Here is a 54448-nt window from a genome sequence, read left to right on the forward strand (position 1 = left end):
CCCCTCGATTACGACACACTGAAAAAAGCTGATGCGATGGTAGGATCCGGTGGAATAGTCGTGATTACAAAGAAAACGTGTATGGTAGAGGTTGCAAGGTTCTTCCTCGATTTCACCAAGAGGGAATCCTGTGGAAAGTGCGTGCCGTGCAGGGAAGGAACCATGCAGGCGTACAACATATTGGAGAAGTTCACCCACGGAAAAGCCACATACGAGGATCTCAAAACTCTCGAACACCTTTCAAAAACAATAAAGACCGCTTCTCTCTGTGGACTCGGAAAGACCGCTCCCAACCCCATTCTCAGTACACTGAAGCTCTTCAGAGAGGAGTACATTGCACACATCGAAGGAGAATGTCCAAGCGGAATGTGCACGGCGTTCAAGAAATACGTCATCAATCCAGATATCTGTAAAGGTTGTGGACTCTGTGCCAGATCCTGTCCACAGAACGCCATAACCGGAGAAAGAGGAAAACCGTACACGATAGATCAGGAAAAGTGTGTAAAGTGCGGTCTCTGTGCGAGTAAATGTCCGTTCAAAGCCATAGAGCTTGTCTGAGGAGGGAAGAAAAATGAAAATTTACGTTGATGGAAGAGAAGTTATCATAAATGACAACGAGCGTAACCTCCTTGAAGCGCTGAAGAACGTGGGGATAGAGATTCCGAATCTGTGTTATCTTTCGGAGGCTTCTATATATGGAGCCTGTAGAATGTGTCTTGTGGAGATCAACGGTCAGATCACCACTTCCTGTACCCTGAAACCGTACGAAGGTATGAAGGTAAAAACGAACACCCCCGAAATATACGAAATGAGAAGAAACATCCTCGAACTCATCCTCGCAACTCACAACAGGGACTGCACCACCTGCGATAGAAACGGAAGCTGTAAACTTCAGAAGTACGCTGAAGACTTCGGCATAAGAAAGATCAGATTCGAGGCTCTCAAGAAAGAACACGTCAGGGACGAATCCGCTCCGGTAGTGAGAGATACATCCAAGTGTATTCTCTGCGGTGACTGTGTTCGCGTGTGTGAAGAAATTCAGGGAGTCGGTGTTATCGAGTTCGCAAAGCGCGGTTTTGAAAGCGTTGTGACAACCGCTTTTGATACTCCCCTCATAGAGACGGAGTGTGTGCTCTGCGGACAGTGTGTAGCCTACTGTCCAACGGGAGCTCTGAGCATCAGAAACGACATAGACAAGTTGATCGAAGCTCTCGAAAGCGATAAGATCGTGATAGGAATGATCGCACCTGCGGTGAGGGCTGCGATTCAGGAAGAGTTTGGAATAGACGAAGACGTCGCAATGGCGGAAAAACTCGTCTCTTTCCTGAAAACGATAGGCTTCGATAAAGTCTTCGATGTGTCGTTCGGAGCAGACCTTGTCGCCTACGAAGAAGCCCACGAGTTCTATGAAAGACTCAAAAAAGGAGAAAGACTTCCACAGTTCACCTCATGCTGTCCCGCATGGGTGAAGCACGCTGAGCACACCTATCCTCAGTACCTTCAGAATCTCTCGAGCGTGAAATCACCTCAACAGGCACTCGGTACGGTGATAAAGAAGATCTACGCAAGAAAACTCGGTGTTCCCGAAGAAAAGATCTTCCTCGTTTCGTTCATGCCGTGTACCGCTAAAAAGTTCGAAGCAGAAAGAGAAGAACACGAAGGAATCGTTGACATTGTCCTCACAACAAGGGAACTCGCTCAACTCATCAAGATGAGCAGAATAGACATAAACAGAGTAGAACCCCAGCCGTTCGACAGACCTTACGGAGTGTCTTCGCAGGCGGGTCTCGGTTTTGGAAAAGCCGGTGGGGTCTTCTCCTGTGTTCTTTCTGTGTTGAACGAGGAAATCGGCATAGAAAAAGTCGATGTAAAATCTCCGGAAGATGGCATCAGGGTAGCGGAAGTTACACTCAAAGATGGTACGTCTTTCAAAGGAGCTGTCATATACGGTCTTGGTAAGGTGAAGAAGTTCCTCGAAGAAAGAAAAGACGTGGAGATTATCGAAGTAATGGCCTGTAACTACGGATGTGTGGGTGGGGGAGGACAGCCTTACCCGAACGATTCCAGAATCAGAGAACACAGGGCAAAAGTGCTAAGAGACACCATGGGAATAAAATCTCTCCTCACACCCGTGGAAAACCTCTTTCTCATGAAACTCTACGAGGAAGATCTGAAAGACGAACACACAAGACACGAAATTCTCCACACCACCTACCGACCGAGGAGAAGATACCCGGAAAAAGATGTGGAAATACTGCCCGTTCCAAACGGCGAAAAGAGAACGGTGAAAGTCTGTCTTGGAACCTCCTGTTACACGAAAGGGTCTTACGAGATATTGAAAAAGCTTGTCGACTACGTCAAAGAGAACGATATGGAAGGAAAGATAGAAGTGCTGGGAACGTTCTGCGTGGAAAACTGCGGTGCTTCTCCAAACGTGATCGTGGATGATAAAATCATAGGTGGTGCCACTTTTGAGAAGGTGCTGGAGGAGCTTTCGAAAAATGGCTGAAATGATACACCTTCCAAGATCTACCTTTGAAAGGTTGAAGATGTACCGAAAAGTTCTGGAAGCGACAAAAAAACCTTACATCTCCTCCGACGAAATCGCAAGATTTCTCGAAATAAACCCGGATCTTGTGAGAAAAGACTTTTCCTATCTTAACTGTCAGGGAAAGCCCAGGGTCGGCTACGATGTGGAAGAACTCAGAAAAGAACTCGACGATCTCTTCGGAGTGAACAACACCACTAACATGATCATTGTCGGAGCGAATGACCTCGCGAGGGCTTTGTTGAGCTTGGACTTTTCGAAAGCCGGTGTGAAAGTCGTAGCCGTGTTCGATACAGAGAGGGAAAACGTGGGAAAGTTCATAGGAGAATTCGCTGTCAGAGAACTGGACGTTCTGGAAAGAGTCATCAGAAGGTTCGATGCGGAGATAGCCGCACTGTGCGTTTCAAAAGACAGAGCGCAGGCTACAGCCGAATTTCTCATCGAAAAAGGAATAAAAGCCGTATGGAACTTCACGGGAGTTCATCTCGACCTTCCAGAAGGTGTCATAGTCGTGGAAGAGGATCTCACTCAGTCTCTTCTCACAATAAAACATCTTCTGAAGAAATGAAAAACGTCTTGAAAAGAAAAAAAGGGGCGTTCAGCCCCTTTTTTCATTATGGTATAATTCCAGTGCTAAGTTAATCTTCAAAAACATTTCAGCAGGGAGGTTTCAGACATGAGAAGTATCGCCTCTAAAGTTCTGGTAATCGGCGTGGTGGTTGTCCTGGCGTTTTTCGTGACACAGTACGTTCTTCTGAACACAACCGTTTTCAACTCGATCATGGAAAGGAAAAAAGAAGAAGCAAAACACCTGGTTGAATCCGTGTACGGTATTCTGGAGAGAGCCTACGAAATGGAGCAAAAAGGAGAGCTCACAAGAGAACAGGCACAGGAACTGGCAAAATCACTGATAGGAAAGATCCGGTACGACGACAACAACTACTTCTGGATCAACGACACCCATCCCAGAATGGTGTTTCATCCCATCAAACCAGAAATGAACGGTCAGGATCTGAGCAACTACAAGGACCCGAACGGTGTGTACCTGTTCAATGAAATGGTGAAAGTAGCGAAAGAAAAAGGAGAAGGGTTCGTCTCTTATTCTTGGCCCAAAGCAGGAAGCGACAAACCAGAACCCAAGATTTCTTATGTGAAACTCTTCGAGCCCTGGGGATGGATCGTCGGAACTGGAATATACGTGGACGATGTGAAAGTAACGGTCGGAAATCTCATCTTTAGAAATGTTCTGACAGTTTCGGTAATAGGAATCGCAGTGATAATAATGATCTTCTTCTATGGAAGAGTGCTTTCGAGAAAGACGAAAGCCGTTTTGTCTGCCCTCGAGAAGATATCGAGTGGAGATCTGTCTGTCTCCGTTGATATAAAATCGAAGGACGAGTTCGGTCTCATAGCGCAGAAATTGAACGAAACCGTTGGAAATCTCAGAAAGATGGTTCAGGAGATCGATAAATCCCAGGACGAGGTGGAAAGAGTTTCTGAGGAGCTATTCGCCCTCTCCCAACAGCTTCGCAGTGCCCTTGAAGAGATAGCGAGAGCTTCTGACACGATCAGCAAAGAGGTTCAGAACGCTTCCGCGTCCATAGAGGAAGTCACATCAGGTTCTGAAGAAGTTTCCGCCAACTCTCAGAACATTTCCAAACTCATTCAAGAAATCTCGGAAAACGCAGACAACATAGCAGATTTCGCGAGGAACGGTCAGAGGGTCCTCGAAGAGGCGGTCAAAAAGGTGGAAGATGTCTCAGAGAATTCCAGAGAAACGGCCGATGTCGTTTCGAATGTGACGGAGAGCGCAAGAAACATCGAGGAGATTGTAAGAACCATCCAGAGTATCGCAGAGCAGACGAACCTCCTCGCACTGAACGCGGCTATAGAGGCAGCAAGAGCAGGAGAAGCGGGAAGAGGCTTTGCGGTGGTTGCCGATGAGATCAGAAAACTCGCTGAAGAGAGTCAGAAAGCCACAGAAGAGATCAGCCAGATACTCGAAAACATCAGAGAAGGTGTTGAAAGAACGAACGAAATGTCGAAGAAAAATGTGGAGATCACGAAAGATGCCAGAAGACTGGTCGAAGAATCCTACGAAAGCTTCAACCAGATCGTGACCAGAATAGAAGACCTCGCCGCGAGAATCGAAGGAATCGCTGCAAGCGCACAAGAACTCAGCGCAGCCTCCGAAGAGATGAGCAGTGCGCTCGATGCGGTTGCCAAGACAACCACAACGGTCGCAGACGAAGTGGAAGAAGTGTCCGAAAACATAACAGAACAGGAGAAAGCAGCAAAGAGAATAGCAGACATCGGAACAGAACTGAAGAAACTCTCCGATGAATTGAAAGAAGACGTGGAAAGATTTAAAATTTAACAGAAAATAACAACTTCCACATAAGATGAAACTGCATTGTGATTTTTGTAACTATATTGACATAAAACAAAAGGTTTGTTATAATTCACATCGAGGCATAACAAAAAAGTAAATAATTGGGGTTTAGAGAAAAAGAGACCCCCCAGTGTGTATCCGTTTATGGATACTGCTGGGGGGTTAAATATTTACATACAAGGAGGATTGGGAAAATGTCCGTGTACCTGGCCGAATTTCTTGGTACAATGCTTCTCATTATCCTAGGAGACGGTGTGGTAGCAAACGTAGTATTAAAGAAATCAAAGGGACACAACTCTGGCTGGATTGTGATTACTACGGGTTGGGGTCTAGCTGTTGCTATGTCGGTTTACCTAGTTGGAAGAATCAGCGGTGCTCACATCAACCCTGCTGTAACTATCGGATTGGCGTTCATTGGTCAATTCCCATGGTCAAAAGTTCCTGGTTATATCTTCTCGCAAATTCTTGGTGCTTTCGTTGGTGCAATATTAGTATACCTCACCTATCTCCCTCACTGGAAAGAAACAGATGATCCTGATGCAAAATTAGCCGTTTTCTGTACAGGACCTGCTGTCAGAAAATATGGAGCAAACCTTTTAACAGAAATTATTGGAACAATGGTGCTACTCATGGGTGTTCTCGGAATCGGAGCCAACAAACTTGCAGACGGTTTGAATCCACTGTTAGTTGGTTTCCTCGTGTGGAGTATTGGACTTTCACTAGGTGGTCCAACAGGTTATGCAATAAATCCTGCCAGAGACTTCGGACCACGTTTGGCACACGCTATCCTTCCTATCCCTGGAAAAAGAGACTCGGATTGGAGTTATTCGTGGGTCCCAATAATAGGTCCCATAATTGGAGGCATTCTTGGTGCCAGCCTTTATAACTGGTTATTCTGATGCTAATCTTATCGCAAAAGGAGGGGTCTTCATGAAATATGTTCTCTCTCTCGATCAAGGTACAACAAGCTCCAGAGCGATCGTTTTCGATGAAAAAGGAAACGTGGTATCGAAAGTCAACAAAGAATTCAGACAGATCTATCCAAGACCGGGGTGGGTAGAACACGATCCCGTGGAGATTTGGGAATCACAGATCGAAGTGGCAAAGAAAGCTATCGAAGAAGCAGGGATAAAACCAGAAGACATCGCCGCAATAGGTATCACAAACCAGAGGGAAACAACCATCGTCTGGGACAAAAACACCGGAAAACCAGTTTACAACGCCATAGTCTGGCAGTGTAGAAGAACCGCTCCCATCTGTGATGAGCTGAAGGAAAAAGGATACTCAGAGTTCATTCGAGAAAGAACTGGTCTTGTCATCGATGCGTACTTTTCTGGAACAAAGATCAAGTGGATTCTCGACAACGTCGAGGGAGTGAGAGAAAAGGCAGAGAAAGGAGAAGTTCTCTTTGGAACAGTTGACACCTGGCTCATATGGAATCTCACAGGTGGAAGGGTTCACGTCACGGACTATTCGAACGCTTCCAGAACGATGATCTTCAATATCCACAAACTCGATTGGGACGATGAAATCCTGGAACTTCTAAACATACCGAGGGCAATGCTTCCACAGGTGATGCCGTCGAGTCACGTGTACGGTTACACAGCAAAGGATATCTTCGGAGTGGAAATACCTATAGCTGGAGACGCAGGGGATCAACAGGCGGCACTGTTTGGGCAAGCCTGCTTCCAGCCAGGCATGTTGAAAAACACTTACGGAACAGGATGTTTCCTCCTCATGAACACCGGAGAAAAAGCCTTTGAATCGAAATCCGGTCTTCTCACAACCATCGCGTGGGGAATAAACGGGAAGGTTTACTATGCCCTCGAAGGCAGCATATTCATCACTGGCGCCGCTGTGCAATGGCTAAGGGACGGTCTGAAGATCATCTCAAACGCCGCAGAAACCGAAGAACTCGCTACAAAAGTGCCGGACAACGGAGGAGTGTTCTTCGTTCCCGCCTTCGTCGGACTCGGTGCTCCCTACTGGGACATGTACGCTCGAGGTTTGATCATAGGCATAACCAGAGGTACCACCAGAGAGCATATAGTGAGGGCCGTTCTTGAGTCGATCGCCTACCAGACAAGAGACGTGGTAGAGGTCATGGAAAAAGACAGCGATATAAAGGTGGAAACCCTCCGGGTCGATGGTGGAGCCGTTGTGAACAACTTCCTGATGCAGTTTCAGGCTGACATACTCGGGGTTCCTGTGGAGCGCCCCGTTGTAAACGAAACGACGGCACTTGGAGCTGCTTACCTTGCAGGGCTCGCAGTTGGGTACTGGAAAGATCAGGAAGAGATAGCTTCTCTCTGGCAACTCGACAGAAGATTTGAACCTTCTATGAATTCCGAAGAAAGAGAGAGGCTGTATTCAAAATGAAAAGAGGCAGTGTCGAGATCCCTCGGATGGGAAAAACGATGAACTTGTATCCTGTAATTCCAGCTGTCAGGGCAGAAAAGGATATTGAAGAAGCCTTAGAATCACCTTCTGAAGTGATATTTTTGTTAACAGGAACTGTGATGAACATCGAAGAAATAGTCTACAAACTCAAGAACGGAAAAAAAGAAGTTTTCGTTCACGTGGATCTTGTAAAGGGGCTTTCATTAGACAGGTGTTCACTTGAATTTTTAAGAGAAATTGTAGGTGTTGACGGTATAATTTCTACACACATTCATCTTTTGAAAATAGCCAGAAAACTGGGTATGAGAATTATTCAAAGAGTATTCTTGGTAGATTCCGGTGCTTTAGAAAGTGGATTGGCTCAGGCAGAAGACTTAGAGCCAGATTTTCTAGAAATTCTTCCCGGTATAGTTCCAGAGTTCATCAAGGAGATAACGAAACGGTATTCTGGAGACATAATAGCGGGAGGATTGATAAGGAAAAAAGAGCAGGTTTTTGCTGCTTTAGAAGCAGGAGCAAAAGCAATATCAACGAGTTGCAAAGATCTATGGAAGATAATATAATTCTTGAAGGAGAGAGAAAAGAGAGAGCCATATCCCACAAGAGTGGGGTATGGCTCTTTTTGTTTAAGGAGGTGCAAACGATGAAGGCTGTCGTCATAGGTGGCGGAGTGTTTGGTTCTCTGATAGCGCGAGAGTTAACTAAGTACGACCTAGAAGTGACCCTCATAGAGAAAAATCTGGACGTGGGCTGGGGTGTGACAAAGGCGAATTCCGCTGTCGTTCACGCTGGTTACGACGATCCACCTGAAAGCGTTCGTGCACAGTTTTGCGCGTCAGGCAATGCAATGTACGAAGATCTCTCGAAAGAGCTGGATTTTGATTTCAAAAGAATTGGATCTTTCGTAGTGGCGTTCAACGATGAGGAATTGAAAGAACTCGAACGTCTCCTAAAACAAGGCGAAGAAAACGGTGTCCCAGGTTTGACCATCCTGGAAAGAGACGAAGTTCTTTCCATGGAGCCGAATCTGAACCCAGAGGTCAAATATGCCCTCTACGCTCCCACTGCTGGCATCACAGAACCATGGATGGTTGCCATAGCAGCCGTGGAAAACGCCGTCCAGAACGGATTGAAACTCGTTCTTGGAGAAAGCGTCGTTGGCTTTGAGAAAGTCAACGGTCGAGTGAGGAAAGTTCACACCAGCAGAGGTGAATACGAAGCGGATATCGTGATAAACTGCGCTGGGCTCCACGCAGACGAGATAGCAAAGTTGGCCGGTGCAGAGTACGTTCCCCTGCATCCGAGAAAAGGCGAATACATTCTCCTTGATAAGAAACTTCAGGGTCTGGTCAAAAGGGTCATATTCCCCACACCCACTAAGATCTCGAAAGGGATACTCGTTCTTCCCACAGTCGATGGTGGAATCCTTCTGGGACCAACTGCCGAAGACCTTCCCGAAGAGATGAAAGACAGACCCATAACCACCAGAGAAGGTCTCGAAAAAGTTCGAGAATTCACAAGAAGGCTTGTACCTTCCCTCGATTTCTCCCTCGTGGTGAAAACCTTCTCAGGGCTGAGACCGGAAAGTCCACAAAAAGACTTCTTCATAAAAGTGAGCGAGACGGTGAAGAACTTCGTGAACGTTATGGCAACAAGATCTCCTGGTCTCACAGCAGCGCCGGCGGTGGCAAAGTACGTTGTTGAAGAGTTGATCCAGGAAAAAATGAGAATTCCTCTTGAGAAGAAAAAAGACTTCAAACCGGAAAGAAAGAGAATCGTTCACTATTCGGAACTTCCACTCGAAGAGTGGAGAAGGGAAATAGAAAGAGATCCACGTGCGGGAAGACTCGTTTGCTTCTGCAACGAAGTGACAGAGAAAGAAATAGTAGAAGCTATCAGAAGAGGAGCAAGGACACTCAACGGTGTGAAGTTCAGAACAAGAGCGATGTTCGGGAGATGCCAGGGGGGCTTCTGCATGGCTCGAATTCTCAAGATTCTGGAGAGAGAACTCGGTGTGGATATGTCGGAAATAAAGATGAAATCGGAGAACAGCTGGGTTGTGAACGGGAAGGTGAGAGAATGAGGGTCGACGTGATGGTGATAGGAGCCGGAGCTGCCGGAATGGCGGCGGCGTTGAAAGCAAAAGAAGAAGGGGCGGAAGTTCTTCTCGTCGAGAGAGACGAAAGAACCGGAGGAATATTGAACCAGTGTATACACAACGGTTTTGGTCTTCACTATTTCAGGCAGGAACTCACCGGACCGGAGTACGCTGAAAGATTCCAGGAAAAGATGGAAAAGATGGGAATAAGAGCGCTGACGAATGCTTATGTGAAACGTGTTGAGGACAGAAGGGTGATCCTCGTCACCGAACAAGGCATAGAGGAAGTAGAAGTGGGAGCGCTCGTCTACGCGACAGGTGCCAGGGAAAGACCTTTTGGTAGTCTCATGATCCCAGGAGACAGGCCCTCCGGTATCTTCACAGCCGGTGTTGCCCAGAGACTCATCAACATAGAAAACAGGCTCCCCGGAAAACGTGCTCTCATACTGGGCTCCGGAGATATAGGTCTCATCATGGCAAGAAGGCTCACCCTCGAGGGAATGGAAGTCGTCGGTGTTGTGGAGCGTCTACCGTACGCGGGAGGCCTCCTCAGGAACGTGATACAGTGTCTTGAGGACTACAACATACCTTTGTACCTCTCCAGCACAGTCGTTGAGGTGAGAGGAAGAGAAAGATTGGAAGAAGTCGTGGTCGCAAAAGTGGATGAACAGTTCAGACCCATTCCGAGAACGGAGAGGGTGTTCAAAGTGGACACGCTGGTTTTGTCCGTTGGACTCATTCCTCAGGTGGAATTGATAGAAAACCTGGTGGTGAAAAATCCGACCTCCAGAGGTGTGGGAGTTTCAAATATAGGCCAGACCTCCAGAGACTGGATCTTTTCCGCTGGAAACTGCACAGTGATCTTCGATCTGGTGGATTACGTGAGCTACGAGGGTGAGACGGCGGGACGGTACGCCGCAAAGTTCGTGAAAGGCGAGATCCCGCGAGAAAAGATTCCCGTGAGACCCGGAAAAAACGTGATGGTGGTTCATCCGATCTGGTACACCCCTGCAGAACCTCTCACTCTCTACCTGAGAGTGAAGAAACCCATGGAGAAAGGAAGACTCGTAGTTGGAAGGTTCGCAAGGGAATTCGAAGATCTCGTGCCGAGTGAGATGCTGAGGGTGAAAATTTCCGACAGGGATCTCGAAGGACTCGATGAAATCGTGGTGTCCGTCGAGGAGGTGAATTGAAATGTTCAAAAATGTCGTTTGCGTTCAGTGCCCGATCGGGTGTAAAATTAAGGTGGAGCTAACTGAAGACGGCCACATAAAATCCATAACAGGAAACAGGTGCCCACGAGGTGTTGAATACGCAAAGGATGAGATAAAAGATCCAAAAAGAGTCGTTCCAACGAGCATCAGAGTATTGAACGGAGAGCTTCCACTCGCATCCGTCAAGACAGACAAACCGATTCCGAAGAGATTCATACCGGAACTCATGAAGATAGTTAGAGAAATCAAAGTGGAAGCCCCCGTGAAGGCCGGTGATGTTGTTCTAAGAGATCTCTTTGGAACAGGAGCGAATCTTGTTGTAACAAGAACGGTGAGGAGGTTAGAAAATGGATCCAAAGAAATTCAAAAAGATAGCACTGGTTGGAGCGACGGTTAATCCAAGAAAGTACGGAAACGTGATACTTAAAGATCTGGTTTCCAAGGGATTCGAGGTTTTACCGGTGAATCCCAAGTACGACGAGATAGAAGGTTTCAGGGTTTACAAAAGCGTGGAGGAACTTCCTGAAAACATCGATGTGATAGTCTTCGTTGTACCACCTGAAGTCGCACTTGAAGAAACAAAGAAGGCGTACGACGCGGGTTTCAGAAGATTCTGGTATCAACCGGGAGCGTTCTCAGAAGAGATCAAAAGATTCCTCGATTCTTTGAAAGACGTGGAATATTCCGCTGAAAAGTGTATCATGGTAGAAACTTCATCTTCCAGAGGATTCTTGAACTTGTAGAGATCGCTGAAACGTGTTTGAGGATTTCGCGAGCTTCTTCCTCTGTTTCAACGAGCCCGGCGGCGATCACTGTCCTGCCGGGTATTTTTCTGGCCACTTTCGGAGCCACCGCACCTGGAAGGACTTCCACCACATCTACCCCGAGCGTTTCTATCTGTTCGATACCTCTTTCGACCGCTTTCGAGTCGAGAGCAAAGAATCTGAGGACAGCGGGAATTCCGTTCTTCTTTGCAACGACGTAATTTTTTGGCTTTATCGTGATGATACCATCGGCACCGGCCTTTTTCACAAAAAGAATCGCTTCTTCTCCCTCTCCTAGTCCGTTCACAAAATCCATATCAACAAAAACGGTTTTTCCCCTGTCTTTGAGAATCTTCAGATGAAACTTCAGATTCAAAATGTCGCTCTTCAAAAGGAAGACCACATCGGGTTCTATTTCTCCTATGGAATCCATATCCCACAGCGCAGCTATTATCCCCTTGAACATTCGAGTGCTCTCCTCCATTTTTCATAGAGTTCCACGATCTCCTCAACGGTGAGCTGTTCCGCTCTTCTTGACAAATCTACTCCCTCGAAGATAGAAAGAAACGGTCTCAGATTATTTTTGAGCGTTTTTCTTTTTTTTGCGAATATCATCGAGACGAATTTTTTGAATTTTTCGAAATCCAAATCCACAGGTTTTCTCTTCAAATCTACAACTGTGGAATCAACCTCAGGGTTCGGTACAAAACAGGATCTTGAAACATCGAAGAGCTTTTTCACCTCGTAGAACGTCTGAACCACAACCGAAAGGTATCCGTACGTTTTCTTTCCGGGTTTCGCCAGGATCCTTTCACCAACCTCTTTCTGAATCATGACGATGGCTCTTTTGAATTTCCATTCTATGATCTTTTCCATGAGGGGACCTGTTATGTTGTAGGGGATGTTGGACACACAAATTGCGCCTTCAGGAACGTTTTTCGCTTTCAGGAAATCTTCGAATCTCAATTCCACATTGGGATACTTCGAAAGTCTTTCTTGAAGAATCGGAGCAAGACTTTCATCGATTTCGTAGGCGATGACCCTCGCACCAGTCTTAGCGAGTTCTTCCGTGAGAGTTCCAGCTCCGGCTCCTATCTCCACCACCACATCCTCTGGAGTCAGTTCAGCCGCTTTCACGATGCGCTTCGCTATTCTATCGTCTGAAAGAAAGACCTGTCCCAGGTGTTTTTTCAATCTTACACCGTACTTTTTCAGATAATCAGACGTCTTCAAATCACATCCCTCGCCATCACCCTGAAGTTTATCTCTGGAAAGATGGCATCCGTCCACTCGTAGTATCTTAGCATCTCTTCGTCTATTCTTCCAGAAACGAGTTGATCGTAGAGGTTCAGAAACCTCTTTATGTGAAGCTTCGTTCTGTTTTCCGCGTATTGAACACTCGTTCTTGTAGTCATGATGAAAGCCCAGTCGCTCGATTGTGCGAGAAATAGTTCTCTCAGCATCTGATTCAAAACCCTTTCCACGAGTGGATCGGAACTGTTGTAGTACTTTTTCGAAAGATCTATCATTCTTTCGATCATCTCGTGGAGATGCCTGTAGATCCAGTCGTTCGTTCCGTTGAGCCACGTTTCGTAGTATCCTCCGGCACCCCAGCTCGAGTCGGCGGGTGTGGCGATCTGAACCTCTTCGAGAGTGTCTATAACTTCGGATGCGGTGACGAGCTTCAGGTCTTTTGATTCATTCACCAGTTCAAAGAACCTCTTCAAGAAGAACACACCCTCGAACCACCAGTGACCGAAGAGCTCAGCGTCGAAGGGAGCAACGATGACCGGTTCGACACCCATTATATCCATCAATCTTCTTGCCTGACTTTCCTTTTTGTGAAGGAAGTCCCTCGCGTGTTCTTCCACAGCTTCCATGGCCAGATCTATGTCGTAATATTCTTTCTGCGAAGCATCCAAGCTTTTCGAAGTTATCCTGTGGTATTTTATTCCGGTGTTTATCCTGACTCCAGAAGGGTCTATGTAATCTTTTATGTACTCCATTTCTCTGTCGAAACCTATATCTCTGTAGAATTCTCTGTACCTTGGATCACCAGGATACCCAACGGCTGCACTCCAGACCTGTTCGCTCGACTCCGGATCTCGTGCGAAGGCGAAAACACCACTTGGCGTCATGATGGGTCTGTAGACACCGTATCTGGGTTGTTCATCGGCGAACCAGAAGGCATGAGAATCCACAAAGAAATACTCAACGTTGTTCTGGGCAAGGTACAGATCCAGCCCCTGATAGTATCCGCATTCCGCAAGCCAAATACCCCTTGGGTGTTACGTCATGTGCTTAGCGTAGTTCTTCACGCCAACTGTGATCTGAGCGTTCACCACCTCTGGGTACATCTGATAGAGCGGCAAAAACGCGTGTGTGGCGTTGCAGGTCACTATCTCCAGCTTTCCGGTCTCCTGGTATTTTTTGAAGCCCTCCAAGATGTTTCCATCGTAAGAGCGAAACACGTTCAGAATTTTTTCAAAATGTTCACGGTAGAATTTAGCCATCTTATGCTTCAGCGGGTGCTCCTTTTTAGTTCTCTCCACTTCCTTGTTTGCGAGTTCGATCAGTTTTTCCATGTGTCTTTCGTACTTCTCCTGAAGGTCTCTGGAGGAGAGCATCTCCATCAGCGGAGGAGTGATCGACATGGTCAACCTGAAATCTTCTATTTCATCGAACATCATTAAAAGCGGTATGTAAGTTTCTGTTATGGCCTCAAAAAGCCACCTTTCTTCCAAAAAATGATCGTATTCAGGATGGTGAACGTATGGAAGATGCGCATGCAGAAATATCAGTATTTTTCCTCTCATGAGATTACCTCCCGCTCCTGAAAATTTCCCACATTATTCCCTGGGCCATCATACCCTGTCCGGAAGGAAATCCGGGTGAGGTAACACCTCTTATTTTCTCAACAGGCTTTATTAGACTTCCCTCAGACAGTACCACTGTTCGCTTTTTGTTTTTCAAGTCGTACCATCTTTCCCTGGAAGAGGCCGAAGGAGAAGCGGCAGGGGTTCTGGTGACGTTGGACCTCAACACTGAAACGAACTTTCCCTCATCGTCAAGGTAGCCCATTTCCGAAAGATAATCTGCCCTCGGCATAGGAACGTTGAAGTAGAAGTTCCCTGCGTCGAGCGTGAGTTCATCGAGTCTGTGTTCAAACGTTCTGTGCGCGTTGGTTCCATTGAACATGATGAAAGTCACATCGTAGAGTCTGATCACTGCCTTTCCTTCTCTGGCTTTTTGTTTCATCAGCTCTCTTGTTCTTTGATCGAAGTCCCAGTAAGCGAAAACCACGTAGGGATTAACCGGCATGAGAACAAGCTTATTTTTATCGTAAGTTCTGGGAAGATTTAGATCTTTCTCTTCTCTCCTTTGAACGGTCGTCGAAACACCCGAGGAAGAATCTGTCGTTGAAAAAGCGGATTCCACATGCTCTTTGATGAGTTTTATAACTTCTTTCTTCTTCATGGCCTTTTTCACTCTCAAACCCAAGCTCTTGGCGAATTTTTTGAGCTCCTGAATACTTGGATTTGAGTCGAGCCACTTCAGTATCTCTTCTCCTCTTCATGATTTCGCCCCCCAGTTAATCTTCGTTTTAAAAAATTATAACACAGATGGATTGTGTTGTAAACATGAGATTTTCAGAGATTCAAAGAGATATTTTCGGATAATTCTCGATAATCATGTCTTATGGCTGAAAACAACCGATTACAATTATCGAATCCAGAATGAAAGAGTTTAGGGTAGAATACTATAGAGGTGGGGTTATGGAAGTTTTGAGTTTTTTGAAAGAATTGAACACAGAGGGATCCCAGGAAGTTCTGGAAAAGTTGTTAAAATTTCTCAAAGAGAACTCTGAAAAGCTTGACTCCGGGGAAGTATCGAAAGAGATAGGCATTTTCTGTGAAGAGAAACCCATGGCCGTTCTCGAAAAACTGGCTTTTTTTCTGGAAAATCATTCCCTGAAAGAACTGGAGAAATTCGAGAGAGCTGTGGAGAAATCCTTCGCTCGAACTACAGACTACGCGTCGAATTTTTTCAAAAATAAAAAAATTCTCACGCTGAGCAACAGCAAAACACTGCTGGAGGTGTTTCGTAAAGCCAGACCTCCTATGGTTTTCGTTCTCGAGTCACACCCGGGCGGAGAAGGGAAAATACTGGTAGAATCTTTGAGGAAGATACACCTTCGCGCTGAACCTGTAGAAGATCTGCTGGCCTACAGGATTCTCAGAATGGTTGACGTCTGTTTGACGGGAGCCGACTACGTGGACGAATCGGGGAATGTTTTAAACAAAGTGGGAACCACCACCCTGGCTATTCTGAGCAGAGAGTTGAGGAAACCGTTCTTCGTTGTGGCGGATCCCTTCAAATTCGGTTCGAAGAAGCTGAAAGATACAAACCTTTTTGAAGTGGTACCGTCTGAGTTGATAACGGCGATAATAACCGACCCTGAGGGAGGGACATTATGCTGAGAACACACACGTGTGGAGAGCTGAGAGCAACAGACGAGGGAAAAAAAGTGAAGCTGTGCGGATGGGTGGACAGGATCAGAGATCTCGGTGGTGTGAGATTCATCGACTTGAGAGACAGATACGGTGAGACTCAAATCGTGTGCGATGTGAACAGTGAGGCTTACAGTGTTGTAGATGAACTCACAAGAGAATCCGTCGTTCTGGTTGAGGGAACCGTGAGAAAAAGGCCAGAAGGGACGGAAAATCCGAACATCGAAACAGGAGAAATAGAAGTCGTCGCCGAAAGAATAGAGATCCTGTCTCTTGCCGATCCGCTTCCTTTTTATCCTGGAGAAACACCTAAAGAAGAAATGAGACTCAAGTACAGATACATAGATCTTCGTTCCGAGAGAATGAAGAGAAATATCATTTTGAGATACAGAATATCGAAAATCATCAGAGATTACTTTGATGAACTCGGTTTCCTTGAAATAGAAACTCCCTTTCTCACAAGAAGCACTCCGGAAGGGGCGAGGGATTTCCTCGTACCTTCGAGACTCAGACCCGGAAAGTTCTACGCGCTGCCTCAATCTCCTCAGCTCTTCAAGCAGATTCTGATGATCTCCGGCTTCGACAGATACTTCCAGATAGTCAGATGCTTCAGGGACGAAGACCTCAGAGCAGACAGGCAACCGGAGTTCACCCAGGTTGACGTGGAGATGTCCTTTGTCGATGTGGAAGATGTACTGAATGTGAGCGAAGGAATGGTTTCAAGAGTGTTCAAAGAATCTTCTGGCATCGATCTCAAGGTTCCCTTCGACAGAATTCCGTACGACGATGCGATGGAAAAGTATGGAACAGACAAGCCAGACAGAAGATACGGAATGGAACTTCGAGATTTTGGATACGCTTTTGAGACCACGGAGTTCAAGGTGATAAGGAACGTCCTCAATGAAGGAGGAAGTGTGAAGGGTTTCATCGTTCCCGGATTCGCTTCGGAGATGAGCAGAAAGAAAGGCGAAGAACTCATGGCAAGAATGAAAGAACTCGGTCTCGGCGGTCTCATCTGGTTCAAATTGGACGGTGGAATCACGTCACCACACCTGAAACACCTCGAAAAAGAATTCAGAAAGATCGCAGAAACGGAAAACATGAACGAAGGAGACGTCTGTCTCATAGCGGCCCACACTGATAGAAACCTCCTCAACGAAGCCCTTGGAACGCTGAGGCTGGAAATCGGAAAAGAGCACTTCTCACACCTTGCAAAAGGATTCGATGTACTCTGGGTAGTCGACTTTCCATACTTCGAGTGGAGCGAGGAAGAAGAAAGATTTGTGGCGCGGCACCACCCCTTCACAATGCCCGTTCTGGAAACCTTAGGTGATGATTACACAAAGGTCCGGGCGAAAGCCTACGATCTCGTCATCAACGGTTACGAAGTCGGTGGAGGAAGCATCAGGATTCACAGAAGAGATATTCAGGAGAAAATCTTTGAACTTCTTGGGTTGAGTGAAGAGGAAGCACAGAAAAAATTCGGCTTCTTCCTCGAAGCGTTCAGGTACGGCGTTCCGCCGCACGGCGGGATAGCTTTCGGACTGGATCGATTGGTGAGCATCATAGCCGGTGAGAGTTCTATAAGAGAAGTGATAGCGTTTCCAAAAACAGGAAACGGTGTGTGCCTCTTGACGGGAGCCCCCGCTGAAGTTGATGAAAGGCAACTCAGAGAACTCAGAATTAGAATAGAGGAGGGATAACATGAACAACCTCAAACTCGATATCGTTGAACAGGATGACAAAGCCATCGTGAGAGTGCAGGGGGACATAGACGCTTACAATTCTTCGGAGTTGAAGGAACAGCTTAGAAACTTCATCTCGACCACCAGCAAGAAGAAGATCGTCCTCGATCTTTCGTCTGTCTCCTACATGGACAGCGCGGGCCTTGGAACACTCGTTGTGATTTTGAAGGACGCGAAAATCAACGGAAAGGAGTTCATCCTCAGCTCACTGAAAGAAAGCATATCGAGAATACTAAAACTTACCCATCTCGATAAGATCTTCAAAATCACCGATACAGTGGAGGAGGCGTGAAATGGGGTTTCAAATAGCAATAGACGGTCCCGCAGCGTCTGGAAAGTCCACAATAGCAAAGCTTCTTGCTGAAAAACTCGGCTTCGATCATCTGAACACGGGAGCAACGTACCGTGCCGTTGCAGTTTATCTGCACGAAAAAGGGCTCAGTTCCTCTTCCGCTGAAGAAGAGATCGAAAACGTGCTGAAAGATCTGAAGATAGACTATGTGAACGGAAGAGTCTACATCAACGGAGAGGATTACACAGAAAAGATTCAAAGTCCAGAGGCGGGGGTTCTTGCCTCAAATTTTGCCAGGCTTGAAGTTGTGAGAAGGCACCTGGTCAGAATCCAGCGGGAAATATGTGACGACAAAAACATCGTGGTCGAGGGAAGGGATATAGGAACGGTTGTGCTTCCAAACGCTCACCTGAAGATATTTCTCACAGCGTCTCTGGAAGCGCGCGTAGAGAGAAAGTTGAAAGAGTACCAGAAAAGAGGTCTAAAGGTCACAAAAGAAGAAGTTGAAAGAGAACTCATCTCGAGGGATGAGCAGGATTCCAAGCGGAACGTAGCCCCATTGAAACCAGCGGAAGATGCTGTGATCATAGACACAACCAGTATGAGTGTGGAAGAAGTGCTCGACAGGATCCTAAAACTGGTCAGGGAGAGGATGAACACTTGAAAATAGTAGTGGCAAAGAATATCGGTTTTTGTTTTGGAGTGGAAAGAGCGATAAGAACCGTGGAGGAGTTACTCGATGAAGGAAAGAAAGTGGTAACAGATGGTGAGATAGTCCACAACAAACAGGTGATGGAGCAACTGACAAAGAAAGGATTGAAAGTGTCTTCGGAGATGACAGATGGAGAGGTGTTCGTTGTAAGGGCTCACGGTATCCCGAAAGATAGACTCGAAGAACTGAAAAAGATCTTTCCAGAGGTCGTCGATCTCACCTGTCCCATAGTTTCTCAACTGTTCAAAACCGCTCAAAGATATGCCAAAGAGAGGAAAGTCATCGTTTTTGGAAAAGAAGACCACCCGGAAATGGTGGCACTGAGAGGATACGCTCCTGCCATCGTCACGAAAGTTCCGTTCAAGCTCGAAGAAAAAAAGGTGGTCTTTCTCTCTCAGACCACTTCTTCGCTCGAAGAATATAAAGAGTTCGTTGCAGCGATGATCAGGATGAACGAATTCGAAGAAGCCGTTTTCCTCAACACCATATGCCCCGTAACTGTGAACCGAGAAAGGGAAGTGGAGGAGCTTTCAAAGATCTGTGATCTTTCCATAGTGGTCGGAGGAAAGCACAGTTCAAACACAGGAAAACTCTTCAGAATCGCTTCAAAACACTCAAAGACGATCTGGATAGAATCACCTGACGAATTACCAGCGGACGTAGTAAAATATGGTACGGTGTGTGTGTTCAGCGGTACTTCTACACCCAATTCTCTGATAGAAAACGTTGTCAGAAAACTGAAAGAGATGGAGGGGAAGAGAGATGGAACCATTTGAATTCAACGATGAAATCCTCAGCCAGTACGAACCTGAGGAGTTCAGAAGAGGACAGATTGTAAAAGGTGTGGTTATCGGCAAGGAAGACGATGGTGTGGTGGTGGACTTCGGGGGAAAAAGCGAGGGATTCGTACCGGAGAACGAACTGATCAAATCCTTAGATGAGTACAAAGTGGGTGAGAATCTCACCCTTCAAATACTGAATCTGAACTACGAAGAGAGATCTATTCTCTCGGAGAGGAGACCAGTTCTTCGAAAAACGCTTGAAGAGTTGAGAAAAGATTACGAAGAAAAGAAACCTGTGAAAGCCCGCATCGTTTCGCAGACGAAAGGAGGATACAACGTTTTACTGAAAGGAGTAGTCTCTGCTTTTCTTCCAGGATCACACTCCCTCCTCAGAAGGAACGATCCCATGCCTGAAAAAGAAATAGAAGTCATCATTTTGGAAATGGCTCAGACGAGACGGGGACCAAGAATCGTTGTTTCGCGAAGAGCTCTCCAGGATAAGAAGATCGAGGAGTTCTTCTCAGAGAAGAAAGTGGGAGACATCGTAGAAGGTACCGTGAAAGGGATCAGTAACGCAGGTGTCGAAGTTGAAATTTCAGAGGGAGTGAGGGGATTCATTCCCAGGAGCGAACTCAGCTACGACACCAGAATATCTCCTGAAGACATAGTGAAACCCGGCCAGAACATAACAGCGAAGATAATCGAACTGGACAAGGTGAAAAAGAATGTCATCCTGAGTTTGAAGAAACTCATGCCCGATCCGTGGGAAAAAGTGGAAGAGAAGTATCCGGTTGGAAAAGTGGTGAGTGGAGAAGTGACTTCGATTCATCCGTTCGGATTTTTTGTGAGACTGGAGCCCGGCGTGGAAGGACTTGTGCCAAGGTCTGAAGTCTTCTGGGGGAACGCAAGAAAAAGTCTTGAAGAAGTGGTGAGTGTTGGAGATCTGGTGAAGTTGAAGTTATCAATGTAGACAAAGAAAACAGAAAACTCACTTTGAGCTACAGAAAGGCAAAGGGAGATCCATGGGAAAACATCGAAGACAGGTACAATGTCAACAACGTGGTGACAGGAAAGGTGACGGGAATCATAAAACAGGGAGCTTTTGTCGAGTTAGAAGAAGGTGTTGAAGGATTCGTTCCCGTCTCTGAAATTTCATGGAAAAGAATTGATGAACCTGGAGAAATTCTAAAGATCGGCGAAAAGGTGAAAGTGAAGATCTTGAAGATAGACAAAGAGAACAGAAAGATCACTCTCAGCATAAAAAGAACACAGGAAAATCCCTGGGAACGTGCTCTCAAAGAGTTGAAACCAGATTCCATCGTGAGTGGAACCATAAAGAAGATCGTGAACTCGGGAGTGGTAGTGGAAGTCGAAGAGTACGATGTGGAGGGTTTCGTGCCGAACAACCATCTTCTCAGCGAGCCTGAAACGGGAAAAGCTTTAAACCTCGTCGTTCTTAGAATAGATCCCGACGAGGTGTTCGGTGGAAGAATGATACTGAGCGAAAAGCGGTATGAAGAAAGGAAAAACATAGAGGAGTACAAAAAAATGGTGGAGAAGGAGAGCTCTCAGAAATCCATTGGAGACCTTCTCAAAAAGAATGGAGAGTGAAATATGGCGACGGTTCTGATAGTTGGTAGACCAAACGTTGGAAAGTCTACTCTGTTCAACAAGCTGGTAAAGAAGAAAAAGGCTATTGTCGAAGACGAAGAAGGGGTCACCCGTGACCCCGTTCAAGATACTGTAGAGTGGTACGGGAAAACCTTTAAACTCGTGGACACCTGTGGAGTCTTCGACAATCCACAGGACATCATTTCCCAAAAGATGAAGGAAGTTACCCTGAACATGATCAGAGAAGCTGATCTCGTTCTGTTCGTTGTCGATGGAAAAAGAGGAATTACAAAAGAAGACGAATCGCTTGCCGATTTTCTCAGGAAATCCACCGTTGATACTATCCTTGTGGCGAACAAAGCGGAAAATCTCAGAGAGTTCGAAAGAGAAGTGAAGCCGGAGCTTTACAGTTTAGGATTTGGAGAACCAATACCCGTTTCTGCAGAGCACAACATAAATCTCGATACTCTCCTGGAGACGATCATCAAAAAGCTCGAAGAAAAAGGGCTGGATTTAGAATCAAAGCCCGAAATCACCGACGCAATAAAAGTTGCCATCGTTGGCCGACCGAACGTGGGAAAATCCACACTCTTCAACGCTATATTGAACAAAGAACGAGCTCTTGTGTCACCGATACCTGGAACAACGAGGGATCCCGTTGACGACGAAGTGTTTATAGACGGAAGAAAATACGTATTCGTTGACACGGCTGGTTTGAGGAGAAAATCCAGGGTCGAACCCAGGACTGTTGAAAAATACAGCAACTACAGGGTTGTGGACAGCATAGAAAAAGCGGACGTTGTTGTGATAGTTCTTGATGCAACTCAGGGTATCACAAGACAGGACCAGAGAATAGCCGGCCTTGTGGAAAGACGAGGGAGAGCCAGCGTCGTTGTTTTCAACAAATGGGATCTCGTTGAACACCGTGAAAAAAGGTACGACGAATTCACCAAATTATTCAGAGAGAAGCTCTATTTCATCGATTACAGTCCGCTTATCTTTACCTCCGCTGACAAAGGCTGGAACATAGACAGAGTGATAGACGCTATCAATTTAGCGTACGCTTCTTACACAACGAAAGTGCCGTCCAGTGCCATTAATTCGGCTCTTCAGAAAGTGCTCGCGTTCACGAATCTCCCTCGTGGTCTCAAGATCTTTTTCGGTCTTCAGGTGGACATAAAACCGCCTACTTTTCTCTTCTTTGTGAACAGCATAGAAAAGGTAAAAAATCCACAAAAGATTTTCCTCAGAAAACTGATCAGGGACTACGTTTTTCCGTTCGAGGGATCTCCTATATTCTTGAAGTTCAAGAGGAGCAGGTGATATCGTGGGCTGGTGGCTTTTCCCGATTCTCGGTTACTTCATAGGCTCGATTCCTTTCAGTTACTTGATCCCGAAGTGGCTGAAGGGTATTGATGTGAGAAAAGTGGGGAGTGGCAACGTTGGAGCGACGAATGCTATAAGAACCACAGGTCCTGCCGTTGGAGGGATTTGTCTTCTTCTGGATGCTTTGAAGGGATTTTTCCCTGTGTTCATTACCATTACTTTCTCAGGAGATTCGAAGATCGTATCACTCACGGCGATCGCGACTGTCCTCGGACACGATTTTCCGATTTTCATGAAGTTCAAAGGTGGAAAAGGAGTCGCTTCCACCCTTGGAATCATTTTCTGTCTTTCGTGGCCTACGGGACTAGTGTTCACACTGACCTGGCTTGTCATCGTAATGCTGACTAAATACGCTTCGCTTGGATCTCTTGTAGCTCTTTACGTTTCTGCTCTTCTGGGATATCTGCTCAAGGGCTACGATACGGGAATGCTGTTTCTCATTCTCGCGGTTCTTTCCACTCTCAGACACTCCGAAAACATCCAGCGTCTCCTGAACGGTACAGAAAGGAAGGTAAACCTCTTCAAGAGGTGAAAACGTGAAAAAAACGATATTGCTTTTGTTTCTGCTAACTTTTTCTGCTCTTTTCGCTCAAAGCGTTAGAGAGATGTTCTCAGAAGCGATCATAGACTGGGCAAAGGGAGATATATCTTCCGCACAGCAGAAGATAGAGGAGATCTTCTACAAACCCATCCCCGCTGAGAATCTCGCAGAGTTTTGGTATTTGAGAGCAAAATTGATGATAGAAACAGGAAGAGTGAGAGAGGCTTACGAGGATCTGAAAAACCTGCTTGTTATCGTACCGGATCAGCCTGAAGTGCTCTCGCTGGTTAACAATCTGGAATTCATACTGCAGGACAAAGAATCTGATTCTTTCAACATGAAAACGTTAAAAACACTCCAGGGTTTTAAAGATGGAATAGAATATTTTCTCACACCCACGGATGTGTCAATTTTTGGTGAGAGTATATACATCGTTGATCCGGTCAACAACCGTCTTATCGAAAGCGATGGTTTCAATTTCACCGTTAGAAACTTATCTTTCCAACCGGAGCAGGTGTTCACCGATAGGGACGGAAACGTCTTCTTGATCTCAAGAGACGGAAGGGTTTTCAAGAATGAAAAGGAAATAGGGAAGTTTCTCAATCCGATAGGAGCAGGTGTTTTGAATTCTGGAGAGTTTACCCTGGCAGATGTGGATAAAATCGTTTTGATCTCAGAAAACGGTTTGAAGAGAGAAATACCAATCGATGGGAAACCCCTGATCGTCGATGCGGAGGTGTACTGCAGGCAGGTTGTCGTTCTTGACACCTGGAGCAATTCTCTCATCGTGATCAACGTGGATACAGAATCACAGAAAAACATCCCTCTCCCCGTTCCAACACGTTCCTTTGAAATCTTTTACGATGGTTCTTATCTTCTCCTGGATCAGTCTGGAAATCTCTTCCATTTCGATGGAAAAAAACTTCAAACAATAGGGCAGGTTCCCCAGTACGTGAACATAGAGTACGAATATCCATACCTGTTTGGAATGAACTGGGACAAGAACTCGATTGAGATCTCCCTTCTCAAGTCCTCGGAACCTATCTTTGTTCACATCGATTCTTTTGAATTGACTGTCGACAAAATGTTCCTGTACGTGAGGGTGGAGAATGCCTTTGGACGTGATATCGATCTGGTTCAGCTCTTCTCAGATCTTTTCGAAGCGCGCGGAAGAGTACCCTTCGAAGTTTCACACGAGCTGAGAGAATACACAGTATACATAAGCGATGAGGAGTTTCTCTCTAAGAAAGTCTACCAGATAAACGATCGAAAGGGATACTGCGTTGTAGTGCCCCCGGATATTACCTTCTCAAACGAACAGCTCGCCGTTTTGAAACTCAAAAACGTCAAGCTCTACACCTCTCCTGAAGCGAGCGCAGCTCTGAAAGATTTTTGCTACAGATCGGGAGGAGGCATCGGTGAACCCCACTTCCTAAAACATAACCTCTGGGTCTTCAGCTTTTCTTATGTGAAGCCTATAACCGAAGAGATCATTCCTATTTCCGTTTCTTTCAAAACACCCGACATGAACTATTCAGACACCATATACGTCACAAAGAAGGTGATAGAACTTGGTCTCCAGTGAATTTGAAGAAGCATACCGTGAACTTGAAGAAGGAAAGCTGGAGAGTGCCTTGGAAAAATTTTTGAAAATAGCCGAAAAAGAACAATCAGTAGAAGTCTGGGTCAACATAGGGAACATCTACAGAAGAATGAACCTTCTGGCAAAGGCTATTGAGAGCTACAAAAGAGCACTGGAAATAGATCAAAAAAATCCGGTTGTTCTTTTCAATCTGGGAAGCGCATACTATCAGATGGGGAAATTTTTCGAGGCTCTGAAACTGCTGGAAAAGGCCGAGGAACAGGGATTGACAGATCCCAGAGTGAAGATAGTGAAAGCCCTGTGTAAGATAAAGCTCAACCTTCCAGACCCCATGGAAGGACTCGATGAAGACCAGAAGAGGATTGTAAAAGACCTGATGAAAAATGGTTGAGATTCTTCTGCTGCCGAACGAAAGGTTTTCGAATATAGAAGGATACATTTTCTATCCTTCGAGAGATGTTTTGCCTCTCGAAGATGTTGTTTTGTCACCCGAGATAAAAGGAAAAAGAATAGAAATCCTGTGGAGGCTTCTAAACGGGGAGAACCTCAAGATAGCCACTACCCTGAAAGCGCTCACCGAAAAGGTGTTCTCACCCGATTTTCTGAGAGAAAACTCCCTGATGATAGCACGATCCACAAAACTCACGCTGTCCCCAGAAAAACTCGTCGAAATGGGATATGAACTTGTTTTCACTGTTCAGAACGTGGGAGAATTTGCCATTCGCGGAGATATAATCGACATTTACTCTCCAGGGAACGACTTTCCCGTGAGGATAGAACTGTTTGGAGACGAAATTGAAGAAATTCGTTTCTTCAAGGTAGACACCCAGCGTTCATTCCAAGGTGTTGATAAGACTCTGATACTTCCTTTTGTTGATTTCTACGGTGAAAGCACCTTGCTTGATTTCTTAAAGACAGATGCTCGCTTCATCTGTGAAGATCTTCAAAAGGTTCTGGATGAGTACAGAAAGTTCAGAAAAGAAATGAGGGACCTTTTGAAGGAACGCTACAACGACTTCTTCGATGAAAGAGTAGTCGAAGTGATACTCAAAAACGTTGAGAAGGGTTCTGCACCGCTATCAACACGTGTTGAGAAAAAAGAATCGCTGCCCATTCTGGATGTCGATGAGATCGAAGAGGGTGGGCTCGTAGTTCACAGAGAGCACGGAATAGCCATTTTCGAGGGGATTGTTCGTCTCAAGGGAGTTCTCGGAGAGAGGGATTATTTGAAGTTGAAATATGAAGACGCAATTTTGTACGTTCCCATCGAGAAGATCGACAGAGTTCATAAATATATAGGTGATCCTTCGCAGGTTAAACTCGACCGGATGAACCGCGGAAAATGGAAACAAACACTGAAGAAAGTGAGAGAAGACATCGAGAAAAAGATCAAAGAACTCGTTGAACTTTACATGAAAAGACAGGAGGCCCAGGGTCTTTCTCTTCCAGGTGACCCAGAACTGGAAGAAAAATTCGCGGAATCTTTTCCATACATTGAAACTCCTGATCAGCAGCAGAGTATAGAAGAAGTACTAAGCGATCTTGCCTCTGAAAAACCAATGGACAGGCTCCTGTGTGGAGACGCGGGTGTTGGAAAAACAGAAGTAGCTCTGCGAGCTGCGTTTCGTGCAGTCGCATCTGGTAAGCAGGTAGCGGTGCTCGTCCCAACCACCGTTCTGGCAAGACAACACTACGAGAACTTCAAAGAGAGAATGGAACCGTTCGGTGTAAAAGTGGAACTCCTGGACAGTTCAAGAACAGCGAGAGAAAAGAAGGAGATCATCGAAAAGCTGAAGAAGGGAGAAATAGACATCATCATAGGTACACACTCTCTGCTGAACGAACGGATCGAATTCTCCGATCTTGGTCTTGTCATCATCGACGAAGAACAAAAGTTTGGAGTTGAGCAAAAAGAAAGATTCAAGAAACTGAGACTCTCGGTGAACGTGCTAACCCTGAGTGCTACACCTATTCCACGCACCCTCCACATGGCCCTCTCTGGAATGAAAGATTTTTCTGTGATAAATTCTCCTCCCCCTGGAAGAAAACCAGTATACGTTTATGTCGCAGAGTACAGCGATGATCTCGTCAAGGGAGCGGTGATCAGGGAGATAAACAGGGGAGGTCAGGTGATCTACGTTCACAACCGCGTGGAAGAACTACCGGAGGTTTTCGAAAAACTGAAAAGGATGTTTCCGGAGTTGGAAATAGCGGTTGCCCACGGAAAGATGTCCAGAAAAACCATGGAGAGAATTGTCCACGAGTTCTACCGCGGGAACATCGATGTTCTTCTGTGTACCACAATTATCGAGAATGGTGTTGATATACCGAATGCAAACACACTCATAGTGGATGACGCACAGAGATACGGCCTTTCACAGCTCTATCAGCTCAGAGGAAGGGTGGGTAGAAGCGACCGAAGGGCCTTTGCGTACTTCCTGTACCCGAAGGGTACTCCAAGAAGCGCTCTTGAAAGACTGAAGGTGCTTAAATCCTACACAGGCTTTGGAAGCGGTCTTCAAATAGCACTGAAAGATATGGAACTGAGAGGTGTGGGAGATGTCCTCGGTTTGGAACAACATGGAAACGTTGTGTCCGTCGGTTTGAAACTGTACAACGAAATCTTGAAAGAGACCATCACGAGATTCAAAGAAAGACGAATCGAAAAGAAACACTCTGTGAACGTTGAAATAGAAAATCCTCCGGGCAGATTTTTCATACCGGAAGATTACGTGCAAAATCCTGTGGAGAGGTTGAGACTTTACAGAAGACTCGCCTCCTCTCTTGATGAGGAAGATCTCGAGGAAATACTGGAGGAGATGAAGGATAGATTCGGAGAACCACCCGAAGAAGTGAAATTACTCGTTGATTACTTCAGATTGAGAGTCAGGGCCTCGAAGCTGGGAATAAAGAAGATCAGGTTCGATCACTCGATGGTGGAAATCTTTCCAAGCAGGAACTCGCCGTTTTTGAATCACCCGAGATACGATCGACGGTCAGGGAGTGTTGTTCTCTACACCAGGAAGGATCCGGTGGAGTTTCTCATGGATATGTTGAAAAAATGAAAGGGTGAGCGATGCTCACCCTTCGTTTTCATCCATCAGAGAGAGCAGTGATTTCAGGTACTTGCTCCTCGATGGATGTCTCAACTTCCGCAGTGCTTTGACCTCTATCTGCCTGATCCTTTCTCTTGTGACATTGAAATACTGGCCAACTTCTTCAAGCGTTTTTGGTTTTCCATCGAGCAAGCCGTACCTCATTCTCAGAACCATCGCTTCTCTTGGGCTCAGAGTTTTCAAGACTTTCTCGAGCTCTTCTCTCATGAGCATCCTCATGGCCTCTTTCTTTGGAGAGGCTATGGAATCGTCAGCCACAAAGTCTTCGATAGAAGAATCCTCATCTTCACCTATAGGAGATTCCAGGGATATGGTTTCCTTCGCTGCTTCGAGTATTTCCTTTATCTTTTCTGGGGGTTTGCCCATCATCTTTGCGAGTTCTTCTATGGATGGTTCTTCACCGTGTTTCTGATAGTACTCTCTTCTCAATCTGTTCAATTTGTTTATAGTTTCCACCATGTGGACAGGTATCCTGATGGTCCTTGCCTGATCCGCTATCGCTCTTGTGATCGCCTGTCTGATCCACCAGGTAGCGTACGTGCTGAATTTGTAACCCTTTCTCCAGTCGAACTTTTCTACCGCCTTCAGAAGTCCTATGTTTCCTTCCTGTATGAGGTCCTGGAAAGAAAGACCGCGCCCCATGTAACGCTTGGCTATACTGACAACAAGCCTCAGATTCGATGTTATGAGTTTCTCTTTGGCCTTCTTATCGCCCATCTGTGCTCGTCTTGCGAGTTCACGTTCCTGAGCAGGTGTGAGTAGAGGAATCTTTCCTATCTCTTTGAGATACATCTTGATAGAATCCCTTACGTTGCTCGAATCGTGTATCTCAGGAGATTCTTTCTCCAGAAGTTCTTCGAGTTCCTGTTCATCACTGGAAGCGCTTATTTCCTCTTCCTCAGGTTCATTTTCCACGATGTTTATTCCATGCTTTTCCAGTTCCTCATGTATTCTCTCTATCAAGTTCGTGTCAAACCCTTCGAAATCTGGCGGGAAGGCCTTGTCTATATCCTCGTACGTTATGTAACCCTTCTTTTTCCCTAAACTTATGAGCTTTTTTATACGCCTCTCTATCTGAGGAGGAAGTGTTTCCTTCTGTTCCTGTGTCTGCTCCTGCGTCTGCTCCTGGTGCTGTTCCTGAAGAACCTGCTGTTCTTCGTTCATTGTGACCTTTTCCTTCTTCGCCATACCGATCACCTCCTCTTTATTTTTCTGAGGAGATCCACTTTCATAGAGAGAAGAAGACGCCTTTCTTCATCGTTTGAAGCTTTCTTTATCATATCATCTATTTCTGCGATACGTCTCTCTATCCGTCGGATTTTCAACTTTTCGGAGAGGTCACCGAGGAATTTCTCGGGATCCTTTGGAGGAGGAATGCTTTCTATTGTCTCAAAAATCCAGTCTTTCAGCTCTTTTGGGAAGTTTTCTATGACTTTGTTCAAATCTTCTCCCAGTGAGACTCTCTTGAAAAACTCCCTCGCGTTTTTATCTTCCAGTACCTCTAAGTCCAGTTCCAGAATCTTTTCCCTCAAATCCTCGTAGTTCAAAAACAAATAAGCCAGTCCTCTCCCCTCATCGTAAACCTTTGACGACTTGGTCTCATGAACAGGCATAGTGTTAGACCTGTCGCTTTCAAAAAAGTTCAAAATCTGGTTTTCTGGTATCTGGAGAGAAGATGAAACCTCATTCACGAGATTTTCTATGTGTTTCAAATATCCTTTCCTTCTCATCTTTTGGACCCAACCTTTGAGGAAAGAAAGGTAGGATCTCACACCCGCGGGGCTGTTCCTGTCAAAGAAGACCTCACCAGCCGTCACCAGAAAATATTCGAACGAACGCGAGTTTTTCAGCATCTTTTTCAATGAACCTTCTCCTTCTTTCTGAAAGAGTTCATCTGGGTCTTTGTAAGGAGAGGGGGTTGCCACAAGCACGTTGAATTCGTAGTCTAGGAGATCCTCGAGGGATTTGAGAGTGGCTCTGAAGCCTGCTTTGTCATTATCGAAACACAGTATGACGTTTTTCGAATACGCCGAAAGTTTTAGAATCGCCTCTCTTGAAAGACTCGCCCCAAGAACAGCGACCGCCGTTGGTATTCCATCCTTTCTGAATGCGAGCGCGTCGAAGTAGCCTTCGGTGATGACGAAAAAACCAACCTCTTTTGCCACTTTTTTCGCCTCATCGAAGAGAAAAAGGGTCTTCTTCTTCGAAAAATACCTGGTCTCTGGAGAGTTCAAATACTTCGGTTCTTCGTTGCCGAGAGCACGCCCACCAAAAGCCACAATATGACCACTGTCGTTCTTTATTGGAACAACGATTCTTCCTTCGAATCTATCAACGAATCGATCACCCTTTTTCAGCGCGATACCGTATCTGACAAGTTCTTCCAGTGTTATGTTCATGCCTTCTGCAACTTCTATAGAGATGCTGGATCTCTTGGGGACGTACCCAAAGCCGAACTTTGCTATATCTTCTTCAGAGAAGCCTCTGCTTTTTAAATAGTCTTTTGCCTCTTTCGATTTCTCCAGCTCTTTGACGTACCTTTTCCACGTTTCTTCGTACAAACGAATGTATTTTCCGTATTCAGAAGTCCCTTCTGTTCTGTAGAGAGAAAGATCAATCCCAGCTCTTTTGGCAAGTCTTTCCAGCGCTTCCTGGAAACTGATCCCTTCCATTTCTTGAAGAAATTTGATGACGTCTCCACTCGCACCGCAGCCGAAACAATGGTATATCTTCAAACCCGGATGAACGTAGAAAGAAGGATTGGTTTCTGAATGAAAGGGACAGAGAGCCCTGTAGGAGGAACCTACCCGGGTAAGATTCACGTACTCGGAAATGACCTCTACGATGTCAACCTTTTCTTTTATTTCCTCGATGACCTCTCGAGGAATCACATTCTCACTCCTCGTTAACAAACAGAAAAAGAGAGGTCCGGGAGAACCGGACCCCGCAATTGTCTGCTGCCAGCAAAATCACCTCTTGGAGAACTGAGGAGCTCTTCTTGCCTTTTTCAAACCGTACTTCTTTCTTTCCACTTCTCTTGGATCCCTTGTGAGCATCTTGTATTTCTTGAGAACAGGTCTCAGATTCTGGTCGTACTGAAGGAGGGCTCTGGCAATTCCAAGCCTCACGGCACCGGACTGGCCGGACAGACCTCCACCGTTAACCCTTATGACAAGATCGAATTTGCCAAGTGTGTTGGTTACCTCAAGGGGCTCTATCGCGTGTTTTGTCCATGCAGGATTTTTGAAATAGTCATTCAGACTTTCGTATTCTTTTCCATTGACCTTCACTTTTCCTTCTCCCGGTCTCAAATAAACTCTTGCAACAGCAGTCTTTCTTCTTCCCGTTCCGTAGTATCCTACCACTTCGGCCATTCTTCTCCCTCCTCATTCTTCACAGTTCAATAGGCTCAGGTTTCTGTGCCTGATGTGGATGTTCGGGTGACGCATAAACTTTGAGTCTTTTGAGCATTTTTCTGCCCTTTCTGTTCTTCGGGAGCATCCTTTTGACAGCGAGCCATATGAGTCTTTCGGGATGCTTTTCCAGCATCTGTCTTGCTGTCAGAGACTTCAGACCTCCGGGATAACCAGAATGCCAGTAATAAACCTTCTGATCGAGCTTCTTTCCGGTAAGAACCACCTTGTCAGCGTTCACAACGATGACGTAATCTCCCGTGTCAACGTGCGGAGTGTAATTGGGCTTGTGTTTCCCCATCAATATCTTCGCTATGCGCGTCGCGAGTCTTCCGAGAACCTTTCCGGAAGCATCTACCACGTACCATTTTCTTTCAACCTCTTCGGGTTTTATCATAGTTGTCTTCTGAACAGGAAAGTACCTAGCCATTGTTGCTCCTCCCTTCCACTGTTTCCAGTTTAAGGATACTGGAGACTTTCTTGTAAACGAAGAACGTCACAACCGAGTCGATTCCAAATTTCACCAGATTGAAAGCCAGTATGAACGGGAAAAATTTCAGATAAAGTTCGAACGGAGCTTCGAAGTAAAGCGGCACGATAAGAGCGTTCAATCCCAGAGCGAACGCCGTGGCGAAAAGTGTGGCGACAATCATGCCTTTTATTGCCGTTGCTCTGCTCTTGTTTCTGTGATAAATGAGGCCAGCTATTCCCACAAAGGACATTCCCAGCACAGCGTTCATCGCGATTCCCACAGGATCACCGGACTTCATGAGAAAGAAGAGAATGTCTTTCACCAGGACGACAAACATGCCGACGCCGGGTCCCAGTAAGAAACTCACTATGAGCGCCGGTATTTCGCTGGGATCGTATTTCAGGAAACTCGCTTGTGGGAATATCGGAAACTCTAGAAACATCACCAGAGTTGCCAGAGCCGAGAAAATCCCCACGAAGGAGATTTTCTTTATGCTGCTCACTCTTTCACTCCTCATAGACACTCACATACTTTTTGTTGTTTTTCGTTTCAAACTTCACCCTGCCATCCTTCAGTGCAAACAGGGTAAAATCTCTTCCCATACCAACGTTTTTTCCGGGATAAAATCTTGTTCCTCTCTGTCTCACGAGGATGTTTCCTGCTTTGACGATCTGACCATCTCCCACTTTGACTCCCAGATATTTTGGAAGACTGTCTCTACCGTTCTTCGCAACACCACCACTCTTTTTATGAGCCATTGTCGATCACCTCCACTCTGATCTGAGAAGGAAACTTCTGTTCGAGTTCTTTCAAAGACCTCACCATAGCCGCTAGCACCTTCACTTCGCAGTTTTCGAGTTCTTCAAATTTCACTTTCAGATAACCGGATTCCTTCTTTATTTTCGCTTTTTTCTCGGCTTTCAGAAAGTTCGCCACATGCTGCGTCAAAAGACTAACTGAAGCGCACAGTGTTTTGTCTGGTGCATGACCCGTTACTTCAAAAAAAGAATTAGTCACAGTTACTTTTATCATAGTTCAATCTTTTCAATTTTGATGGCGGTGTACCACTGTCTGTGACCTTTTTCCACCTTACTGTTCTTTCTGGGTCTGTACTTCACGGTCTTCACCTTTCTGGCTTTGGCATGTTCCAGAACCTTCCCTACAACCTTAGCTCCTTCAACATAAGGTTTCCCGACGAGCACCTCTCCGTCTTTTCTGACGAATACCACTCTGTCGAAGACGATCTCGTCACCTGGGGAGTAATCTTTCTGCTTTTCAGTGTAGAGAATCTTCCCTTCCTCGACTCTGTACTGCCTGCCAGCTGTTTCCACAATGGCGTACAACACCTTCACCTCCCAATCACATGGTATACAAGTGCTGGGGTACGTACCCTTGAGGGATTTGAAACGCACCCCACGCACCAGCGAAGAGTATTTTACTACTCTTTCTTTTCGGATATTTTAAAAAAGAATTACTCTCCGCCTTCCTTAGGTATCAAACAGAGAAACTCCACTTCGGAGTCTGTATCGTTCCTGAAGCCGTGTATTTCATTGGGTTCCACGAAGATGTAAAAACCTTCTTCTACCGTCTCCTCGCCTTGCTCCTTCAAAACTGTGAGCTTTCCCTTCAAAACGAAAATCTCGTGCTCCCATGGATGGGAGTGTCTGTCGATGAGACCGCCAGGTTCCACCGTGAAAAGTCTCATGACAAAGTTCGGAGCATCTTTCAAGCCTATGAGGACTCTTTTACGAACTCCTCGTACCTTATCGGTTGAAATTTTCTGGGGAGTGACATCATATGCTCTCTTTAATATCATGTTTTCTTCTCCCTTCTCGCCTCGTTGCAGAATACTCTATCACAACTCTTCTGTAGGGTTCTACACCGACTGAGTAGCTTATCACACCTCTGTGTTTTCTCACAAGCTTGTGAACAATTTTCCTCTCAAAAGAAAACATGGGATCCAGTACTACTTTGGTCTTCTCGGAAATAGCCTTTTTGACAGCCTCTTCCACTATCTTTTCAAGAGATTTCTTCCGCTTTTCCCTGTAATCTCCCATATCCAGAATCACGTTTAACTTCGTATCACTCAATCTGTTGAGAAAGATCATCGCTATATGCTGAAGTGCACCCATGGTTTTTCCGTGTTTACCTATGAGTCTTCCCGCGTTTTCACTCTCCACGTCAACAAAGAAACTCCTTCCAGAAGATTTCACAGTTATTTTGACTTCTGGATCTACCACCTGCAAAATCTCAGTCAAAAATTCTTTCAATCTTCTCTCAAAGTAAGCTTTGGTGATCTGCACCTCGACAACCGCTTCTTTTGAAAAGAGACCGAATATTCCATGAAATCCTTTTTCCAACACGTTGACCGTGTACTCTCCTTCTCCGAGACCGTATTTTTTGACCACTTTTTCAATCGCTTCCTCCACTGTAGGAGCCCTTTCCACAATTTTCTTCATCTAATCCCCCCTCATGCCTTTTTCGGAAGACCAAGAAGTTCTCTCGTTGTGAGACCTTTTATCTTGTAGCGTTTGTAGGTATAGTAAGTCACCGCGAGCTGAATCAGAGTGTTAGTCGCATAGTACAGGAACAGTCCGCTTGGAAGTCCCACAAACAGGAACGGGAAGATCACCGACATGATGATACCCTGCCAGGCTGTTCTCGCGTCCTGGCTTGTGAGAAGCGTTGTGTAGTAACTCGCCACTATGGTGATTACCAGAAACAGCCAGTTGTTGGAAAAACCACCCGCGGAGAGATCTTTCCAGATAAGAAAACTTCCGCTGTAGGCAAATTCTTCGACGTAGTATCTAATGACCGACCACAGAAGCATGAAGATAGGCAGCTGTATGAGGAGCATGAGACAGCCGCTAGCTGGATTCACTCCCGCTTCTCTGTAGAGTTTCAGGAGGGCTTCCTGCTGTTTCGTCGGGTCTTTGTACTTCTTCTTAATGGCTTCTATCTGCGGCTGTAACTTCCTCATGTTTATGAGAGATTTCGTTTGAGCGTGGTAGAGAGGATAGAGTATCAATCTCACAATCAGTGTGAACAGCATGATCGCCCATCCGAAATTCTTTGTGAGATCTTTCAGCCACCAGAAGAACCAGACCAGACCGTAAAACACAGAATCGTACCACTTGTTGAATCCTGGTATGTTCACAAGGGCCTTTATGAGAACATCGTAATCCTCTGGAAAGGCTTTCTTTATGAGAGTTCTCTTGTTCGGTCCCATGAAAACGATGAAACGTTTTTGTCCGTTTACCTTCAGAGTACCTTCAAAGAGGAGACCTTCGTCATGCTTTAAAAGTACAAGCGTACGCGTTTTGGGATTGAAGGATGCAAAGTAATTTTCCAGGTATCTATCCGTGGAGGTATCGACAGATACTCTGGGTACCGTCACATCAACGGGTTTTGAGCTTTCTATATCAACAAAGAAGGTGTAATTCTCGTTGTTCTTTATCGTGAAAATCTTTTTCACGTAGCCGTAGTTGTATACGATACTTACCTCGTCGGAGAAACCTTCGGATACTTTTCCTACACCAGTTACTATCGGTTCTTCTATCACCGTCAAAGGTGTTCCCTCATCGAGTACATCGAAGCCATCGTTTCCATAGGTGAAAACGTGCTTTCTTCCATCGACAAGGGTGTAAAAGTCTTTGAGTATGCCCTTTTCCAGATCGAAGTGATACTCCTCAAACCTGGTGAGAACAACTATTTCCTTTTCGGAGCGAACAACCTTGATCGGTTCCACAGCAAACAAAAAGATTGGAAGTATGGCGAGCAGTATTGCTACAACTTTTCTCAAGACCATCGCCTCCTTGGTTTGAATGAAAATTCCTCGGGAACAGGATCGTAACCACCTTTTGATAGGGGATTGCATCGGAGAATACGCCTGAGGCCCAGGAAGGTCCCCTTCAGGAGCCCATGTTTCTCCAGGGCCTGTATGAAATAGTTCGAACAGGTTGGAGTGAACCTGCAGGTTGGAGGTTTGAGAGGTGAAATGTATCTCTGATAAAACCTTATAAGCATTATAAGCAGTTTTTTCATCCTTCTATCCTCTTCAAGAGATTCAAAAGCTTTTCACGTACTGTCCAGAAATCCACTCGTTCGAATTCTTCTGACAGTTTCTTTCTGGGAATCACTACTATGTCAAAACCCTTTGGAATTACGCCTTTGTTCCTTCTGAATATCTCCCTCACCCATCTTTTCAGTTTGTTTCTTCTGGTCGCCTTTCCGAACTTTCTTTTCACAACTATTCCCAGTCTGGAATAATCAAGCCCGTTTTTCCTGAAAAGAACCACAAAGTACTCGTTTTGAAGACTTTTCCCCTCTTTGAATATTAACAGGAAATCTCTCCTGAGCCTCAGGCGTTCTCTGCGGGTGAAACTCTCTGTCATACAGTCAGTCTCCAGCGTCCTTTCCTTCTCCTGTTCTTGAGAACTCTTCTTCCACCTGGTGTTCTCTTGCGTGCCAGAAATCCGTGTGTTCTCTTTCTCTTCCTTCTAGAAGGCTGGTACGTTCTTTTCATCCTGCCTGACCTCCTCCTCAACAGTGTCTATTCTCTCATTAGTATATCATATTCACGAGCGTTTGAGTTTTACCGCAATCTCTCCCGCGAGTTTCACGTTTTCTTCGAGAAGAGCAAGATTCGCCTTCAGAGTTCTTCCATTCGTCATCTCCACGAGCTTTTTGAGAAGAAAAGGAGTCACTTCTTTTCCTTCAACCTCCAGCTCGATCTTTTCAAGAAGACGTTCTATTTCATCGTGCGGTATTTCGTACTCCTCCGGCACAGGATTCAGCACCATGAGGGTTTTCTCAAGTTCCATTTCTTTCATGGATTCGTAGATTTTCAAGACTTCCTCTACATTTTCTATCCTTGGAACCCTTCGGCCGCTTTTCCTCGAGAAAAACAACGGGAACTCGTTCGTTCTGAAACCAACCAGAGGAATCTCTAAAGTTTCAAGCATCTCGAAAGTTGCTTCCACATCAAGAATGGACTTTATCCCGCTGGATACGAGAACTGCGCGCGAAGAAGACATCTCGGTGAGATCCTGAGAAACGTCCACACGTCCGGGATGAACACCCCCAGTTCCTCCGGTTACAACGACCTCTATTCCGATTCGTCTGGAGAGAAAGATGGTGGCACTCACAGTAGTCGCAGCGTTTTTTCCCTCAGCCACCACAATGGGAATTTCTCGCGTACCTACCTTATCGGCACCTTCTCTCATCATCGCCTCGAGTTCTTCTTCACTCATGCCAGCGACGATCTTTCCCTTCAGGATGCCTATAACCGCAAGCTGGAACCCTTTTTCTCTGGATATCTCTTTCGCCCTTCTGAACAACTCTATGGCTTCCTTTCTGGGCAGTCCATGAACAAACACTGTGGTTTCCATCCCTACAACGGGCTTTCCTTTTTCTATCCTGCTTTCTATGATCACAGGAACACCTCCTAATACTCGATTCCCTTCCTTGCTACAACTCCCTTCTGGTAGTAATGTTTTACCTCTTTCATTTCTGTGACAAGATCGGCCTTCTCTATCAACCACTCAGGAGCGTATCTTCCCGTTATCACGAGCTCCACATTTTCTGGCTTGACGTTCAGAAGATCTTCTATCTCCTCCTTTGAGAAAAGTCCAAGATGTATGGCCACACAGAGTTCGTCCAGTACAACCACATCGTATTTTTCAGAGACGAGCCTTTCTTTCGCGTCAGCAAGACCGCTTTTTGCCTTTTTTATCTGTTCTTCCGAAGGATTTCCCACGATGAACTCAGGTGTTCCATACTGAACGATTTCAAAGTTTGGGAGGAATTCGCTTATTTTGAGCTCGGAAGTTTCTCTTCCCTTCAGAAACTGTCCAAAAAACACCTTCAAGCCCGCACATGCTGCTCTTGTTGCGAGTCCGAGCGCTGCCGTTGTCTTTCCTTTTCCGTTGCCCGTGTAAACGTGGATGTATCCCTTCAACTTGCATCCCTCCTTACTCGTATGTTAGCATGAAAAAGGGTGAGAAAATATGATTATCAGAGATGTAGAACTGGTTAAAGTAGCCAGAACACCAGGTGATTATCCTCCTCCATTGAAAGGTGAGGTCGCTTTCGTTGGAAGATCGAACGTGGGTAAATCTTCCCTTCTCAATGCGTTGTTCAACAGAAAGATCGCTTTTGTGAGCAAAACTCCCGGAAAGACGAGATCGATAAATTTCTATCTTGTCAACTCAAAATACTACTTCGTGGATCTTCCGGGGTATGGATACGCGAAAGTTTCCAAGAAAGAACGAATGCTCTGGAAGCGACTCGTGGAGGACTATTTCAAGAACAGATGGTCCCTTCAGATGGTCTTTCTCCTCGTGGATGGAAGGATTCCACCTCAAGACAGCGATCTCATGATGGTAGAGTGGATGAAAAGTTTGAACATTCCGTTCACCATCGTCCTCACCAAGATGGATAAAGTGAAGATGTCAGAGAGAGCAAAAAAACTCGAAGAGCATCGAAAAGTGTTCTCAAAATACGGGGAGTACACGATCATACCGACATCATCAGTCACTGGGGAAGGAATAAGTGAACTTCTGGATTTGATATCAACGTTACTGAAAGAAAATTGATAAAATATGTTGTGAGGGCAGGGGGGACAATTTTTGAGCGGAGAGGTACGAGATGTGGTCAGCGAAGATCCGGTAACGAGCGAAGCTCTGAGATAAAGCAACGAAAGGGGGGAAAGCCATGAGAAAGCTCATGAAAATAGTCCTCGTTCTTGGGAGCCTGCTCGGAACACTGATGGCAGTTGTTGGGGGCAACCAGATTTGGTAATTGATATAATCACTATATTGACGATTGGTAATTATGCCCCTGCCCTCGTAGTTCTTAGCCCCCATGATTCTGAAAGGAGTGACAATTCTTGATAAAGAATAAGAATTCAGAAAGAATTTTCTTAATTTATTCCTTATCCATACTCGCATTCTATTTCTTTCTGATTTTTATGTTCAGCGATTATACGGATGATTGGCATAATCTCGGTTATGTCTTGCTACTTTTTCTCACCAGTGTATTCTTCGATATTGCTAGAACAAAAACTTTTGAGTTTACAGGTGGAAAAGTGGAAACTTCTGCTGTTTTCATTGTGAACATCTTCACAGCAGCTCTTTTGAACCCGTTAGAAGCTTCCCTTGCGGCAGCATCATCGGCTATTACCTTCAAGATAATAAAGCTCTTCTTCGGAGAGCGTTATCCTGTCAGTCGTTACATTTTCAATTTCTCTCAGTTCGCTGTAAATACGTTCATTGTAAGTCTCCTCTTCCACCGTCTATCCGGAACAAACACCTTTCAAAATATCCTCGCTATTCTTTTGAGCACAGTTGTCTACTTTCTAATCAACAACGTCTTCGTGTTTTTTGGAGTTTACATCCTCACCAAGGGTGATATCCGCGAAACCGCTTCCAAGGTTCTGTCAGGTCCCGTCACGAGTATGGCTCTCATGATACCTGTCATAGCCGTCATCTACATTCTCTATCAGTACATCGGGTTCATAGCCATTCCCGTATCTCTGGCAGCCGTTCTTTCCATTCAAGTGGGAAACTACTACAGGTACAAGTACTACGAAGCAAAACTGGAACACCTGAAACTCCTTGCAAAGAGTCTTGAAGAAAAAGATGAATACACCCGCGGTCACAGCGAAAAAGTGGCAGAACTCGCAAAGAAAATAGCCAAAAGACTCGGATTTTCACCGAAGATGGTTGAAAGAATCTACAACGCCGCTTTCCTGCACGACATAGGGAAGATAGGAATTCCAGACCACATTCTGAAGAAGCCCACCATCCTCTCAAAGGAAGAAATGATGATAGTGAAGAATCACCCCATCATGGGTGAAGACATACTGAGAGAAGTTGACATATTCAACAACAGAGAGAGCAAGTGGGTAAGACATCACCATGAAAGGTGGGACGGAAAGGGATATCCCGATGGTCTGAGAGGAGAAGAGATCCCTCTGCCCTCTAGAATAATATCTGTTGCCGATGTGTACGAAGCGCTCACAAGTGACAGACCCTACAGAAAAGCACTCAGTCACGAAGAGGCAAAGGAAATCATGATGAAAAACATGAAGGGGACCGTTCTCGATCCCAGACTCGTCGATCTGCTCTTTGAGATCCTCGAAAAAGAAAAGGAGGAAGAAGAAACATGATGATCGATGTTTTTCTTATAGCTCTACTTCTTTCGATTCTGACGGGAAACATCAAAAACGTTTTGAAATACAACTACAAAGGACTATATTTATTTGCCATTCCTTTCGTGCTTCAGCTTCTTCCATGGAAGGAGATTCTCGTTCCCCTATCGTTTGTGATGCTCTTTCTTTTCTTCATCTGGAACAGAAATATTCCTGGTTTCAAACTGATGGCAATCGGTGCTGTTCTGAATGGTTTCACCATGAGCGTCAATGGCGGCAAGATGCCAGTATGGGAGCCCACCCTTAAACTTCTCAATCTGGATCTCGATTTCAAACACACTGCATTCACTGAATTTTCCTGGAAAACTCTCCTCGCAGACTACATACCCGTTTATCTTCCGTGGGGAAGAAAGTTCGTTATAAGCGTGGGGGACATTCTCGTGTTCATCGGTGTTTTCATCTTTTTCGTTCTAAAACCTCGATTCCAAACCCAACCGTCCCGGGTCCCACATGAGTCGTGATCACCTTTCCCATCGGCGATATGATCTCGTCGACAACCTCGTAACTTTTTCTGAGTGTGTTCAAAAGCTCCACGACTCCAGCCTCGTTGTCCGCGTGAACACCTATCACTCTCAGCTTCGAGCCTTCAGGAGTATCCTCACGCAGTTTTTCTATGAGGGCTTCTATCGCCTTCTTGTCTCCTCTGACCTTTCTGTAAGGGATGAGCTCACCGTTCTCTATGTGAAGACACACTCTTATCTTGAGAAGATTTCCCACAAATCCCTGGAACTTCGACACCCTTCCCCCCTTAACAAGATAATCGAAATTCGAAACATAAAAAATCGCTTTGAAGTCCTTGTTCTTCATTCTCTCATCGAGTTTTTTCAGTACTTCCTCGATGGTGGCACCATTTTCGAGCATTTCACGAGCCACACGGGCCGGAAGGGGTATCGCACCCGAAGCGAGAAGAGTATCCACAACGTAAACGGGTATGTCCACCTCTTTGGATGCGAGAACAGCGGAATTGTAAGTTCCGGAGAGTTTCGATGATAAAGTGAGAACCAGGACAACATCGTAATCCTCTTCTTTGTACTTCAGATATCTCTTCTTGAAATCCTCCACACTCGGCTGGGAAGTCTTTGGTACACTGCCTGCTTCTCTTATTCTCTTGTAAAAGTTCATTATCTCTTCCGGTTCTCTTTCGTCCGGCTCGGATCTTCCGTCTTCCCACACCACGTAAAGTGGGATGCTATCTATATCGTATTTTTCCATCCAGGAAAAAGGAACATCGGCCGTGCTGTCAACGAGAATCTTTACCTTCATCAGTTCACCCCCCTATCCTCTCCTTTATGATGGAAGCCGCCCCAAGGATTCCGGCGTCTTCGACAAGAGGACTCGCCACTACTTCGTAGGTTCCCACAAAGGATGGCATGATGTAGTCCACCACTTTCTCTCTCAGGGGACCAAACAGAATCTCTCCCGCTCTTGAAATTCCTCCACCTATGATCACTATCTCCGGGTTGAATATGTGTATGTAGCCCGCTACGGCTCGTGCCAGGGCGTCCACCACCCTGTCTCTTATCATCAGAGCGAATCTGTCTCCCTGTCTTGCGGCGTCGAAGAGGTGCTTGGCATCTGCCTTTTCAGGTGAACCTGCGAGTTTGTACACCAGAGAGCTGTGATATTTCTTGTAGCCCTCTCTGAGAAATCTCCTTATCGCCGTTGCGGATGCCACAGCTTCAAGACAACCTCTCGTGCCACAGTTACACATGGGGCCATTGGGTTCAACAACAACATGCCCGAGTTCTGCTCCTATTCCATCCCTTCCCGTGAGGAGGTATCCATGGGTGACAACTCCCCCGCCAATACCTGTTCCAAGTGTCAGAGCCACTATGTGATCATGCCCTCTGCCAGCGCCGAACCACTTCTCTCCAAGAACAAACGCGTTCGCATCGTTTTCAAGAAAAACCTTTTTCCCGGTTCTCTTTGCCAGTTCATCGGTTAGTGGAACGTTGTGCCAGTCCGGAAAATTTGGAGAAAATCTGACGATCCCATTCTCTCTATCTATCGAACCTGGAGATCCTATACCAACATAGGGCGCTTCTTCCCCGTCAGATACCTCCAGGATCGTCTCAGCGATTCTTCTTATCACATCTTCTTTTCCGTTCTCTACGAGAGTATCTCGAGTTACTTTCTTCAGTATTTTCCCATCTTCACTCACGAGTCCTACCGAGAAGGTAGTTCCTCCAAGATCAACTCCTATGAGCTTCAACTTCGGCACCTCCTGCTCAGTATCTTGCTTTTTCCTTGTCTATCAATTTCAGAAATTCTTCGTTCGACGATGTTTCCGAAAGTTTGTTCAGTATGAGCGTCAAGCCCTCTTCTTCCGTCATTGCAGAGAGCATTCTTCGTAAGAGCCACACCTTCTTGAGAGTTTCTTCGTCGAGTAACAGCTCTTCTCTTCTTGTCCCAGAGAGCAAAAGATTTATGGCTGGGAAGATTCTCTTGTTCGCCAGCTGTCTTGAAAGAACCAGTTCCATGTTACCTGTTCCTTTGAATTCCTCGAATATGACCTCGTCCATCTTTGAACCCGTTTCCACAAGAGCAGTAGCGATGATCGTGAGGCTTCCACCTTCACGGGTGTTTCTCGCCGCTCCAAAAAATCTCTTGGGTTTGTAAAGTGCGGCTGGATCCACACCTCCCGTCAGAAGTTTCCCACTGGGAGGAACTACTATGTTGTACACTCGAGCGAGTCTTGTCAGACTGTCAAGAAGTATAACAACATCGTAATTGAATTCCACCAGTCTCTTTGCCATTTCCAGGGTGAGCTCGGCGACCTTTACCTGTTTGTCTGGTGGCATGTCGAAGGGAGCCGCTATGACGATTGCGTTCGTTGACTCTCTTATATCTGTAACTTCTTCCGGCCTTTCATCGATCAGCAAGATTATTCTTATGGTATCCGGGTGATTTTCAGCGATACCGTTCGCTATTTCTTTGAGGATGGTCGTTTTACCAGCTTTCGGAGGAGCCACTATCATTCCTCTCTGGCCTTTTCCAATGGGGGCAAAGAGATCTATCAATCTGGTGGAATATATCTTCGGGTCGGTTTCAAGAATGAAGCGTTCTCTGGGATAATCCGGTGTTAAGTTGTCGAAGTTCACTCTGTCGTTAACCGCTTCGACTGGACGGTAGTTTATCGCTTCGATTTTTATCATGGCGAAATACTTTTCCCCTTCTTTCGGTTTTCTTATAACCCCGGAAATTATATCTCCCGTGTTCAGGTTGAACTTCCTTATCTGAGAAGGGGATATGTATATATCGTCGTTGCTCGGAAGAAGGTTGTCTTCTATCCTCCTGAGAAATCCAAAACCCTCAGGATGAATTTCCAACACACCTTCACCGAAGAAATAACCGGTGGATTCGGTTTGGGCTTTCAAAATGGCAAAAATCAAGTCTCTTTTTCGCATAGAAGTATACCGAGGAATACCCAGGGACTTCGCTATCTCATAGAGCTGTTTTATGTTCATAGATTCCAGCTCTGATATACTAATGGTTTTCTGTTCTTCTGACAATTTTTCACCTCCTACTGATGGAAGGCAACAGGGGCGGGAAAGAAAAAGGAGGCATCAGCCTTCCTGACTGGATGCCTCCACAAGCTGAACAAGCGACATTTCAGCGGCGTCTCCCCTTCTAAAACCTATTCTCAACACTCTAACGTAGCCACCTCGTCTTCCAACGTAGTTCTTCGCTATTTCATCCACAAGTTTGTTTGTCAATCGTCTGTCTCCGAGTACAGCGTTTATCTGTCTTCTCAGGTGAACACTCCTGGCTCTATCATCGGTGGTTGCGGCTTCTATGGCCTTGCTGACAAGTTTGTCCATGAATGTCTTCAGAGCTTTTGCTTTTGCTGTTGTGGTAACTATCGAGCCGTGTTCAACGATCTCTCTTGAAAGATTTCTCAAGAGACTTTTTCTATGGCTTCCATATCTTCCGAGCTTGTGTCTTTTCACTCTGTGTCTCATCTTTCATTCCCCCTTCCTGAGCTCAAGACCGAATTTTTCTTTCAGTTTCTCCTTGACCTCATCGAGAGATTTCTGACCAAAATTCTTTATCTTCAAAAGCTCTTCCTCGGTTTTGCTGAGAAGATCCCCGATCGTTTCTATTTTGGCTCTCTTCAAACAGTTGAGAGATCTGACTGAAAGTTCGAGTTCATCTATCTTTCTGTTGTACACATCTGAGTTTTCCCTGTGTTCCTCTTCGTGTTCACTGGCAGGGACTTCTGCTTCTTCCTCCTCGGATGTGATGATGTATTCCTCGGAGATCTTCAGTTCAGGCAACCCTTCCGTCACGATTTTGAAATGATTTATCAGGATGTCCGCAGCCTTTCTGAGGGCCTCTTCAGGTCTTATCGATTTCTTCGTCCAGATTTCAAGAATGAGCTTGTCGTAATCCGTCCTTTTTCCAACACGAACGTTTTCTGTCAGAAAGTTCACTTTGATCACAGGACTGAAAACTCCATCTATTGGTATCCATCCCACGTCAGGTCTTTCTTCCCTCTCAGACACAGGAACAAATCCTTTTCCCACTTCTGCGTAGACTTCGAAGAAAAGATCTGCTTTAGAATTCAGGGTGGCGATGTGCAGATCCGGATTCACTACTTCGATACCAGCCGGTGTCTTTATATCACCCGCGACGAGTTCACCCGGTCCTTTCTTCTCCACTTCCATCTTTATTGTACCTTTCACAGTCACGTTGATCCGAAATTGAACTTTCTTCAAGTTCAGGATTATATCCAGTATGTCTTCTTTTACTCCTTCAATGTAATCGTATTCATGGTACTTTTCTGGCTTTATGAATCTCACTCCAACGATTGCGAGAGAAGGTATGGAGGAGAGAAGAACTCTCCTTAATGCGTTTCCTATCGTGATGGCATATCCTCTTTCAAGCGGAGAAAGCGAAAATCTCGAGTAGTAATAATCTCTTTCTTCCCGCTCTTCCTCCACCTTCAATTTTTTTGGTATCACAAATTCTATCATTCACATCACCTCGAGTAGAATTCGATAACGGTCTGAAGATCAACTGGAAGATCGGTAACTTCCTCAAGGCTCGGATATCTCAGGAAAGTGCCTCTGTAGTTGTCATAATCAACCTCTATCCAGGGCACGATGCTTCTTTCTTTATTGGCTTCTATGGCCTTTTTAATCACTTCGAGGTCTCTACTTTTTTCTCTCACTTCGACTACATCGTTTGGTCTCAGAAGGTAACTCGGTATGTTCACTTTCTTTCCATTCACAAGGAAGTGTCCGTGATTAACCAGCTGCCTCGCCTGTCTTCTGTTTATGGCGAATCCCATCCTGTACACGACGTTGTCCAGCCTGGCTTCAAGGATCTGGATCAAGTTCTCTCGAGTGTCTCCTGCCTTCTGCATAGCTTTTTCCACGTACCTTTCAAACTGTCTTTCGAGTATACCGTAGATTCTCTTGACTGTCTGTTTAGCCCTGAGCTGTATACCGTACTGTGTGAGCTTGGTTCTTCTCTGACCGTGCTGACCTGGCGCGTAAGGTCTTCTGTCAAAAGCGCACTTGTCGGTGTAACACCTTTCTCCTTTAAGATAGAGTTTCATTCCTTCTCTTCTGCAAAGCTTGCAAAGAGGTCCTGTATATCTCGCCATTTCGTTCCCTCCTCACACTCTTCTTCTCTTCTTGGGTCTGCAACCGTTGAACGGAATAGGAGTAACATCCTTTATCTGGTTGATTTCAAGACCGGCGCCCTGAAGCGTTCTTATCGCGGGTTCCCTTCCTGGGCCAGGTCCTTTCACAAGAACATCGACTTTTTTGATGCCCATCCTGAGAGCTTCTCTTGCCACTTTATCGGCTGCCAGCTGAGCAGCATAGGGTGTGCCCTTCCTTGTTCCCTCAAATCCCACCGTTCCTCCACTGGCCCAGGTGAGTGTATTTCCATCTTTGTCGGTGAGAGTGATTATAGTGTTGTTGAAAGTAGATTTTATATGCACCACTCCGTAATCAAAACTAACCTTTTTCTGTTTTTTTGAAGAGCCGCCTCTTTTTCTTGCCATTCAATTCCCTCCCTTACTTCATGAAGACTTCTTTTTGGTCTTTATCCTGCTTGGTCTGGGTCCTTTCCTTGTTCTCGCGTTCGATCGGGTCTTTTGACCTCTCACGGGAAGTCCAAGCTTGTGTCTGATACCTCTGTAACATCCTATCTCTATGAGTCGTCTGATGTTTCTTTCAACCTCGCTTCTGAGTTCTCCTTCCACCTTGAAGTGATCCTGGATGTACTTGGTGATTTTGCTGATCTCCTCATCGGTGAGGTCTCCCACTCTTTTTTCCGGATCTATACCAGTGTTTTTCAAAATTTCAAAGGATCTGCTCCTTCCAATTCCGTAGATGTAAGTCAGCGCCACCCAGACCTTTTTGTTGTTTGGAAGCTCAACACCTACGATACGAGCCATTCATTTCCCTCCTCCTCAACCTTGCTTCTGATTGTGTTTTGGGTTAACCTTGCAGATAACATAGACTCTCTTCTTTCTTCTGATTATTTTGCAGTGTTCACATCTCTTCTTTACAGAAGCCTGAACCTTCATTCCTCCTCACTCCTTTCGTTACTCTGGTTTTTTTCTATAAACGATTCGTCCTCGAGTGAGATCGTACACAGAGAGTTCAACAATAACCCGATCTCCAGGAACCAGTCTTATAAAATTTTTTCTCATCCTGCTCAGAAACATGGGCTAGCACTTTGTGCCCATTGTCTAATTCTACTCTAAACATAGCGTTAGGTAAAGCCTCTATTATGGTTCCTTCCATCCGGATGACATCTTCCTTTCCCATTTCATCCCTCCTTGGTCAATATCTCCGCCCCGTTTTCTGTTATCAGAATCGTGTGTTCAAAATGAGCGCATCTGGAACCGTCTACTGTAACGGCTGTCCATCCGTCTTCTTTCACAACAACTCTCCAGTCTCCTTCACTCACCATGGGTTCTATGGCCAGCGTCATACCCTTTCTTAATACCACACCCGTTCCGGGTGTTCCGTAGTTTGGAATTTGAGGGTCTTCGTGGAGTTCTCTCCCCACTCCATGACCCACATAATCCCTGATCACGTTGAAACCTACCGATTCAACTGTTTCTTGAATACAGTGCGAAACATCTCCAAGTCTGATGCCGGGTTTTATCATCTTTATAGCCTTTTCCAGAACCTCTCTTGTTACTCTCACCAGTTCTTTTCCTCTTTCATCGGTTTCTCCAACGATGTATGTAACGGCCGCATCACCGTAAAGTCCCTGATATACCGCTCCGACATCTACAGATACAATGTCTCCTTCTTTAAAAACCTTCTCCTTCAAAGGAAGACCGTGTACCACCTCTTCGTTCACAGAAACACAAGTTGCGTATTTGTAACCACCGTATCCCTTGAAAGCTGGTTTGACTCTGAGTTTTTTGAAGATCTCCAGAACAAGTGTTTCAACATCCCATGCGGTTTTTCCTGGAACGATCACCTTTCTAACTTCCCTCAAAGCTACTGCGACCGCTTTTCCGGCTTTTTTCATTTTCTCGATCTCAGAGGGTGTCTTTATTCTTATCATTTATCACTCCACCCTATTATCTTTAACACTTCAGCGATCACGTTGTCTATTCCTATGGTACCATCCACTCGTTTGAGAATGCCCTTTTTATCGTAGTAATCAATCACTGGCTGTGTCTTTTCGAGATAAACCTTGTATCTGTGTCTCACTGTTTCTTCTTTGTCGTCTTCTCTCTGAACGAGCTTCACTTTACAATCATCGCACAGTTCGTCTTCTTTTGGAGGGAGCGAAATCAAATTGTAAATTCTTCCACATTTCGGGCAGATCCTTCTGGCCGTGAGCCTCTGAACGACCACTTCCTCAGGAACTTCAAAGAGTACAGCAGCCGTGAGCTCTTTGTTTTGAGTTTTCAAAAAGCCGTCGAGGAATTCCGCCTGAGCAACGGTTCTTGGATAGCCGTCCAGTATGAATCCTCTTTCACAATCTTTTTCTGAGAGTCTTCTTTTCACAACCTCGTTCACGAGTTCGTCCGGAACGAGTTCTCCCCTTTCCATGATCTCTTTTATCTTTTTCCCAAGCTCGTCGTTCTCTTTTTTTACAATGTCCCTGAAAATGTCACCGGTGGATATATGAGGAATCCCCGTTATTTCCTGCAATCTCTTTGCGTAGGTTCCTTTTCCTGCACCTGGAGGTCCTAGAAAGACAAGGTACGCCATCATCTTCTCCCCCTTATTTTACCCTTTTTGATGAATCCTTCGTAGTGTCTCATCACCATGTGGGTTTCCATTTGCTGGATGATGTCAAGAGCAACTCCCACAGCGATCAGAGCGGAAGTTCCTCCGATCCAAACGTTCACCTTTATGGCTCCCTGGACCAGGTAGGGAAGAAGTGCTATGACTACGAGGAAGACCGCTCCAATAAACGTCACTCTGTTCAGAACTCTGTGGAGGTACTGCTCCGTTGATCTTCCAGGTCTCAAGCCAGGAATGTAGCCTCCATACTTTCGGATGTTCTCAGAGATCTCTCTGGGATCGAATATCACGACGCTGTAGAAGTAAGTGAAGAAGAAAACCAGCAATCCATAGATGAGAAGGTAGAGGAATCCACCTGCTCTGAAGAGATTTTTAAGAGTCTCGTTGTTTGTTATTGAAGCGATTGCAGAGGGTATTGAAACTATGGCACTCGCAAAGATGATGGGAATCACACCACCCTGGTTCACCTTTATAGGAAGATACGTGCTGGCTCCCCCATACACTCTCCTTCCCGTGACCCTTCTTGCGTACTGTATGGTGATCCTTCTCTCTGCCTGCTGAACGAGTATAATCCCGAATATCGTGATGAGAGCAACAGCTATGAGAAAGATCCATTCCAGGAGATTCAGACCGCCGAGATACGCCTGTCTGATGTAGCTTGGGTACCTTGCCACTATTCCTGCGAAGATCAGGATCGAGATACCGTTTCCTATACCCTTTTCTGTGATCCTTTCACCGAGCCAGAGCAGAAACATAGTTCCAGCAAGCATGGACATGGTGGAGAGAACAGTGAACTGAAGCACATTAACACCGGGAGCTACCATGTCTGGATTCGATCTTGCAAGGGAAAAGGAAACAAAGAAAGCCTGAAAACCACCTATCAAAAGTGTGAGACGTCTTGTGTACTTCGCAAACTTCTTTCTTCCCTCTTCACCCTCTCTGAGCATCTCCTTGAGCGAAGGCATAACGGATGCCAGGAGTTGAAGGATGATCGATGCGGTTATGTAGGGAGTGACACTCATGGTAAAAACGGAGAATCGACTGAGAGCGCCTCCAGTGAACACATCGTAGAAACTCAAAATTCCAGCGACACCGGCAGTTTCCGCTATTCTTCTGAAGATTTCCCCCCACGCTTCCAGATTCAACCCAGGAACGGGGATGTAAATCCCCATCCTGAAAACGATCAAAGCGAGGAACGTGAAGATGATTCTGTCGCGAAGCTCTGGTATTTTAAAAGCGTTTTTGAAAGCTTGCCACATTTATATCACCTCAGCCTTACCACCAGCACTTTCTATCTTTTCTACAGCGCTCTTACTGAAAGCATGCGCTTTGACTACAAGTGGTTTGGTGAGTTCTCCGTCTCCGAGGATCTTTACCCCATCTTTCAGATCTTTTATGATCTTTCTTTCGATGAGTTTTTCAGGAGTCACTTCTTCGTTGGCTTCGAACCTTTCTTCGAGAACTTTGACATTAACAACTGCATAGACCTTTTTGTTTATATTTTTGAATCCTCTCTTTGGAAGCCTTCTCTGGAGAGGTGTTTGACCTCCTTCAAACCAGATGTGGACCTTTCCGCTTCCTCTGGCTTTCTGTCCTTTGTGGCCCCTTCCACTGGTTTTTCCATGCCCAGATCCGGGACCTCTACCAACTCTTTTTCTCTTTTTCATTGCCCCGGGAGTTGGTCTCAGATCTTCAAGCCTCATGCGTTGCTACCCCCTTCCTCAATCTCCTCTACTTCCACCAGATGCTTCACCTTTCTGATCATACCTCTGATCTGTGGCAAGTCGTCCTTTATGACCACCTGGTTGAGTTTCTTGAGTCCCAACCTTTTCACCGTGTCCTTTTGATCCCAGGAATAACCGATGGGACTCTTGACCAGTTTTATTTTCAGCTTCTTAGGCATTGTTCTCCCTCCTCACACCTTTGAACACTTCTTCGACTGAGATATCCCTGAGTTTTGCAACTTTTCTTGGATCCAGGAGATTCTTCAAACCGTTCATTGTTGCAAGAGCGAGATTCAAAGGATTGGTGGACCCGAGCGATTTTGTGAGTATGTTCTGGATTCCCGCGAGCTCAACAACAGCTCGGACAGTACCACCTGCGATGATACCTGTACCGGGTGCGGCGGGTTTCAGAAGTACTTTGGAAGCGTCCTGTCTTCCTATGACTTCGTGCGGTATGGTCCCGTTGATTACAGGAACCTCTACAATATTTCTCTTTGCAGCCGATATGGCCTTTCTGATTGCTTCAGGAACCTCTCTTGCCTTTCCTATTCCCAATCCCACTTTACCGTTCTTGTTTCCAACTATGGCAACAACTCTGAAGCTCAGATTCTTACCACCCTTTGTGACTTTGGAGGTTCTCCTTATTTCTATTATCTTCTCTTCGAATTCTTCATACTGTATTTCCTTCATAACTCCCTGTGTTTCCACAGTACCACCCTCCTTCAGAATTCGAGTCCAGCTTCTCTGGCTCCATCTGCCAGTGCCTTAACCCTACCATGGTACTTATATCCGCCTCTATCGAACACGACCTTCTTTATACCCTTTTCGAGAGCCCTTTTTCCTATGAGAAGCCCTACTTCTTTGGCTGCCTCTACGTTCCACGTTTTCTGAAGCTTTTCCCTCAGCTCGGGGTCGAGAGTAGAAGCGGAAACGAGAGTGTGACCTATAGTGTCATCTATGATCTGTGCGTATATGTGTTTATTGCTTCTGAAAACACATAGCCTTGGTCTTTCAGGAGTTCCGAATACCTTTTTTCTAACTCTTCTGTGCCTTCTGAGTCGCTGCTCTTTTTTTGACTCCTTCTTTATCATTTCAGCTACCCCCTTTATGCTTTCTTACCTTCTTTCTGTCTCACCACTTCACCAACGTACCTGATTCCCTTTCCGGTGTAGACATTTGGTGGTCTGAACGCTCTGATCTCAGCGGCAACCTGACCTACTCTCTGTTTATCGATGCCAGAAACGATTATTCTGTTCGGTGCAGGAACCTCGATCTTCACGTCAGAGGGTATCTCGTAAACAACGGGGTGAGCGTATCCAAGGTTCATCACCAGAGTGTTTCCCTGAAGCTGGGCCCTGTAACCGATTCCCACGATTTCCAGCTCTTTCTTGTAGCCTTCTGTTACACCAACAACCATGTTTCTGATGAGGGACCAGTAAGTTCCCTGAAACATCTTCACTTTTCTCCAATCGGATTTTCTGATAATTTGTTCCTCGTTGGGTCTTACCCACACTTCGTTGCCTTCGACTTCTATCTTCACATAAGGGAGAAATTCCTGACTGAGCTCTCCCTTGGGCCCCTTCACCTTAACAACGTTGTCTTTTATTTCAACCGTAACACCCTGTGGTAAGACTATGGGCTTTTTCGCGAGTCGAGACATTCAAAACACCTCCTCACCAGACGTAAGCGATTACTTCTCCACCGACTCCAAGCTGACGCGCTTCCTTATCCGTTAGAACGCCCTTAGAAGTAGTGAGAATAGCTATTCCAAGACCGTTTTTCACTTTTGGAATGTGGTCCTTATCAACGTAGATTCTCCTACCCGCGTGAGATACTCTGACAATACCGTGAATAACTCTTTCTCTGTTCTTTCTTCCGCCTTTGTATTTGAGATAGACCCTCAGTATTCCCTGCTTTCCGTCCTCAATGTATTTGTAGTCTGCTATGAACCCTTCTCTTTTCAGGATCTCGCAGATCTTCTTCTTGAGGTTAGAAGCAGGTATATCCGTATATTCTTTGAAAACCATATTGGCATTTCTGATTCTTGTTAGCATGTCAGCAATTGGATCACTCCACACAGTACCATCCCTCCCTTACCAGCTTGCCTTCCGAACTCCAGGGAGCTTTCCTTCCAGAGCAAGCTTCCTGAAACAAATTCTGCAGAGTCCGAATTCTCTGTACACCGCTCTCGGGCGTCCACAGATGTGGCACCTCGTGTACTCACGAACCTTGTACTTCTTCGGTTTCTTCCACCTTTCTATCATCGCCTTCTTGGCCATTCATCTCACCTCCGTTATCCTCTCTTGAAAGGCATTCCGAAGAGTTCAAGAAGCCTTCTGGCTTCCTGATCTGTCTTCGCGGTTGTGACAATGGTGATGTCCATTCCCTGGATTCTTCTGACTTCATCTGGATTCAGTTCAGGGAAAACCAGCTGTTCAGAAAGACCAAAGGAGTAATTTCCTCTTCCGTCAAAGGAATTGGGATCGAGTCCCCTGAAGTCTCTCACCTTAGGCAACACGATGTTTATGAGCTTGTAGAGAAAGTTGTACATCCTGGCTCCCCTGAGGGTTACTTTCAAACCTATCGGCATTCCTTTTCTTATCTTGAAGTTGGAAATACTCTTCCTTGCCCTTGTAACAATGGGTTTTTGTCCCGTGATTTTTGCGAGTTCGTTTGCATGTCGTTCTATGAGATCATAGTTTCTGGAACCTTCACCGATTCCCATGTTTATGACGATTTTGACCAGCTTCGGAACCTGATGGATGTTTTTGTAGTTGAACTCCTTCATCAAAGCGGGTACTATCTCCTTTTCGTACTGATCTTTCAGAGGAACGTATTCATATCTCATACCGATTCCTCCCTCAATCTTTGTCAATGATCTCACCACACTTCTTGCAGTATCTTACCTTTTTTCCATCCTCGGTAAACCTGTAGCCAACCCTTGTTCTCTTATCACAAGCAGGACAGACAACCATGACTTTGGACGCATAAATTGGCGCCTCTCTTTCTATGATCCCGCCTTCACGAAGCTGGGGAACGGGTCTCTGGTGCCTTTTCACCATGTTCACGTTTTCAACGATGACTTTGTTTTCCTTTGGTATCACTCTGAGAACCTTTCCCCTTTTTCCCTTGTCCTTTCCGGAAATCACTTCGACAAGATCACCTTTTTTTATCCTCATCTCCGTATCACCTCACCAAACTTCTGGTGCGAGGGATACTATTTTCATGAACCCCTTTTCTCTGAGTTCCCTCGCGACCGGTCCAAAGATTCTGGTACCTCTGGGAGCGTTGAACTTGTCAATGAGAACAGCCGCGTTGTCATCGAATCTGATGTAAGTACCATCGTTCCTTCTGATTTCCTTCTTTGTTCTCACAATAACCGCTCTGACTACGTCTCCTTTTTTCACATCAGAATTTGGGATGGCTTCTCTGACTGAACACACAACTATATCTCCAACCGTTCCGTACTTTTTATGGAACCCACCGATAACTCTTATAACTCTGAGCTTTTTAGCGCCGGAGTTGTCTGCCACATTGAGGTAGGTCTCTTGCTGTATCATGATTCAACCCCTCCCTTGCCCTCGACTGCTTCTATTTCTTCTTGAATGTCCTCTTTTTCTTTCACAACTCTTTCGGGTTCAAACCTTTGAATGATCCTGACGACTCTCCATCTCTTCGTTTTGCTGAGAGGCCTTGTCTCTTCTATTTCAACAACATCTCCTATTTTACATTCGTTCCTCTCGTCGTGTGCGTGATATTTTTTCGTTCTTTTCACGTACTTTTTGTAAAGCGGGTGCTGTACGAGTTTTTCCACGGCAACAACCACTGTCTTGTCCATTTTATCGCTCACAACTATTCCAGTCAAACGTTTCCTGGGCATATTTTCACCTCCTTATGCCTAACTCCCTCTCTCTGAGAATGGTCTTTATCCTGGCAATATCTCTCTTAGTGAGCTTTATGAGAGAAGTATTCTTCAGCTGTCCCATCGCAAGTTGGAATCTGAGTTCCATGAGCTGCCTCTTCTTTTCTTCGAGAAGGTTCTTCAATTCTTCATCTGTGTAGTTCCTGAGTTCGGAAGCCTTCATACTGCCTCACCCCCAATATGATGACGGGGAACTATCTTGGTAGCTATGGGAAGTTTACTCGCAGCGTATCTGAGAGCTTCATGGGCTGTTTCCTCATCGACTCCCGCCACTTCAAAGAGAATCTTCCCGGGTTTCACAACGGCGACCCATCCTTCAACATTACCCTTACCTTTTCCCATCCTGGATTCAGGTGGTTTTTTCGTGTAAGGTTTGTCAGGGAATATTCTTATCCAGATCTTTCCGGATCTTTTCATAACCCTCAGCATGGCAATTCGGCAAGCTTCTATTTGCTGAGCTGTGATCCAGGCTGGTTCGAGTGCTTTGAGACCCCATTCACCGAACTGAACAAATGTTCCTCCTTTTGCTTTTCCTTTCATTCTTCCTCTTTGTTGTTTTCTGTATTTGACCCTTCTTGGCATCAACATGGCAATTACCTCCTTTAGATATCAGCATCTCCCTTGTAAATCCACACTTTGATGCCGATAGTACCGTACTTGGTCCACGCAGTGGCTGTTCCATAATCTATGATCGCCTTTATTTTTTGAAGAGGCAATCTTCCTCTGAGGTACCATTCTCTTCTGGCGATCTCAGCT

At 45.6% G+C, this 54448-nt stretch carries 71 protein-coding genes and 2 pseudogenes (2 of these 73 only partly in view); 26 read left to right on the forward strand and 47 right to left on the reverse strand.

What is annotated here, in order from left to right; translation table 11 throughout:
- From TM_RS07225 to TM_RS07275, 11 genes are all read left to right on the forward strand, one after another.
- Window positions 1-558, forward strand: the end of a protein-coding gene (locus TM_RS07225) for an NADH-ubiquinone oxidoreductase-F iron-sulfur binding region domain-containing protein (RefSeq protein ID WP_004081675.1). 1323 nt of this gene lie to the left of the window's left edge; only the last 558 of its 1881 coding nucleotides appear in the window; its start codon lies beyond the left edge, outside the window; the stop codon is at window positions 556-558.
- Window positions 559-571: 13 nt separating this feature from the next.
- Window positions 572-2509: a [Fe-Fe] hydrogenase large subunit C-terminal domain-containing protein gene (locus tag TM_RS07230; protein WP_004081677.1), complete on the forward strand. Its 1938-nt coding sequence runs from the start codon at window positions 572-574 to the stop codon at window positions 2507-2509.
- A complete protein-coding gene (locus TM_RS07235) occupies window positions 2502-3116 on the forward strand; it encodes a redox-sensing transcriptional repressor Rex (RefSeq protein WP_004081679.1) in 615 nt (204 codons plus the stop codon). The genes TM_RS07230 and TM_RS07235 overlap by 8 nt, the downstream gene beginning before the upstream one ends.
- A 108-nt stretch (window positions 3117-3224) precedes the next feature.
- The gene (locus tag TM_RS07240; RefSeq protein ID WP_004081682.1) at window positions 3225-4925 is read left to right on the forward strand and encodes a methyl-accepting chemotaxis protein; all 1701 of its coding nucleotides are present in this window, start codon (window positions 3225-3227) and stop codon (window positions 4923-4925) included.
- Between the two features lie 209 nt (window positions 4926-5134).
- Entirely contained in the window at window positions 5135-5839 is a 705-nt protein-coding gene (locus TM_RS07245) for an MIP/aquaporin family protein (RefSeq protein ID WP_004081684.1), read from the forward strand.
- A 31-nt stretch (window positions 5840-5870) separates the two neighbouring features.
- Window positions 5871-7319 (forward strand): glycerol kinase GlpK, encoded by a 1449-nt coding sequence (glpK, locus tag TM_RS07250; RefSeq protein WP_010865340.1) that lies wholly within the window; start codon window positions 5871-5873, stop codon window positions 7317-7319.
- The gene (locus TM_RS07255; RefSeq protein WP_004081688.1) at window positions 7316-7903 is read left to right on the forward strand and encodes a glycerol-3-phosphate responsive antiterminator; all 588 of its coding nucleotides are present in this window, start codon (window positions 7316-7318) and stop codon (window positions 7901-7903) included. Before glpK ends, TM_RS07255 begins: the two co-directional genes overlap by 4 nt.
- Window positions 7904-7983: 80 nt before the next feature.
- Entirely contained in the window at window positions 7984-9423 is a 1440-nt protein-coding gene (locus tag TM_RS07260) for an NAD(P)/FAD-dependent oxidoreductase (RefSeq protein ID WP_010865341.1), read from the forward strand.
- Window positions 9420-10631: an NAD(P)/FAD-dependent oxidoreductase gene (locus tag TM_RS07265; protein ID WP_008195104.1), complete on the forward strand. Its 1212-nt coding sequence runs from the start codon at window positions 9420-9422 to the stop codon at window positions 10629-10631. The genes TM_RS07260 and TM_RS07265 overlap by 4 nt, the downstream gene beginning before the upstream one ends.
- A 1-nt stretch (window position 10632) precedes the next feature.
- On the forward strand, window positions 10633-11049 hold the full coding sequence (locus TM_RS07270) for a DUF1667 domain-containing protein (RefSeq protein WP_004081696.1): 417 nt from the start codon (window positions 10633-10635) through the stop codon (window positions 11047-11049).
- A complete protein-coding gene (locus TM_RS07275; protein WP_004081702.1) occupies window positions 11000-11395 on the forward strand; it encodes a CoA-binding protein in 396 nt (131 codons plus the stop codon). The genes TM_RS07270 and TM_RS07275 overlap by 50 nt, the downstream gene beginning before the upstream one ends.
- Here TM_RS07275 and TM_RS07280 read toward each other — a convergent pair.
- The 4 genes and pseudogenes from TM_RS07280 to TM_RS07295 form a co-directional block, all read right to left on the reverse strand.
- Window positions 11352-11882, reverse strand: coding sequence for a glycerol-3-phosphate responsive antiterminator (locus tag TM_RS07280; RefSeq protein ID WP_004081703.1), 531 nt, complete (start codon window positions 11880-11882; stop codon window positions 11352-11354). The genes TM_RS07275 and TM_RS07280 overlap by 44 nt on opposite strands.
- On the reverse strand, window positions 11867-12649 hold the full coding sequence (rsmA, locus tag TM_RS07285; protein ID WP_004081704.1) for a 16S rRNA (adenine(1518)-N(6)/adenine(1519)-N(6))-dimethyltransferase RsmA: 783 nt from the start codon (window positions 12647-12649) through the stop codon (window positions 11867-11869). The genes TM_RS07280 and rsmA overlap by 16 nt, the downstream gene beginning before the upstream one ends.
- Window positions 12646-14232 (reverse strand): annotated as a pseudogene (locus tag TM_RS07290) (glycoside hydrolase family 57 protein). Before TM_RS07290 ends, rsmA begins: the two are co-directional and overlap by 4 nt.
- 4 nt (window positions 14233-14236) lie before the next feature.
- Entirely contained in the window at window positions 14237-14911 is a 675-nt protein-coding gene (locus TM_RS07295; RefSeq protein WP_341871632.1) for a DUF4912 domain-containing protein, read from the reverse strand.
- A gap of 281 nt (window positions 14912-15192) precedes the next feature.
- Here TM_RS07295 and TM_RS07300 point away from each other — a divergent pair, with 281 nt between their 5' ends.
- The 12 genes from TM_RS07300 to mfd are packed head-to-tail and all read left to right on the forward strand — an operon-like array spanning window position 15193 to window position 27664.
- Complete coding sequence (locus TM_RS07300; RefSeq protein ID WP_004081711.1) at window positions 15193-15897, forward strand: translation initiation factor eIF-2B; 705 nt, start codon at window positions 15193-15195, stop codon at window positions 15895-15897.
- The gene (gene aspS, locus TM_RS07305) at window positions 15891-17630 is read left to right on the forward strand and encodes an aspartate--tRNA ligase (RefSeq protein ID WP_004081712.1); all 1740 of its coding nucleotides are present in this window, start codon (window positions 15891-15893) and stop codon (window positions 17628-17630) included. Before TM_RS07300 ends, aspS begins: the two co-directional genes overlap by 7 nt.
- A gap of 1 nt (window position 17631) precedes the next feature.
- Complete coding sequence (locus TM_RS07310) at window positions 17632-17964, forward strand: STAS domain-containing protein (RefSeq protein WP_004081714.1); 333 nt, start codon at window positions 17632-17634, stop codon at window positions 17962-17964.
- 1 nt (window position 17965) lies between these two features.
- Complete coding sequence (cmk, locus tag TM_RS07315) at window positions 17966-18628, forward strand: (d)CMP kinase (protein ID WP_004081716.1); 663 nt, start codon at window positions 17966-17968, stop codon at window positions 18626-18628.
- Entirely contained in the window at window positions 18625-19452 is an 828-nt protein-coding gene (ispH, locus tag TM_RS07320) for a 4-hydroxy-3-methylbut-2-enyl diphosphate reductase (RefSeq protein WP_004081718.1), read from the forward strand. The genes cmk and ispH overlap by 4 nt, the downstream gene beginning before the upstream one ends.
- A complete protein-coding gene (locus TM_RS09715; RefSeq protein WP_244261682.1) occupies window positions 19439-20428 on the forward strand; it encodes a S1 RNA-binding domain-containing protein in 990 nt (329 codons plus the stop codon). The genes ispH and TM_RS09715 overlap by 14 nt, the downstream gene beginning before the upstream one ends.
- Before the next feature lie 23 nt (window positions 20429-20451).
- Complete coding sequence (locus tag TM_RS09720; RefSeq protein WP_244261683.1) at window positions 20452-21069, forward strand: S1 RNA-binding domain-containing protein; 618 nt, start codon at window positions 20452-20454, stop codon at window positions 21067-21069.
- A gap of 3 nt (window positions 21070-21072) precedes the next feature.
- On the forward strand, window positions 21073-22392 hold the full coding sequence (der, locus tag TM_RS07330) for a ribosome biogenesis GTPase Der (RefSeq protein ID WP_004081721.1): 1320 nt from the start codon (window positions 21073-21075) through the stop codon (window positions 22390-22392).
- Window positions 22393-22396: 4 nt separating this feature from the next.
- Window positions 22397-22987, forward strand: coding sequence for a glycerol-3-phosphate 1-O-acyltransferase PlsY (gene plsY, locus TM_RS07335; protein ID WP_004081723.1), 591 nt, complete (start codon window positions 22397-22399; stop codon window positions 22985-22987).
- Window positions 22988-22991: 4 nt separating this feature from the next.
- The gene (locus TM_RS07340) at window positions 22992-24581 is read left to right on the forward strand and encodes a hypothetical protein (RefSeq protein ID WP_004081724.1); all 1590 of its coding nucleotides are present in this window, start codon (window positions 22992-22994) and stop codon (window positions 24579-24581) included.
- Window positions 24568-24990 (forward strand): tetratricopeptide repeat protein, encoded by a 423-nt coding sequence (locus TM_RS07345; protein WP_004081726.1) that lies wholly within the window; start codon window positions 24568-24570, stop codon window positions 24988-24990. Before TM_RS07340 ends, TM_RS07345 begins: the two co-directional genes overlap by 14 nt.
- Window positions 24983-27664 carry a transcription-repair coupling factor gene (gene mfd, locus TM_RS07350; protein ID WP_004081728.1) on the forward strand — a complete coding sequence of 894 codons (2682 nt, stop codon included), beginning with the start codon at window positions 24983-24985 and terminating at the stop codon, window positions 27662-27664. The genes TM_RS07345 and mfd overlap by 8 nt, the downstream gene beginning before the upstream one ends.
- Before the next feature lie 15 nt (window positions 27665-27679).
- Here the strand turns inward: mfd and rpoD are convergent, their stop codons facing one another.
- The 16 genes from rpoD to cobO all read right to left on the reverse strand — a co-directional run bounded on the left by rpoD (window position 27680) and on the right by cobO (window position 37559).
- Entirely contained in the window at window positions 27680-28903 is a 1224-nt protein-coding gene (gene rpoD / locus TM_RS07355; RefSeq protein ID WP_004081730.1) for an RNA polymerase sigma factor RpoD, read from the reverse strand.
- 5 nt (window positions 28904-28908) lie between these two features.
- On the reverse strand, window positions 28909-30606 hold the full coding sequence (dnaG, locus tag TM_RS07360) for a DNA primase (protein ID WP_004081732.1): 1698 nt from the start codon (window positions 30604-30606) through the stop codon (window positions 28909-28911).
- Window positions 30607-30684: 78 nt separating this feature from the next.
- Window positions 30685-31089: a 30S ribosomal protein S9 gene (gene rpsI, locus TM_RS07365; RefSeq protein WP_004081735.1), complete on the reverse strand. Its 405-nt coding sequence runs from the start codon at window positions 31087-31089 to the stop codon at window positions 30685-30687.
- Window positions 31090-31108: 19 nt separating this feature from the next.
- Window positions 31109-31558: a 50S ribosomal protein L13 gene (rplM, locus tag TM_RS07370; protein ID WP_004081738.1), complete on the reverse strand. Its 450-nt coding sequence runs from the start codon at window positions 31556-31558 to the stop codon at window positions 31109-31111.
- Window positions 31551-32102 carry an ECF transporter S component gene (locus tag TM_RS07375; RefSeq protein ID WP_004081740.1) on the reverse strand — a complete coding sequence of 184 codons (552 nt, stop codon included), beginning with the start codon at window positions 32100-32102 and terminating at the stop codon, window positions 31551-31553. Before TM_RS07375 ends, rplM begins: the two co-directional genes overlap by 8 nt.
- A 4-nt stretch (window positions 32103-32106) precedes the next feature.
- Window positions 32107-32358 (reverse strand): 50S ribosomal protein L27, encoded by a 252-nt coding sequence (gene rpmA, locus TM_RS07380; protein WP_004081742.1) that lies wholly within the window; start codon window positions 32356-32358, stop codon window positions 32107-32109.
- Entirely contained in the window at window positions 32348-32632 is a 285-nt protein-coding gene (locus TM_RS07385) for a ribosomal-processing cysteine protease Prp (RefSeq protein WP_004081744.1), read from the reverse strand. The genes rpmA and TM_RS07385 overlap by 11 nt, the downstream gene beginning before the upstream one ends.
- Window positions 32629-32943: a 50S ribosomal protein L21 gene (rplU, locus tag TM_RS07390; RefSeq protein ID WP_004081746.1), complete on the reverse strand. Its 315-nt coding sequence runs from the start codon at window positions 32941-32943 to the stop codon at window positions 32629-32631. The genes TM_RS07385 and rplU overlap by 4 nt, the downstream gene beginning before the upstream one ends.
- 128 nt (window positions 32944-33071) lie before the next feature.
- Window positions 33072-33416, reverse strand: a complete 345-nt coding sequence (locus tag TM_RS07395) for a cupin domain-containing protein (protein ID WP_004081748.1) — start codon at window positions 33414-33416, stop codon at window positions 33072-33074.
- Entirely contained in the window at window positions 33394-34059 is a 666-nt protein-coding gene (gene jag / locus TM_RS07400; RefSeq protein ID WP_004081749.1) for an RNA-binding cell elongation regulator Jag/EloR, read from the reverse strand. The genes TM_RS07395 and jag overlap by 23 nt, the downstream gene beginning before the upstream one ends.
- Window positions 34060-34070: 11 nt before the next feature.
- Entirely contained in the window at window positions 34071-35408 is a 1338-nt protein-coding gene (yidC, locus tag TM_RS07405; RefSeq protein ID WP_010865347.1) for a membrane protein insertase YidC, read from the reverse strand.
- Entirely contained in the window at window positions 35399-35644 is a 246-nt protein-coding gene (gene yidD, locus TM_RS07410) for a membrane protein insertion efficiency factor YidD (protein ID WP_004081754.1), read from the reverse strand. Before yidD ends, yidC begins: the two co-directional genes overlap by 10 nt.
- The gene (gene rnpA, locus TM_RS07415; protein WP_004081756.1) at window positions 35641-35994 is read right to left on the reverse strand and encodes a ribonuclease P protein component; all 354 of its coding nucleotides are present in this window, start codon (window positions 35992-35994) and stop codon (window positions 35641-35643) included. The genes yidD and rnpA overlap by 4 nt, the downstream gene beginning before the upstream one ends.
- Window positions 35991-36125: a 50S ribosomal protein L34 gene (gene rpmH / locus TM_RS07420; protein WP_004081758.1), complete on the reverse strand. Its 135-nt coding sequence runs from the start codon at window positions 36123-36125 to the stop codon at window positions 35991-35993. The genes rnpA and rpmH overlap by 4 nt, the downstream gene beginning before the upstream one ends.
- 52 nt (window positions 36126-36177) lie before the next feature.
- Window positions 36178-37035: a pseudouridine-5'-phosphate glycosidase gene (psuG, locus tag TM_RS07425; RefSeq protein WP_004081760.1), complete on the reverse strand. Its 858-nt coding sequence runs from the start codon at window positions 37033-37035 to the stop codon at window positions 36178-36180.
- 11 nt (window positions 37036-37046) lie between these two features.
- Window positions 37047-37559 carry a cob(I)yrinic acid a,c-diamide adenosyltransferase gene (cobO, locus tag TM_RS07430; protein ID WP_004081762.1) on the reverse strand — a complete coding sequence of 171 codons (513 nt, stop codon included), beginning with the start codon at window positions 37557-37559 and terminating at the stop codon, window positions 37047-37049.
- Between the two features lie 49 nt (window positions 37560-37608).
- Here cobO and yihA point away from each other — a divergent pair, with 49 nt between their 5' ends.
- From yihA to TM_RS07445, 3 genes are all read left to right on the forward strand, one after another.
- Complete coding sequence (gene yihA / locus TM_RS07435; RefSeq protein WP_004081764.1) at window positions 37609-38196, forward strand: ribosome biogenesis GTP-binding protein YihA/YsxC; 588 nt, start codon at window positions 37609-37611, stop codon at window positions 38194-38196.
- A gap of 293 nt (window positions 38197-38489) precedes the next feature.
- A complete protein-coding gene (locus TM_RS07440) occupies window positions 38490-39770 on the forward strand; it encodes an HD-GYP domain-containing protein (RefSeq protein WP_004081767.1) in 1281 nt (426 codons plus the stop codon).
- Complete coding sequence (locus TM_RS07445; RefSeq protein WP_004081768.1) at window positions 39767-40273, forward strand: DUF5317 domain-containing protein; 507 nt, start codon at window positions 39767-39769, stop codon at window positions 40271-40273. Before TM_RS07440 ends, TM_RS07445 begins: the two co-directional genes overlap by 4 nt.
- On the opposite strand, the gene TM_RS07450 is transcribed toward TM_RS07445, so the two are convergent.
- From TM_RS07450 to rpsC, 27 genes and pseudogenes are all read right to left on the reverse strand, one after another.
- Complete coding sequence (locus tag TM_RS07450) at window positions 40209-41075, reverse strand: DegV family protein (protein ID WP_004081771.1); 867 nt, start codon at window positions 41073-41075, stop codon at window positions 40209-40211. The genes TM_RS07445 and TM_RS07450 overlap by 65 nt on opposite strands.
- A 4-nt stretch (window positions 41076-41079) precedes the next feature.
- Window positions 41080-42024, reverse strand: a complete 945-nt coding sequence (locus TM_RS07455) for an ROK family protein (protein WP_004081773.1) — start codon at window positions 42022-42024, stop codon at window positions 41080-41082.
- A 16-nt stretch (window positions 42025-42040) separates the two neighbouring features.
- Window positions 42041-43324 (reverse strand): transcription termination factor Rho, encoded by a 1284-nt coding sequence (gene rho / locus TM_RS07460; RefSeq protein ID WP_004081775.1) that lies wholly within the window; start codon window positions 43322-43324, stop codon window positions 42041-42043.
- Window positions 43325-43378: 54 nt separating this feature from the next.
- The gene (rplQ, locus tag TM_RS07465; protein ID WP_004081777.1) at window positions 43379-43774 is read right to left on the reverse strand and encodes a 50S ribosomal protein L17; all 396 of its coding nucleotides are present in this window, start codon (window positions 43772-43774) and stop codon (window positions 43379-43381) included.
- Window positions 43775-43777: 3 nt separating this feature from the next.
- Entirely contained in the window at window positions 43778-44788 is a 1011-nt protein-coding gene (locus TM_RS07470; protein WP_004081779.1) for a DNA-directed RNA polymerase subunit alpha, read from the reverse strand.
- Window positions 44789-44793: 5 nt separating this feature from the next.
- Entirely contained in the window at window positions 44794-45423 is a 630-nt protein-coding gene (gene rpsD, locus TM_RS07475) for a 30S ribosomal protein S4 (RefSeq protein WP_004081780.1), read from the reverse strand.
- A 12-nt stretch (window positions 45424-45435) separates the two neighbouring features.
- Complete coding sequence (rpsK, locus tag TM_RS07480; RefSeq protein ID WP_004081783.1) at window positions 45436-45828, reverse strand: 30S ribosomal protein S11; 393 nt, start codon at window positions 45826-45828, stop codon at window positions 45436-45438.
- A gap of 18 nt (window positions 45829-45846) precedes the next feature.
- Complete coding sequence (gene rpsM, locus TM_RS07485; RefSeq protein ID WP_004081785.1) at window positions 45847-46224, reverse strand: 30S ribosomal protein S13; 378 nt, start codon at window positions 46222-46224, stop codon at window positions 45847-45849.
- 15 nt (window positions 46225-46239) lie between these two features.
- Complete coding sequence (gene rpmJ / locus TM_RS07490; RefSeq protein WP_004081787.1) at window positions 46240-46356, reverse strand: 50S ribosomal protein L36; 117 nt, start codon at window positions 46354-46356, stop codon at window positions 46240-46242.
- An 18-nt stretch (window positions 46357-46374) separates the two neighbouring features.
- Window positions 46375-46600: pseudogene (gene infA, locus TM_RS07495) on the reverse strand (translation initiation factor IF-1).
- A gap of 1 nt (window position 46601) precedes the next feature.
- Window positions 46602-47354, reverse strand: coding sequence for a type I methionyl aminopeptidase (gene map, locus TM_RS07500; protein WP_004081791.1), 753 nt, complete (start codon window positions 47352-47354; stop codon window positions 46602-46604).
- The gene (locus tag TM_RS07505; RefSeq protein ID WP_004081793.1) at window positions 47351-48013 is read right to left on the reverse strand and encodes an adenylate kinase; all 663 of its coding nucleotides are present in this window, start codon (window positions 48011-48013) and stop codon (window positions 47351-47353) included. Before TM_RS07505 ends, map begins: the two co-directional genes overlap by 4 nt.
- Window positions 48010-49305 (reverse strand): preprotein translocase subunit SecY, encoded by a 1296-nt coding sequence (secY, locus tag TM_RS07510; protein ID WP_004081795.1) that lies wholly within the window; start codon window positions 49303-49305, stop codon window positions 48010-48012. The genes TM_RS07505 and secY overlap by 4 nt, the downstream gene beginning before the upstream one ends.
- Entirely contained in the window at window positions 49306-49749 is a 444-nt protein-coding gene (gene rplO / locus TM_RS07515; RefSeq protein ID WP_004081797.1) for a 50S ribosomal protein L15, read from the reverse strand. It lies immediately after the preceding gene.
- On the reverse strand, window positions 49746-49949 hold the full coding sequence (rpmD, locus tag TM_RS07520; protein ID WP_004081798.1) for a 50S ribosomal protein L30: 204 nt from the start codon (window positions 49947-49949) through the stop codon (window positions 49746-49748). Before rpmD ends, rplO begins: the two co-directional genes overlap by 4 nt.
- Window positions 49942-50460 carry a 30S ribosomal protein S5 gene (rpsE, locus tag TM_RS07525; protein ID WP_041426931.1) on the reverse strand — a complete coding sequence of 173 codons (519 nt, stop codon included), beginning with the start codon at window positions 50458-50460 and terminating at the stop codon, window positions 49942-49944. Before rpsE ends, rpmD begins: the two co-directional genes overlap by 8 nt.
- Window positions 50461-50492: 32 nt before the next feature.
- Entirely contained in the window at window positions 50493-50861 is a 369-nt protein-coding gene (rplR, locus tag TM_RS07530) for a 50S ribosomal protein L18 (RefSeq protein WP_004081803.1), read from the reverse strand.
- A 14-nt stretch (window positions 50862-50875) separates the two neighbouring features.
- Window positions 50876-51430 (reverse strand): 50S ribosomal protein L6, encoded by a 555-nt coding sequence (rplF, locus tag TM_RS07535; RefSeq protein WP_004081804.1) that lies wholly within the window; start codon window positions 51428-51430, stop codon window positions 50876-50878.
- 13 nt (window positions 51431-51443) lie between these two features.
- Window positions 51444-51848 (reverse strand): 30S ribosomal protein S8, encoded by a 405-nt coding sequence (gene rpsH / locus TM_RS07540; RefSeq protein ID WP_004081806.1) that lies wholly within the window; start codon window positions 51846-51848, stop codon window positions 51444-51446.
- Between the two features lie 15 nt (window positions 51849-51863).
- Window positions 51864-52049: a type Z 30S ribosomal protein S14 gene (locus TM_RS07545; protein ID WP_004081809.1), complete on the reverse strand. Its 186-nt coding sequence runs from the start codon at window positions 52047-52049 to the stop codon at window positions 51864-51866.
- 14 nt (window positions 52050-52063) lie between these two features.
- On the reverse strand, window positions 52064-52618 hold the full coding sequence (rplE, locus tag TM_RS07550) for a 50S ribosomal protein L5 (RefSeq protein ID WP_004081811.1): 555 nt from the start codon (window positions 52616-52618) through the stop codon (window positions 52064-52066).
- Window positions 52619-52631: 13 nt separating this feature from the next.
- A complete protein-coding gene (gene rplX / locus TM_RS07555; RefSeq protein WP_004081814.1) occupies window positions 52632-52949 on the reverse strand; it encodes a 50S ribosomal protein L24 in 318 nt (105 codons plus the stop codon).
- 12 nt (window positions 52950-52961) lie between these two features.
- The gene (rplN, locus tag TM_RS07560; RefSeq protein WP_004081816.1) at window positions 52962-53330 is read right to left on the reverse strand and encodes a 50S ribosomal protein L14; all 369 of its coding nucleotides are present in this window, start codon (window positions 53328-53330) and stop codon (window positions 52962-52964) included.
- Entirely contained in the window at window positions 53327-53650 is a 324-nt protein-coding gene (gene rpsQ, locus TM_RS07565) for a 30S ribosomal protein S17 (RefSeq protein WP_004081818.1), read from the reverse strand. The genes rplN and rpsQ overlap by 4 nt, the downstream gene beginning before the upstream one ends.
- Window positions 53651-53654: 4 nt before the next feature.
- The gene (gene rpmC / locus TM_RS07570; protein ID WP_004081820.1) at window positions 53655-53855 is read right to left on the reverse strand and encodes a 50S ribosomal protein L29; all 201 of its coding nucleotides are present in this window, start codon (window positions 53853-53855) and stop codon (window positions 53655-53657) included.
- Window positions 53852-54280, reverse strand: coding sequence for a 50S ribosomal protein L16 (gene rplP / locus TM_RS07575; protein ID WP_004081822.1), 429 nt, complete (start codon window positions 54278-54280; stop codon window positions 53852-53854). The genes rpmC and rplP overlap by 4 nt, the downstream gene beginning before the upstream one ends.
- 14 nt (window positions 54281-54294) lie before the next feature.
- On the reverse strand, window positions 54295-54448 hold the 3' portion of the coding sequence (rpsC, locus tag TM_RS07580; protein WP_010865350.1) for a 30S ribosomal protein S3. It continues 476 nt past the right edge of the window; the window shows 154 of its 630 coding nt (coding positions 477-630); its start codon lies beyond the right edge, outside the window; it ends in the stop codon at window positions 54295-54297.

It is taken from the genome of Thermotoga maritima MSB8 (genome assembly GCF_000008545.1).
GTDB lineage: Bacteria > Thermotogota > Thermotogae > Thermotogales > Thermotogaceae > Thermotoga > Thermotoga maritima.

Excerpts from the sequence above, each read along its gene's own strand:
- TM_RS07505 (WP_004081793.1), bottom strand. The coding sequence starts at position 48,013 with ATGATGGCGTACCTTGTCTTTCTAGGACCTCCAGGTGCAGGAAAAGGA.
- rpsI (WP_004081735.1), bottom strand. The coding sequence starts at position 31,089 with ATGGCCGAAGTGGTAGGATACTACGGAACGGGAAGAAGAAAGACTGCT.
- TM_RS07445 (WP_004081768.1), top strand. The coding sequence starts at position 39,767 with ATGATGATCGATGTTTTTCTTATAGCTCTACTTCTTTCGATTCTGACG.
- TM_RS07310 (WP_004081714.1), top strand. The coding sequence starts at position 17,632 with ATGAACAACCTCAAACTCGATATCGTTGAACAGGATGACAAAGCCATC.
- TM_RS07270 (WP_004081696.1), top strand. The coding sequence starts at position 10,633 with ATGTTCAAAAATGTCGTTTGCGTTCAGTGCCCGATCGGGTGTAAAATT.
- yidD (WP_004081754.1), bottom strand. The coding sequence starts at position 35,644 with ATGAAAAAACTGCTTATAATGCTTATAAGGTTTTATCAGAGATACATT.
- TM_RS07245 (WP_004081684.1), top strand. The coding sequence starts at position 5,135 with ATGTCCGTGTACCTGGCCGAATTTCTTGGTACAATGCTTCTCATTATC.
- TM_RS07235 (WP_004081679.1), top strand. The coding sequence starts at position 2,502 with ATGGCTGAAATGATACACCTTCCAAGATCTACCTTTGAAAGGTTGAAG.
- cmk (WP_004081716.1), top strand. The coding sequence starts at position 17,966 with ATGGGGTTTCAAATAGCAATAGACGGTCCCGCAGCGTCTGGAAAGTCC.
- TM_RS07230 (WP_004081677.1), top strand. The coding sequence starts at position 572 with ATGAAAATTTACGTTGATGGAAGAGAAGTTATCATAAATGACAACGAG.
- TM_RS07240 (WP_004081682.1), top strand. The coding sequence starts at position 3,225 with ATGAGAAGTATCGCCTCTAAAGTTCTGGTAATCGGCGTGGTGGTTGTC.
- yihA (WP_004081764.1), top strand. The coding sequence starts at position 37,609 with ATGATTATCAGAGATGTAGAACTGGTTAAAGTAGCCAGAACACCAGGT.
- rpmA (WP_004081742.1), bottom strand. The coding sequence starts at position 32,358 with ATGGCTCATAAAAAGAGTGGTGGTGTTGCGAAGAACGGTAGAGACAGT.
- TM_RS07300 (WP_004081711.1), top strand. The coding sequence starts at position 15,193 with ATGGAAGTTTTGAGTTTTTTGAAAGAATTGAACACAGAGGGATCCCAG.
- rpsQ (WP_004081818.1), bottom strand. The coding sequence starts at position 53,650 with ATGCCCAGGAAACGTTTGACTGGAATAGTTGTGAGCGATAAAATGGAC.
- der (WP_004081721.1), top strand. The coding sequence starts at position 21,073 with ATGGCGACGGTTCTGATAGTTGGTAGACCAAACGTTGGAAAGTCTACT.
- TM_RS07470 (WP_004081779.1), bottom strand. The coding sequence starts at position 44,788 with ATGATAGAATTTGTGATACCAAAAAAATTGAAGGTGGAGGAAGAGCGG.
- rpmH (WP_004081758.1), bottom strand. The coding sequence starts at position 36,125 with ATGAAAAGAACGTACCAGCCTTCTAGAAGGAAGAGAAAGAGAACACAC.
- TM_RS07450 (WP_004081771.1), bottom strand. The coding sequence starts at position 41,075 with ATGAAGGTAAAGATTCTCGTTGACAGCACGGCCGATGTTCCTTTTTCC.
- rpoD (WP_004081730.1), bottom strand. The coding sequence starts at position 28,903 with ATGGCGAAGAAGGAAAAGGTCACAATGAACGAAGAACAGCAGGTTCTT.
- rplN (WP_004081816.1), bottom strand. The coding sequence starts at position 53,330 with ATGATACAGCAAGAGACCTACCTCAATGTGGCAGACAACTCCGGCGCT.
- rplM (WP_004081738.1), bottom strand. The coding sequence starts at position 31,558 with ATGGCTAGGTACTTTCCTGTTCAGAAGACAACTATGATAAAACCCGAA.
- rplQ (WP_004081777.1), bottom strand. The coding sequence starts at position 43,774 with ATGAGACACAGAGTGAAAAGACACAAGCTCGGAAGATATGGAAGCCAT.
- rnpA (WP_004081756.1), bottom strand. The coding sequence starts at position 35,994 with ATGACAGAGAGTTTCACCCGCAGAGAACGCCTGAGGCTCAGGAGAGAT.
- rpsE (WP_041426931.1), bottom strand. The coding sequence starts at position 50,460 with ATGAAGGAAATACAGTATGAAGAATTCGAAGAGAAGATAATAGAAATA.
- map (WP_004081791.1), bottom strand. The coding sequence starts at position 47,354 with ATGATAAGAATAAAGACACCCTCTGAGATCGAGAAAATGAAAAAAGCC.
- rplR (WP_004081803.1), bottom strand. The coding sequence starts at position 50,861 with ATGATAAAGAAGGAGTCAAAAAAAGAGCAGCGACTCAGAAGGCACAGA.
- rpsK (WP_004081783.1), bottom strand. The coding sequence starts at position 45,828 with ATGGCAAGAAAAAGAGGCGGCTCTTCAAAAAAACAGAAAAAGGTTAGT.
- rplX (WP_004081814.1), bottom strand. The coding sequence starts at position 52,949 with ATGAGGATAAAAAAAGGTGATCTTGTCGAAGTGATTTCCGGAAAGGAC.
- secY (WP_004081795.1), bottom strand. The coding sequence starts at position 49,305 with ATGTGGCAAGCTTTCAAAAACGCTTTTAAAATACCAGAGCTTCGCGAC.
- glpK (WP_010865340.1), top strand. The coding sequence starts at position 5,871 with ATGAAATATGTTCTCTCTCTCGATCAAGGTACAACAAGCTCCAGAGCG.
- rpmC (WP_004081820.1), bottom strand. The coding sequence starts at position 53,855 with ATGAAGGCTTCCGAACTCAGGAACTACACAGATGAAGAATTGAAGAAC.
- TM_RS07280 (WP_004081703.1), bottom strand. The coding sequence starts at position 11,882 with ATGTTCAAGGGGATAATAGCTGCGCTGTGGGATATGGATTCCATAGGA.
- TM_RS07260 (WP_010865341.1), top strand. The coding sequence starts at position 7,984 with ATGAAGGCTGTCGTCATAGGTGGCGGAGTGTTTGGTTCTCTGATAGCG.
- rpmD (WP_004081798.1), bottom strand. The coding sequence starts at position 49,949 with ATGCCTAAGAAGCTGAAAATAAAACTGGTCAAGAGTCCCATCGGTTAT.
- mfd (WP_004081728.1), top strand. The coding sequence starts at position 24,983 with ATGGTTGAGATTCTTCTGCTGCCGAACGAAAGGTTTTCGAATATAGAA.
- TM_RS07385 (WP_004081744.1), bottom strand. The coding sequence starts at position 32,632 with ATGATAAAAGTAACTGTGACTAATTCTTTTTTTGAAGTAACGGGTCAT.
- jag (WP_004081749.1), bottom strand. The coding sequence starts at position 34,059 with ATGAAGAAAATTGTGGAAAGGGCTCCTACAGTGGAGGAAGCGATTGAA.
- TM_RS07395 (WP_004081748.1), bottom strand. The coding sequence starts at position 33,416 with ATGATATTAAAGAGAGCATATGATGTCACTCCCCAGAAAATTTCAACC.
- rplO (WP_004081797.1), bottom strand. The coding sequence starts at position 49,749 with ATGAGGCTTGAAGATCTGAGACCAACTCCCGGGGCAATGAAAAAGAGA.
- TM_RS07255 (WP_004081688.1), top strand. The coding sequence starts at position 7,316 with ATGAAAAGAGGCAGTGTCGAGATCCCTCGGATGGGAAAAACGATGAAC.
- rplE (WP_004081811.1), bottom strand. The coding sequence starts at position 52,618 with ATGAGATATGAATACGTTCCTCTGAAAGATCAGTACGAAAAGGAGATA.
- yidC (WP_010865347.1), bottom strand. The coding sequence starts at position 35,408 with ATGGTCTTGAGAAAAGTTGTAGCAATACTGCTCGCCATACTTCCAATC.
- TM_RS07265 (WP_008195104.1), top strand. The coding sequence starts at position 9,420 with ATGAGGGTCGACGTGATGGTGATAGGAGCCGGAGCTGCCGGAATGGCG.
- rpsM (WP_004081785.1), bottom strand. The coding sequence starts at position 46,224 with ATGGCTCGTATCGTAGGTGTTGAGCTTCCAAACAACAAAAAGGTCTGG.
- rplF (WP_004081804.1), bottom strand. The coding sequence starts at position 51,430 with ATGTCTCGACTCGCGAAAAAGCCCATAGTCTTACCACAGGGTGTTACG.
- rpmJ (WP_004081787.1), bottom strand. The coding sequence starts at position 46,356 with ATGAAGGTTCAGGCTTCTGTAAAGAAGAGATGTGAACACTGCAAAATA.
- TM_RS07275 (WP_004081702.1), top strand. The coding sequence starts at position 11,000 with ATGGATCCAAAGAAATTCAAAAAGATAGCACTGGTTGGAGCGACGGTT.
- TM_RS07545 (WP_004081809.1), bottom strand. The coding sequence starts at position 52,049 with ATGGCCAAGAAGGCGATGATAGAAAGGTGGAAGAAACCGAAGAAGTAC.
- aspS (WP_004081712.1), top strand. The coding sequence starts at position 15,891 with ATGCTGAGAACACACACGTGTGGAGAGCTGAGAGCAACAGACGAGGGA.
- rpsD (WP_004081780.1), bottom strand. The coding sequence starts at position 45,423 with ATGGCGAGATATACAGGACCTCTTTGCAAGCTTTGCAGAAGAGAAGGA.
- TM_RS09715 (WP_244261682.1), top strand. The coding sequence starts at position 19,439 with ATGGAACCATTTGAATTCAACGATGAAATCCTCAGCCAGTACGAACCT.
- rplP (WP_004081822.1), bottom strand. The coding sequence starts at position 54,280 with ATGTTGATGCCAAGAAGGGTCAAATACAGAAAACAACAAAGAGGAAGA.